Below are 57,671 nucleotides of genomic sequence, written 5' to 3' on the forward strand. Positions count from 1 at the left end.
TTTTTAAATGCAATTGAAATCGCCGCGCTTTCTGGAATTGATGTACGTATCATGATTCCAAATAAGCCTGACCATATGTTTGTGTATTGGGCTACCTATTCATATGTTGGTCAACTATTACGAGCCGGAGCCAAAATCTATATTTACGAAAAAGGATTTATTCATGCAAAAACCATCGTCATAGATGATGAAGCCTCGACAGTAGGTACAGCGAACATTGATGTTCGCAGCTTTAGTTTGAACTTTGAGGTTAATGCTTTTATTTATGATCGTACACTTTCCCATGAGCTGGCAGAAATATTCGAAAAGGATATATTCGATTGCACAGAGTTAACAATTGAAAAATATGAGAATCGTTCAGGTATTATTAAATTCAAGGAATCCATATCGAGATTATTAACACCCATCTTGTAATGGTACCTTTAAGGTATATTAAAAAGGATGACGCATTTAAGCGCCATCCTTTTTTACTCAACACCTAGATATTCTTCTAAGGTTACATTCGCTTGTTTAACCTTTCCAGCTAAATCTACACCCAAATATCGGAAATGCCAAGATTCATACATATATCCTGTAATTTCCTCTTTCCCTTGAGGATAACGAAGGATAAATCCGTATTTATGTGCATTTTCGACAAGCCATTTTCCCGCTTCTGTTTCACCAAATTCTTCAGTTAGCCATAAATCCTCTTTTCCCTTTTCACCAATATCAAAGGCTAGCCCAGTCTGATGCTCAGAGTATCCAGGTCTTGCACTATAGCGATCTGCATTATCTTGCCCATCGCGGTTAACATAATTATGATAGAGCGTATCTTGATATTCAAAAGAACGGTAAGAACTAAATGCAACTAGCTCAAAACCAGCTATTCTTGCATCAGTTGCCATTTGTTCAAATGCATTACGGGCTTCTTCGCTTTCACCCGGGGCAAACGTACTTGGCAATGGATACTTTTTATTGGCTATGAGAACCCCTTCAACAAAGGTTGGTTCTGTTGGCAATGGTTGCCCTTCAATATAGCCGTTATTAGTAATTTGCTGTTCTGATTCTCCCTGTTCCTCATTTGAATCCGTTGTGTTTCCTTCATCCATAAGATTCGATTCATTTTCTTCAGTTTTCTCTTCTTGTTCACTATTTTGCTCCTCAACCGATTCAGTCGGAGCAGGTTGTGCCGTCTTATTCTCGTTATTTTGATAGAAATAGTAAAAAACAGCAATTGCTGCCGCCAAAATAACTACTACGCCCACACTAATCCATATGTATTTCTTTTTGCTATCATTCTTATACCCATAAGTTGTCGTTCTTTTCATAATCGTACGAGCCTCTTTCCTATACAATGCTTTTATTTTAGCACTGTTTTCCCCATTTGACCCTAATTTTCTCCCCTAAATTTTAAGAATAATATGCTGCTCAATTCGTCTTCAGTTAGTCTACTTATGCTTTAATGAATTTCCTACTTGAGGAAATCGAGTAGAGGGAAAATAAATTAACTTATTTTCGCCCCTCTCACAACACCGTACGTACGGGTCTCGTATACGGCGTTTCAATTTATATTACAGTGTGTACTTCTAAGTAACGTTCAAGAGCAGAGGGTATTCCCCTCTGTTCTAGTCTTTTATTAGACATTGCTCTTTGAACAACTTTCGATAATCCGATAAATCGATAACCTTTCCTACAGAATGTTAAGCCTTTGGCTTCTTCTTCGGGTATCCCTAATTGGATTAGCGACCGAATCTGTTTTCTTGGTACCTTCCATTGTTTCCAAATAATTACCCTTATTCTTGAGCGTAGTTTCATATCAATTTCACGCATAGCCGTTTTCATGTTTGCAGTTCTAAAGTAATTTACCCAACCAAATATTACTTGTTTTAGTTTCAATATTCGGTAGTCTAACGGAATGCTCCAGTTTCGCTTAGTTAGTTGCCGAAGTTTCCTTTTAAATTTCTGTACTGACATTGGATGTGGTCGAACTTGATATTTCTTGTATTTTGAATCGTAATAATATCCAAACCCCAAGAATTTCAAATCTTTTGGACGAGCGATTTTACTCTTTTCTGCATTGACTATCAACCCTAATTTCTTCTCTATAAACTTCACGACTGATTCCATCACTCGATTTGCAGACTTCTCGCTCTTTACGAAGATAAGGGCGTCATCCGCATATCTCACGAATTGAAGCCCTCTACTTTCTAGTTCCTTGTCCAGTTCATTCAACATTATGTTACTTAACAGTGGGCTGAGGTTTCCTCCTTGCGGAGTTCCAATTGGTGTTTCTTCATATGTACCCTTTACCATGACCCCACTGACCAAGTATTTTCTTATTAAAGAAATGACATCTCCATCAACGATTGTATTGGATATAATTCGCATTAGTTTATCATGGTTGACTGTATCGAAAAATCTTTCAAGGTCAATGTCCACTATCCAATCGTGTCCATCATTCAGAAATTCGAGGCTTTTTATAATTGCCATCTCACAACTTCTATTTGGTCTGAAACCGTAACTGTATTCACTAAACTCTTTTTCAAATATCGGGCTGAGTACTTGATGAATTGCCTGTTGAACGACCCTATCCACTACTGTTGGTATTCCCAGTTTGCGCATCTTACCATTTTCTTTTGGGATCTCCACTCGTAAGGCAGCTTGTGGTTGGTATTTTCTAGTTCTGATGCGCTCACGTAGCTCATCCTTGTTTTCTTTCAGATACTGTTTAAGTTCATCGACCGTTATTCCATCGACCCCACTTGCACCTTTATTTCTAAAGACACGTAAGTAGGCTTCATTCATATTTCGATTGCTTAGAATCTTTTCTAATAGTTGCACACTCGTTTCTCCTTTCCTCTCACGTAGTAAGTAATATCTCCATTTTGGCTATCATTTGAGATACGCTCATACTTTCACCATTAACACATTCGGAGTCCGTCACTTACGCATTTGTGGCGTTGAAACACTATAAATTGTTCGGCCCTTCATGACCAAATGTCATTACTATGGCTTCTGCTGACTTCTTGCGACTAACCGTTTTCGACTGTATCTATATACATCCGCAAGACCTCCCAGGGTAAGACAACTACCTTTCCTCTTTTACTCGCCTGATTTACCCTACAAAGTTACGCACATCTTTTGGACTTTGACTTGTTATGGAGTCTTATCCCTTTGTATAGCCTTGGTATCAGATTTCTGTTCGTCAAGTCAAGATTTTATTCCACGCTTCCTCCAGCCCTTATCTCACGATAAGTACCTTGCGCTTCCTTAGTGGTTGGTCGATGTGTACCCCCACAGTGGACTTTCACCACCTAGATAGTTGCCATGCCTGGCACACATAAAAAAAGCCGAGGAGTTTACCTCGGCCTTTGGATTATTTTTTATCTAATGTAACTGGATCGGGCGTAACCGGATGCTCTGAGAAATACTTTCTACCAATATACGTTTGAAGAATTAGTAGTATACCACTTACTGACCAATATAAAGGTAGCGCGGCCATGGAAGTGAATGAAATAAACACGATCATAATTGGCGAGATATAAATCATTAATTTCATTTGAGCTTTTTGAGCCTCAGGAACTGTCCATAGCGAAACTTTTGCTTGGATGAAGTACACAATCCCGGCGACTACCGTCATTAAAATATCAGGTGATCCTAAATTAAACCATAAGAATTCATGGGTTTTTACATCACCTGAATATAGAATGGCAAAGTATAATCCCATAATGATTGGCATTTGGATAATCATTGGTAAACACCCAAGATTTAATGGGTTAATTCCGTTATCGCGATATAAACTAAGCATTTCCTGCTGAATTGCCATTTGCTCTTCTTTTGTTTGAGCAGCTTTTAGACGTCCTTGAATCTCATCCATTTTTGGTTTAACGACATCCATTTTTGATTTCATCGCCGATTGAGAGCGGTAGTTTTTCAACATGAATGGCATTAAAATTAATCGAACACCTACTGTGATTGCAATAATTGCTAAACCGTAGCTCCCGTTAAAAAGATCGTTACCCAAAAACTCTAACAACCAATTCATCGGTCTAACAAACGTATTATAAAAGAAGCCTTCCTGATTTTCAACAGCTTGACACCCTGTTAAGACGAACAGCATAAGTCCTAGCATTGAAAAAAGTTTCAGTTTTTTCATTTTTCCACCTACTATTTTATTTAGCTAAATTGAAGTATACAGTAATAACTTTATGAATATCAAATACGAGGTCATATCATAAGATACTACACTATTGACAAAATACTGCTTGTTAGAAAAACTCAACTCGACCTATATGGGTCGAGTTGATGTTTTTACTTATGAGGATAAAGTTTAGAATTAATAAAATCCCTATCCGTCATAGAATCTGTCAACTGTATCGACTTTGAATTAGACGTTTTCCAACTCAAGTTCCGGGATTTCAAAACGGTAAAATTCATGATGCAATTCATCACGAAAATGCTTCGGTGTTACACCTGTATATTTTTTGAATATTCTTGTAAAGTAACTTTGATTACAAAAATGGAATTGATCGGATATTGATGTAATACTTTTATTTGTATGCCGCAGATAATATTGTGACTCTTCTACTCTTCTAACATTTAAATACTCTACTAATGTTATGCCAACATGCTCTCTAAATATTCTAGATAAATGGCTAGTACTTATATGGAATTTGTGAGCAATACTCTCTACTGTTAAATCATTTTCAAGTTCATCGTTTATGTACATAATTACTTTATTTACTGTTTGGTGTCTAAAGGTTGGTTGTTTACGATCAGCTATAAAGTATACATAAAAATCAATTAAATCATCCGCAAATTGTAAAAACTCTGCATCCTTCATATTATTTTCTATCATATCAGCGCAGGCTAAATTAAAAGCAAATGCCTTTTTTGAAGGTACTTGGTTATCTAAAAGCTTGCGAGCAACAATTGATGACAGGATGACAAAATAATTCCTTACCACTTTGATTACTTGTTTTCCGAATCTTATTGATAATATATCAATTATTTCATGCAAAGATTTTTTAGCTTTTGCCGACTCTAAGTGAAAGATTTCAAATAACAGCTTGGATTCAATATTATAAAAATCTTCAATCCCGTTATATTGATTTATACTATCAATCTCTTGAAAGTACCGTTTAGAAATTGTTTCAGATATTGAATGTGGAAATAGCTGCATAGATTACCCCATCTTTCTTCAGAATACAATTGCAATATTGTTATATGCAACAACAATATACATCGACTACTGTAATATAACCTAAATTAAATAAAGAATATAGTTTTTTTATAGTTTTATAATATGAAATAACTGACTAATTAAGTAGATTTTGCTAAAAATTTACCTTAAATTAAACCATTCATAAGAATAAAGGATTAATTACGTTTAACTAAAGTGAATATTACCATAATTTCGCATATTTTCAAACTCTATTTTAACATAGGTAAAAGTATCATCTTTCATCTATATAACTGTTAGTAAAGCAAAGCATTTACTCTCGACCAAAGCTAAATTTTCTTAGAATGCATTCGCATATTTTCTACATATATTCTAATACTAAAAATAACAAGTAGCAGGCACTTTACTATTAGTATACGGTACACTATTTTTATTGGAAACATAAAAAGTGACAAAAATAAGAATGCTTTTACCATATTTACTGAAAATTCGCGAGCTTGTCGGTAATCTTCTCTATTTCATTTATTATAAACTGTAGTAAAATAGACTTTATATGATATAAAATGTATACAAAATGAGGTGTCTTAAAAGTGGAACCAAAACAAATAGAAGAAATCATGGATATTATTAAAGATTTCTTCCCAGAAAATACGTCGATTGCAATATCGGATACAAATGAGTATTTATATTATCAACCTAGTAAAAAGGTTGATCTAAAAATTAAGCCAGGCGATCCTATTAAAGATGGCTCTGCTGCTCACAAAGCACTGACATATGGCCAAAAAATCAACACTTACATCGAGTCAGATGTATTTGGAGTTCCTTATTATGGGATGAGTATTCCTCTTATAGAAGAAGGAGAAACAAAAGGTGCAATTACAGCTATCTTCCCTCAAAAGCCGTCACCATTTTTAACTAACTACATTACAATTAAGATTGATGATTGTTGGTACCCTATTAAACACGATCAAGTAATTTACCTTGAAACTCAATTACGTAAAACGTTTGTTAAAACGATGGGTCGCGAAGGATATCACCGCTTAAATTTAAGTGATTTAGAGTTATTCCTAGCTCCTGATTCATTTATTCGATGCCATAGATCTTACATTGTGAACATCGATTATATCGATGAAATCCAACCCGATTCACATTCAACTTTCTTGCTTATCATGAAGGACGGGACAAGAATTCCTGTGAGTCAACGATATGCTAGTTATTTCCGTCGTTCATTAGGCTTCTAAGTATTGATGCTTTTTGATTTGCTAACTAAAGCTACTCCAAATCGCAAATTATTCTAGTATAAGAATATAAACTTTTTATTATATCGACCTTTGCACTTGGTGCAAAGGTCATTTGTATTTTTATACACCAAACAATTCCCCTATATTCTCTAACGAGTTTCGATATCAATCGAAACTTTCGTTTTTTTCTCGAAAATACATTTTTTAAGCACTTTCATGCGTTTTATGGAGATTTTGTGACATTTCAATGCTATTATACATTATACAAGTTGAAAATTACTTCAGCCAAATTAATAGAAAATAACAAACAGTTTTCTCTTTTTACTTTCTAATATAGGGGAGGATTTTTTATATGGATTCACGAGTTGAAAAACGATTAGGTTTAAAAGAACTAGCAGATAAAGTAGTATCTGCAGAACAAGCTGCCGCACTTATTAATGATGGTGATGTAGTAGGAATGAGTGGTTTTACTCGCGCTGGTGATGCTAAAGTTGTTCCAATGGCTTTAGTTGAACGTGCAAAAAATGAAAATTTCAAAATTGACATCTATACTGGTGCATCGCTAGGTCCAGAAGTGGACAAGTATCTAGCCGAGGCTGGGGTTATTCGCAAACGTGGACCTTTCATAGCTGACTCAGGCATTCGTAACCAAATTAACTCTGGTAATGTTTTTTATGTAGATGCTCACCTATCTCATAATGCTGAATTAGTACGCCAAGGAATTATTGGCCCTATTAAATATTTAATTTTAGAAGCTACTGCAATTACTGAAGATGGATTAATTATCCCAACAACTTCTGTAGGTAACTCACCAGTATTTGCTGAGTACGCAGAAAATATTATCGTTGAATTGAACATCTCTCACCCAGAGAGCCTTATCGGAATTCACGATATCTATGTTCCGGCACAACAAGGACAACGTGAACCAATTCCTATGACGGATGCTGTAAAACGTATCGGTGAAATTGGTATTAAAGTCGATCCTGCGAAAATTAAAGCAATCGTTATTTCTGAAGAGCCAGATGCTCCTTCATTAATCGTTCCGCCAGATGAAGAAACTCAGGACATGGCAAACCTTTTACTTGATTTCTTCCGTTCTGAAATTGCAGCTGGTCGTTTAACAAACAAATTAATGCCACTTCAATCAGGTGTAGGTTCAGTTGCAAATGCTGTATTAGATGGCTTTGCTGATTCTGAATTCGAAGATTTAATTGTAGCGTCCGAAGTACTTCAAGATGCAGTATTCAATTTAATTGATGCTGGTAAAGTAAGTTTTGCAGCTGCAACTTCTATTACGATTTCTGAAGAATTACAGAAAAAAGTATACGGAAACCTTGAAAAATATGCAGATAAATTAGTTTTACGTCCACAAGAAATTTCTAACCACCCAGAAGTAATCCGTCGTCTCGGATTAATTTCTATCAACACTGCTCTAGAGTTAGATATTTACGGAAACGTAAACTCGACACATGTTAGCGGTACAAAAATGATGAACGGTATCGGTGGATCAGGAGACTTTGCGCGTAACGCTCGTTTAGGGATTTTCGTAACGAAATCTTATGCTAAAGGCGGCGCTATTTCGTCAATCGTACCAATGGTATCTCACGTAGACCATACTGAACATGACGTTGACGTAATTGTAACTGAACAAGGTATTGCAGACTTACGTGGACTAGCACCTAAAGAGCGTGCAGTATTAATTATCGAAAACTGTGTTCACCCTGATTTCAAAGAACAAATGTGGGATTACTACAACCGTGCTGTTGAAGCAACAGGTAATGCCCAAACTCCTCACATTTTAGAGGAAGCTCTTTCTTGGCATGTAAACCTTGCTAAAAACAAAACAATGAAAAAAGAAATCTCTAAAGCTTAATAACATATAAAGGGTAGTCTCACAATTATGTGAGGCTACCCTTTTTTCTTTTTCTATTTTACTGATCTACTGCTGCAAATTTATTCATATACTGCGCTCTACATTAATGTTATAATATTTTAAAAATTGATAAATTTTTATTAATAATGTAAATACCCCTTTACATTCAATCTCTCATTGGAGAAAAGAGTTGATATCATGAACTTTATAAAAAAACATTGGCTTCTTATATTATTGGCAGTTTTATTCTTTCTTGCACCATTAGCTGAGATTATTGCATTTCAATATTTATATTCAAGAGATTTAAACGTTGTAATGGATTGGATGGGGAATAACAAATTTTGGATTATCAGTTTTACATATCTAATCATCTTGTCTTTCCAATTATTGATTTATGCTATCTTTAATAATATATCGATTTCTTTATCGTTAACATTTATTTTATTTACCCTAATGAATGTTATAAATTACTACAAGCTTCAAATATTAAACGAGCCTCTCTATCCGTGGGATATGTTTTTATATGAACAATTAGTCGATTTATTTCCATTGGTAGCTAAGGTTGTTGATTTAAAGTATTTATTTCTATTATTAATTGTGATAGCTCTATTAGTTATTTTCTGCAAATTCATGCCTAATTATAAAGTGAAGTGGATTCCAAGAGTTATTTTATTAATTTGTTCGTTGCTTTTAATAACAGGGTTTATATTGAATGATAAGAACCCGACAAAGCAAGTATTTGCAAAGTATGGCATTAGCAATGCTTTATCTACTCCTAAGACAAACGTTTCGATTAACGGTTTAATTTTATCATTTGTTTTGTACTTGCCAGATGTTTTTATTGATAAACCGGATGGCTATTCAGAGGAGGCCATTAAAAAGATTGCAGATTCTCTAGATTTTAATGCAGATTCTGCTGATGAAACTGCCAAGCCAAATGTAATCGTAATCATGAGCGAATCTCTTTTTGACATTACAAGATTAGCGTCTGTGGAATTTAACAAAGATCCAATCCCTACGATTCGTCATAATATGAGTGGTGCACTTTTATCTCCTACATTTGGTGGTGGCACATCCAGTGTTGAATTTGAAGCGCTGACAGGTCTATCCAATGTATTCTTACCAAGCGGTTCAAGTGCATATCAACAATACATCAAAAAGGATATCCCTTCATTGGCTAGTGTATTTGAAAACAAAGGTTACTATCCATTTGCTTTACACACTTATCATGGGTGGTATTGGAATCGAGAAACTGTCTATGATTATTTAGGATTTAGCGATTTTATATCAGGCGAGGATTTGACGGATGCACCAATTAAAGGTCAATATATTGGAGATGAAACAATTACTAATGAAATCATCGATAAAATAGAAGAAAAGGAAGAGCCAGTTTTTGTATATGCAGTAACCATGCAGAATCATAGTCCTTATGTTGCAAATTTATATGAAGAAAATTCAATTACAGTAGAAAATAATATCTCTAAAAGCAATCTAGATATGATTGAATCCTATGCCACTGGTATTTCTGATTCAGACTATGAATTAAGTCGTATGATCAAGTACTTTAATAATAGCGAGGAACCTACACTTATCGTTATGTTTGGTGATCATCTACCTTCCTTGGGTACAGAAATGGCTGTGTACAACGAAACTGGTTTTTTAAACAGTGAGAATTCTTATTTAGAAAATCAATCTCTCATTAGACAGACACCATTAGTTGTGTGGAAAAATTTTGGGGACCAAGTTAAAGTTCCTGATCTACTAAGTCCCGCTTTTCTATCACCAATTATTTTTGAAAATGCTGGATTAGAAATGCCTAAGTATTACGAGTTCTTAAAGAAATTTTCCACACAATTACCAGGCTATATAAGTACGGTTAAAGTTGATAGCAATGGAGACTTATATAACAAAACCCCTGAAGAATCGAGGGAATTAGAAGAAATGTATGAAATGCTTCAATATGATTTACTTTTTGGTAAACAATATTCAAAAGAGTATCTCTTCGATTAATTTTTAATGCTTTATATAAAAAAATCGACAACACTGAAACGTTGTCGATTTTTCTAATTTTAGTGCACCGGATGCTGGTCATTTTCATTGTAATAGGCTAAAGCAGTTTGTCCCCCACCCTCAGAGATAAAGTTATTTTCTCGAATTTTAGTTGAAGTTGGGCCTGCTGCTGTCTCAGCAATTTCTTTTAATGAGTTATTTTGTGTCATGTTGGAGCCAAAAAATTGAGCTTTCATGTCTTTAAAGAACTTAACTGTATAATCACGATTCTTCTTCTTACTTAAAAATGATGCTGCACTAGCAACCAACGCTGTAATTACGATACCTTTTCCCTTTAGCTTTGCCATTATTAATCCCCTCCGTAAAAATGTTATGGTTTACTTTTCCCCAAACTAGCTCATTTAAACTTCTCATCACTTGTTTTAAATCTATCAAAATGTGGAAAGGATAAATAACAACATACACAAATGCATAATTTTGGATTTGGATGAATATTTATATATATACTGAAATACGATTCACAAAAAAAATCATACTAGTGCATGTACTCCTAATGAAAAAATCCAAAATCAAAATAATATGCAAATTCTAAAGGAGGAACAACTGATGATGAATAACAAAGAAATTACTTACGATTGGAAAGAGGTCACTTCCATTATTGTCGCCTCAACACTCCTAACAACATTTATTTACGGTTTCACTTTTATTTATTAGAAATACTTAAATAAGCTTATTCGCTGTATGATAGCGTTTAGGCTTATTTTTATGCCTTTAATATAATATTATACGCATTAAAAAAGAATGCCTAAAAGTAGCTGCAACTACAATTTAGGCACTCTTTTTTTATGCTTTTATATCGTTATAAGCTTCACTTTTTTCGAATGCTGCCACTACATAGGAGCAAATTGCATTCATTTTCAAATCATTTTCTCTAGCATAATCCGCTGCTCTATCTAGCAATTTTTTTGCTACCCCTTGACCGCGCAACGCATTTGAAACATAGGTATGGTTCATATCCATAATGTTATCACGCTCTACCCATTCAATTTCAGCTAGTTTTTCTCCATCTTGTTCATATTCAAAAGCAAAATGTTTTGGACTTTTCTCTGTTAATTTAAAATCCATCTTCATCCCTCCCATTTGCTAAAAATATAACATAGTTAGGAAACTAATGGTAATGATTCGCTTTTCTTAGAGATTCCAGCTAACTGATTTTATTTAAACCAGGATGAAACAGTATCCATCAATTTATTGAAAAAGTCTTTGACACCATTCCAGAAACCTTCATCTTTTAGAATTTCTCCATATTTCTCTTCAAAAGAAGTTGCTAAATCAGATAATTGTTCCGATAGCTTTGAAAAATCAATATCCAACTGGCTAATACGATTCATTAAATCCACTAACATCTGACGATCCTGCTCACTTAATTCAATATTTAGTTTCGCTAATTGGTCTGTTACAATTTGCTCTACTTCTTCTTTTGTTGCAGGGTTCAACTCCGAAATTTGTTGTTTTATCCCAGTTAATAATTCTGCAATTTGTTCATCACTAATATTGGCATTTTCCGCAATTTCAGTTGCAACAGATAGTTCTTCATTTGCTACATCCGTACGTTCTGTATCTAATGTTTCACCCGTTTTTACTTCGTATGCCTTATAAATACCAACAAGAGCAGAGTGGCCTGTTACAGGTTTTGGTGCAGCAATTTCGACTGTTGCATCTTCAATCCCTGCAGTTAACATTGCATTCGCATACATTTCAGATGTAACTTGTGTAATATTGTCTGGTGTAACAATACTAATAATTAGTCCTTTTCCTTCTTCTTCACGGGTGATTTTTGCCGAAGAATACATTCTTGAACTTGGATTACTAGCACTAATATATTTGACTAAATCCTCCCCCGAAACTGTAATTTCGTCAACTTCTGGTTCCTTGTCTACTTGAAGTGCCTCTTTTACAATTGATTTTTCATCCTCAGATAAATTTGCTCCGTAAACAATAATTGGCACTCCTAATTTTTCATTTATGGCATTTTGACTATTATTATCAGCAGCTAATGCACTCATTGGCATAATCATAGAAACTAACAATACCAATGTCGCAACAATCGATAAATACTTTCGTTTCATGTAAAAGCATCCCCTTTTTATGTTTTTCAACAATTAGTACGTAAAAAAAAGTAAAAGGTTCCAATTCGTCTATCATAACAGGCGAATTGGAAATATTGCCTCTTTAACAGAGTAAGCTGTGACACGATATAACGACCTGGCCACAGCTTATCACTTCTCTATAAAATTTCTGTCCAACCATCTTGTTGTTTGATTTTACCAGCTTTCATTAACGTACCTAACGCTCTCTTAAATGCACCCTTACTCATATGGAACATTTCAGTTATTTCTTCAGGTGTAGATTTGTCGCTAAATGGCATCTTACCACCAACGCTTTGTAAATACTCAAAAACTACTTGTGCATCTTGTCCAAGTCTTTCATGCTTTCGAGGGAGTAAAGAACCGTTTAATGAGCCATCTTCTTTTACTGCAATAATTCGTACTTCTACCTCTTGACCAAGTCTTGGTTCAGTGTACATTTCTGAATTATGAACAAAAATACGATAGGGTTCTTCAATCCCCAGTAAGAATGAGCCTACAGGTAATAGTCGATAAGGGCGTGCCTTAACGTTTTTATTGTGCATTTCCTCAAAGGCACCCTCATATAATTCGTTCACCTTTTCTTCTGTTACTAAACGACCAAATAAGTCACCATTGCGATCTGTACGAAGTGTTAAATAAAGATGATCTCCAACTTCAGGCCATACACTTTCTATAGGAGGTAAATCCTCAGCCTTTACTAAAACTTCTCTCGATGAACCGATATCTACGAATGCTCCCTCTTTCGTCACCTTAATAACTCTGGCCCAGCCATAGTCACCTTGTAAAATCGCTGGGATAGCAGTTGTAGCTTGTAAATTGCCGCGACGATCTGCATATAGGAAGACTTTGATTCGTTCACCAACTCTTAGTGAGCCTTGTACATCAGAGCTATTTAAAGGAATTTCTGCATGTCCATCCGTTAGTATCCACTTTGACCCCTGTTCCTCTAATACTGTTAATTCAACAACTTGACCTGATTGTAATTCGTTCAATTTTGTCTTTCCTTTCCACTTTTCAAATAGAAGTGCTTTTATTGTTCCTTCATTGCTTCTAACTTTTTAACTAGGTCTGTATCTTCTTCAAGCAGTTGGACTAGATCGGCGATTCGATCAATCGAATTCCAGCTTAAATGATGTTCAATTCCTTCAACATCCTCATATATGCGTCCCTCATCTACCCCAATTAGTCTTAAAAACTGCTCAAGTAATTCATGCCTTTTAACAAGACGTTTACCCAGTTTTTCGCCCTTGGATGTTAATGTAAGCCCTCTATATTTTTCATATATTAAATATCCGTCTTTATCTAATTTTTGCACCATCTTTGTTACTGAAGAAGGAAGAACAGATAATGCTTCAGCTATGTCCGACACCCTCGCATATCCTTTATTTTCGATTAACAAATAAATTTGCTCGATATGATCCTCCATACTAGGTGTTGGCATAACAAGTCTCCTCACTTTCAAAATATCAGTTTAATTTTACTACAACACTCCCAAAAAAGGTAACTTAAAACAAATTAAAAGGAGTTATCTCACTTTTTGAAAATTAAACTTGAAGAAAAATGTCCAAAAAGTCAATAACGGACTAATTGGACATTTATTTGATATGGTTAGGTTTTTTTCCAACTGTATGAATGGCTATGATTATTTTTTTATTTAACAACTCGATATGTTCTGATGTTTTTAATGTAGAATATGCCTCTTCTCTAGCATCATTTGTCGAGACATAATATGTCGGCAAATGATTCAAGGCATCTGCACAAATATTCATTTGACAGAAGTTACAATCACAAAATGTTTGATAATCCGGACTATGCAACAAAAATCTTACTAGGCCTTGTACAATTTCTTCTGTTACATTTAATAAAATTGGCTTGAACAAAGATTTCGCCTACCCACATTAATTATTCTCAACTCATTTCAGAGTGAGGTTTATATCCAATAGTATCGGGCAATGATCGCTTCCTAATACATGGGCGTGAATATCTGTCTCTTGGACCAGTTCTACGATTCGGTTTGAAGTGATAAAATAATCAATTCTCCAACCAATATTGCGTTCACGTACTTTATTCATATAAGACCACCAAGTAAAAGCATCTTCTCTCTCTGAGTTAAAATAGCGGAATGAATCTGTGAACCCGGATTGAAGCAGCTCTGTCATTTTACCCCGTTCTTCAAAAGTAAAACCGGAATTCCCAATATTTGATTTTGCATTTTTTAAATCCTTCTCTTCATGGGCCACATTTAAGTCTCCACAGTAGATAACTGGCTTTTTAGCATCTAATTCCTTTAAATACCCAGAAAGCTTTTCTTCCCATTGAAGTCGTTTTGGTAATCTTGCTAGATCACGCTGAGAGTTAGGCGTGTACACATTTACTAGATAGAATTTGTCATACGCCAATGTAATAATACGTCCTTCTGACTCACTTTCTTCTTCCCCCACACCATATGTTATGGTTAGTGGTTCATGTTTTGTGAAAATTGCGGTACCTGAATAGCCCTTTTTCTCAGCATAATTCCAATACTGGTGATATCCCTCTAATGGTAGTTCAATCTGTCCAGCCTGACATTTTGTTTCTTGAATACAAAAAAAGTCAGCATTTACCTCATTAAAATAATCTAAGAAACCTTTTTTCACACAGGCACGTATGCCATTCACATTCCAAGATATAAATTTCATTTGCAAACCCCACTATGTATAAATTATCGTTTTTGCTCTTGTTAAGAAAGATAAAGCGCCTTTCATAACGAGAGGCGCTTTTAAGATCTTAATTTGTTAAATCTTCACCAACAATTTTCACTTCTAATTCAAGCTCTACATCAAAATTATCTTTTACAGTGCGTTTAACCATCTCAATTGTTTCGATATAGTCAGTTGCTGTTGCATTGCCTTTATTGATAATAAATCCAGCATGCTTTGTTGAGACTTCAGCACCACCTACACCTTTACCTTGCAGGCCACTATCTTGAATTAATTTACCTGCAAAATATCCAGGCGGGCGTTTGAAGACGCTACCCGCTGAAGGATATTCTAGAGGTTGTTTCGATTCTCGCTTATAAGTTAAGTCAGCAACCATTTCATCTATCTCTTTTTGATCTCCCTTTTTTAGCTGGAAGTTGGAAGAGAGAACGAAATACTCTTTTTTAGCAATAATACTTTTTCGATAGCCAAGTTCAAGTTCTTCTTTTGATAGAACGATACGTTCTCCTTCTTTTGTTAAAACGGTACAATCTATTATGATATCTTTGATTTCTCCACCATACGCTCCTGCATTCATGGCCATTGCCCCGCCAACCGATCCAGGTATACCACATGCAAATTCGAAGCCTGTTAAACTACTTGCCGCTGCTAGACGCGATACTTCTTTAATGAGTGCCCCGCTCTGTGCATAAATTTTTTCTCCATCAACACGGATTGCATCAAGCTTTGTAAAAGAAATAACAATTCCACGTACACCGCCATCACGGACAACCATATTAGAACCATTACCTAACATTAATAAGGGAACTTCATGTTGATGTGCATATTTAACAATCGCAGCTGCTTCTTCTTCAGTTTCAGGGAGGACAAAAACATCTGCATTGCCCCCAAGTTTAGTCATTGTATATGTTTTTAAAGATTCATTAATCTTGATATTACTAGGATTTACCATTTGAGCTAAATCTTCTGCCCATCGCTTAATTGTCATAAAAGCAAATTTCCTTTCTACTACATACTCTTTTTTAGTATGGGTAATTAAAAGCTTTTTGACAAGTGATACATGGCCTTATTTTATCCAACATTGTGACCATTTCTCAACTTCACGTATAGCTCCCTCTAATGCACTTCCTTTTTCTGTAAGGAAGTATTCTACACGAACAGGTATTTCTGTGTAGACTTTCCTTTCAACAATCCCCTCTTTCTCTAGTTCCTTTAAACGTTCAGAAAGAAGACGACCACTTACAGGTAATGCTGATTCGATTTCATTAAAACGCTGAGGCCCTTCTAATAATTGATATAGTATTAATGTTGTCCAACGCTTTCCAAGTAGCTCCATCGCTTTCGATAAACGAGGACATATTGTAGATTCTTTCATCATTACACCTCAAATTAAGTAATATACTTACAAAGATTCGAATGAATTTATTATATGCGTATTCCAAATCTAGTGTACCATTTTACATTTAGTTACGAAAAGTAAGTTCAACACAAATTATATCAATTTAAGGATATAACTTGAACATCTACAGAGTTAAAATTCCTTAAAAGCTAAATGCAGGAAAAAATTGGTACAATATTGAAACTTTTACTATTTCTAAACGTATTTTCAATCATACATATTTCTTTTGTCGATGCTAAAAGTCGTCTGAATGATTTTCTCCCTTTGGTTATCATCACTTCATGATTTTATGAATTCATTTATGATTCTATTCATTTCGACAAGAAGATTAGTAGATTGTATTATGATAAGCTTTAAAGGAGCGAATGTTTATGTTTTTTGAAGATATACTATTTAGTCTTGTTCCAATTTTTATTGGGGCTGTTTTTATTTTTGTTTTTGGGATGATTATCTGGGGAGTTATTTCTAGTATTAAAACGAATGCTAAAAATAACGCTTCCCCAGTTTTAACTGTTCCCGCTCAAGTAGTAGCCAAGCGAACAGAAGTACGAGGTGAAAATTCACGTACCTGGTATTACTCAACATTTCAAGTAGAAAGTGGAGATCGAATGGAATTTGAAATCTCCGGTAACGAATATGGTTTGCTTGCCGAAGCTGACTTAGGACTCCTTACTTTCCAAGGGTCTCGCTTTCAAAATTTTGATCGTAAAAGATAAATTTAAAACTTGCATCAGAACATGGCTGAGGGCCAAGTATCTATTCACGAGTTATAAAGACAAGAAACCCCCAACGCTTTAAGTCGCTGGGGGCTCGAATTTATTAATTATTATACATTGACTGTAGCTAATTTTTCTGCAGATGCTTTAACGCGTTCAATTCCTTCAGCAATAATTTCTTGTGCTTTATTTGGCTCCGCATTATGTCCTTCGATGATTACTTCATCAAGTAGCGTCATACCTGCTACTCCACCAAATACGTTTTTAATGTAGTTCACTGACATTTCCATAGGCTGTGCTTCTGGAGCTGAATAATACCCACCACGAGCGTTCAGTACAACAAATTTCTTGTCAGTTAATAATTGAATCATTTGACCTTCAGGAGAATATTTGAACATAAATCCTGCTGAGTAAACATAATCAATGAAAGTTTGTAATTTTGCAGGGATTGTTAAATTCCAAAGCGGGAAAGCAAGAACGACCACATCTGCAGAAGTTACAGCATCCATAGCTTTTTGTTTTGCTGCTAAAAGACGCGATTCTACTTCAGTCAATTCTTCACCGTTTTGAACTTTACCAAAAGCATTAAATAACTCTTGTCCAAAATATGGTGTATCCTCTTCAAACAAATCATAAGTTGTTAGGTTTACACCTTCGACTTTTTTTGCTTCTTCAATATATGTTTCGTACATTTTAGTTGAAACGCCATCTGGGCGGTTGTTCGCTTTAATAACTAATACGTTTGTCATAATATAAAACTCCTTTAAGAAATTCTTTTTTAATATAAAACATAAGAGTAATCTTAAAGGAGTTAAAATAGTATTTCAATAGAATAGACCTCATACTTTTGACTGAAATGACAATCTAGTATTATAGAATATTGAATGAATGGTAATTTCTACAAATCACATTGCCCGTTTATACAAACGGAACCATCTTCTCCAACCATCTTTAATTTCGGCTGTAAACCTGCCTCATCTGCAGCTTTTGCTATTGTTTGGTCAAATATAGCTTTTGGTTGTGCTCCTGATATTCCGTATTTATTATCAATGACAAAGAAAGGAACTCCGCGAACACCTAAATTTTGTGCTGCCGATATATCTTTCTGTACTTCTTCAACAAATTGGTTGCCCTTTAATATCTCCTGTGCTTCAGCTCTATCAAGCCCTACCTCTTCTACTAAGCTCAGTAAAACATCTTGCTTTCCGATGGCACCGCCTTCTAAGAAGTATGACTGTAAAAATCTCTCACTTAGCTCTGTACCTTTACCTTTAGTACTTGCCCATTTTGACAACCGATGCGCAGCAGTTGTATTTGCATCTTTCATAATGTCGAAATTGTAATTTAATCCTACTTCCTTTGCACGTTCAGCAACATTTTTCGTCATCTCTTTGGCTTGTTCTTCCGAAATATTATATTTATTACTTAGGCTAGCGTATACCGATTTGTCCGTATCAATAGGTGTCGTTGGATCGAGTAAGAAGCTCTTTAACTCTACTTCTATTTGTCCTTCATATCCAGCCTCTTTAATTGATTGTTCTAATTGACGTTTTCCAATATAACAAAATGGACAAACATAATCTGACCATACTTCTACTTTCATCAGCTATTCCTCCTCTTTTCTTCATTGTACGAGTGAAATATTTTTCCGACAATTAAAGTGCTCATTTGAATATAGTCATTCTTTTTTTCCAATACTTTATATAAAATCACTAATTTCACCAAAATAGTGAAATTTACTACATTATTCTATTCATTTTGATACTTTTGATTGTGTTAAATATGAGTAAACTGGAGGCTATTATGCAAAATTCTTTATGGCTAAAAGATGTAGAAATCCCTACATTTTCTACTTTATCAAACTCTTTAGATTGTGACGTATGTATTGTTGGTGGCGGATTATCTGGAATATATACTGCTTATCTCCTTGCCAAAAAAGGCATGAAAGTTGTTCTGCTCGAAGCAAAGCCAGCATTTGCTATCGGTACAACTGGACATTCCACCGGCAAATTAACTCCCCAACACGGCGTCGTTTATTCCAAGCTGTTAAAATACTTTTCTGCTGAAGACGTGTTCACCTATTATGAAGCAAATAGAAATGCAATTGAATCAGCACTTCAAGTGGCTTCAGAAGATTCTTTTGAGAGAGTGGATTCATATTTATATGCAACTACTATTCCCGGAAAACAAACTATAGAAAAAGAATTATATGCCTATAATGAATTAAACATTCCTGGAGTTGAAACGACAGAAACAGAGCTACCTTTTGATGTAACGTCTGCTCTAAAAATGGAGGACACAGCTCAAATCCACCCGACAAAATTTGCGACTCATTTTTTAAAATTGGCTATAGATAATGAGGCTGCCGTGTACACAAATAGTCGTGTAACCAAGGTTGAAATCGATGAGAAGTTCGTACTAACCGACAACGACTCAAAGGTTACTTTTAAGAAGCTAGTCTTATGTACTCACTACCCAATAGAATCCATTAAGGGATTAATCACAACAAAATTATCCATTGACCGTTCTTATCTACTTGCTTCAGAAACGACCGAATTACTTAAAGGTCAATACTTATCTGTTGAAGAATCCTCTCGAACGATTCGTACTGCCTCAATTGGGGGTACCCCTTATTTCATTTATGGAGGTAAAAGCCATATTGCCGGAGAAGTCGAGGATACACAAAGCTATTATGAATCATTAAAGGAGGAGATGGTAGAGACTTTTAATTTACCAGAGCCACCATTCCTGTGGAGTGCACAGGATCCAAATACTCCTGATTTAGTTCCTTATATTGGGCAAATTTCGGAGGACACGCCTGATCTCTATATCGCTACCGGTTACCGAAAATGGGGGCTATCTAATTCGCTTGTTGCTGGAGAGATCCTTTCAAGTTTAATTACACATGAAAGTCACAAAGCAACACATCTATACAGCCCTACTCGGGATCAATTTGGAAAAAATTTTTTACGCGGCTTAAGTACAATTGGATTTGTAACCGCTAATTTAGCAGAAGGATATTTAACACGAATGGAAGCGCCGAAATGCACACATTTGGGCTGCAAAACAAGATGGAATGACGGCGATGAAACATGGGATTGCCCATGCCATGGCTCCCGTTTTGATAAGGATGGGAACGTTATTGAAGGACCTGCTGTGTATCCGTTGAAGCTGAAGAAATAGCATTACCAACCTTCGACCAAATTAAGGAGGCTGCCCCGAAATGTCCATATTCAAGGGACATATTGGGGCAGCCTCTTCATTTATTAGAGTCCTTCAGTTAAAACTGGAACGATTTGTTTTTTACGAGATACAACACCTGGTAAATCAACTAAATTGTTCACTAATTCTTTTCCGAAGCTTCTTGCAGCAGCTTCTGCAGCATTACCAACTACTACCGCTGTTGAATCATTGTTTAATATGTCTGTTACAACAAAAAAGAATAGGTTTAATCCATTTTCTTCAATATTTTTATTTAATAATCCTACTAACTCATCTTTACGGTTTAATACATCATTTACATCTACTGCATTCACTTGAGCAACAACTGATTTTACTTCGCCAAAAGTAAACTCTTTTGCATCTAGAGAAAGTAAATCTTCTAATGACTTATCTGAAAGGTCGGCACCTGCTTTTAACATAGCTAAACCATACTCATCTACATTTACACCAGCAAGTTCAGCTAGTTCTTTTCCAGCTTGTACGTCTTGTTCTGTACACGTTGGTGATTTGAATAATAAAGTATCTGAAACAATTGCAGATAGCATTAAGCCCGCAATATTAGAAGGTACTTCCACATTATTTTCTTTAAAGATTTTATTTAAGATTGTTGCTGTACATCCAACTGGTTCAGCACGATAGTAAAGTGGGTCCGAAGTTTCGAAGTTTGCAATACGGTGGTGATCGATTACTTCTGTTACCTTTACTTCTTCAATTCCATCAGCAGATTGTTGACGCTCGTTATGGTCAACTAAAATCACTTCACTTGCTTCTCCTGCCACATTATTCACTAGGCGAGGTGCCTCGAAACCGAATTTTTCTAACGCAAAGAGTGTTTCGTTATTTACCTCTCCTAATCTAACTGCTTCTGCATCAACACCAATTTGTTGTTTTAGATATGCATAAGTAATTGCCGAAGTGATTGTGTCTGTATCTGGATTTTTGTGTCCGAAAACTAATACTTTACTCATTAAATGTGGCCTCCCATTAATCCTTAATTCAATTATTTCGAATTTATTTTATCACACAACGTTGTGAATAGAAAAAAGAAGTTCTTTCGTTGTTCTCTACTTTTCTACACTTGAAAGTAGAGTAGTTCTCTACAAGGACAAAGTGTACCTTTTTGCCACCATCTCCGCAGTACATGGATGTACAAGTGCCGACATTGCCACATGGAAGTGGCGTTATTGTCGGCCAGTTGTTGTCGGAGCTTGGCGAGCGTTCTCCACTTTTCTAGAAAAAAGCGCATTCGTAAATGCCCCCGCAATTTACGAATACGCTCTCGCAATACACTTAAACAGATAGTGCTTTTTCTAAATATAAGTGGTGATGATCGATTTGTGTGTTTGCCTTTTGAAAATTTGTATATTGCTTTTTATTTTGTGCTACCATTCCTTCGACTAATGCATGAATTAATGAATGTGCTGCTGTTATTGTTTCAGTTGACGCTGTCTTTTGTGCCCCGACTGTAAACAGTATATCTGCATAGCTTCTTATTGACGAAATACTGGAATGAGTAATAGCTATTACCTTTACCTTCCTATTTTTTGCCCATTTAGTAATTGCCAATGCATCATCAGCAAGATCGTCAAGCGCTATAACAAAGAGTACTGAATTTTCTTCCATTTCACTTATTTGCCTCACAATATTCTCTATCTCTGGTTGGATCTGCTTAACATGTTTTCGATAATTACTTAATGTACATGTTAAGAAGTTTGCAGAAGGTGAGGATTGCCTCAAGCCAAGTACATACAAGAAATTTGATTCGTGCAATAATTGAATTGCCTGTTCAAATTGTTCTTCATTGGTAATATTAATGGTATTTAAAATGCTTGCTACATCTCGGTTCATTATCTCATTTAGAAGATTTACATTCTTCTTAGAAATTAGTGGATGCGATTGTTCAACCGTGTCCTCTTCACCCATTAAATCTGATTTAATTCTTTCTTGCAGCTCCGAAAAACCTGATAATTCCATTGCATAACAGAATCGTATAACAGTCGATTCACTAACTCCAATTAGCTTTCCAACATCAGAAGCTATATGAGTAGCTATTACATTTGGGTTATCAATAGTAAACTGAGCAACTTTACGCTGTCCTCTAGATAGACGGATAAAACGCTTTTTAATTTGATCACAAAAGCTCATTTTAGCTCCCCCAATACCTCTATTAATTTAATACTTGAAAGTTAACATACACATTACTAATTTAATAATTGATATTATCACTATTATAAATTGAATACAATGATTTTTCAGAAAAAACTTTAATACACTAAACCGAAAAAGTCGAAAATTTGTCAAAATCGGAGGAGTCAATGTTGATATGGGAATCTAGAAAATAAAAAAACTGATTCAAGTTTGATGAAAAACTTGAATCAGCCAATTAAATGGTCCCTATTCCAACTCAGTTTGCTTTGTTTCTTTACCTAAAAAGAACACTGAACTAGCACCAATTAATATTGATATACAGAAGATACCAAATATAAATCCAATTTCAAAATCTGCACCTAATAGATATCCAACTAACAGCGGACCAAAAATCCCTCCAATCCGGCCAACTGCTGCGGCCATACCTGTACCTGTTCCTCTAATCACCATTGGATATTGTTCAGGTGTGTAAGCATAAAGTGCCCCCCACGCTCCCAAATTAAAGAATGATAATAAAATTCCCGAAGTGAGTAAGACAGCAATCGATTCTGCATTACCGAAAACATATGCACTTGCTGCAGTACCGATTAAGTAAGTAACAAGGACAAATTTTCTTCCCAATTTTTCGATAAACCAAGCTGCAGTAAAGTAACCTGGTAGTTGAGCCAACGTCATGATTAGTACATATTTAAAGCTGGAAATTAAATCGTATCCCTTTCCCACCATTACACTTGGTAGCCATAGAAACATTCCGTAATATGAAAATACAACTGTGAACCACAATATCCATAGCATTAATGTTGAGCGAGAATATTTTTTCTGCCAAACTCCTGCAATATTTTGCATTATAGAGCGATTTTTTGCTTCCAGTTTCGCTGTAAACTGCGGAGAGTCTGGTAAGTGAATTCTTATATACACTGCATATAGTGCAGGAATAGCTGTTAAAATTAAAGCAACACGCCAGCCCTCAATTGGCCAAAATTCTGCTGGAATAACAAAGTACGAAAGAATAGCTGCGATCAACCAGCCTCCTGCCCAAAAGCTTTCTAAAAGAACAACGACTCTCCCGCGCTCCTTAGCTTCAACACTTTCAGATACTAATGTAGAGGCCACCGGAAGTTCTCCCCCTAGACCCATTCCGACAAAAAATCTTAATATCAGAAATGCTGCAAACGTAGTCGTTAGGGCAGACAATCCACTTGCAACAGAAAAGATAATTAATGTCCACATAAAAATTTGTTTGCGTCCTACCTTGTCTGCAAATACCCCAAAGACTAATGCCCCCACCGCCATACCAATGGAGTTTATACTACCAATCCACCCCATTTGAGAGGAAGTTAAATCCCAATCTACCGCTAATGCTGCAATGACGAAGGATAAAATCCCTACATCCATTGCATCAAACATCCAGCCAACCCCCGCAACTCTTAATAGTTTATTGCGAGAAATAGGTGCTGTATTTGTATTTTTACTCATTCTGCATCCACCTGTCTTTACACTTGAATTTACATATGTTTACCATACAATTAATTCAATTATGTGACAAGCTAAAATTTATATGTGTAATTTGTTAATTTGGTAAATGCTATTGAAAAACACCTTATACTTGAGTTAAAATGTCTCTTATATACAAACAACTGTTCATTCAGCGTGAACAAAAGGAGCTAATCTGTTATGTGGAAAGGTCTTATTGAAGAATATAAAGAATTTTTACCCGTTACTGAAAATACACCCGCTCTTACTTTAAATGAGGGAAATACACCTCTTGTACATCTTGTTAATCTTTCTAAAGAATTAGGTATAGAACTCTATGGTAAAGTTGAAGGTGCCAACCCAACTGGATCATTTAAGGATCGCGGGATGGTTTTTGCTGTTGCTAAAGCAATTGAAGATGGTGCAAAATGCGTAATTTGTGCATCAACAGGGAATACATCTGCCGCTGCATCTGCTTATGCTGCACGTGCAGGAATACAATCAATTGTAGTAATTCCTAAAGGAAAAGTTGCTCTTGGTAAATTAGCGCAAGCGTGTATGTACGGGGCCAAAATTATTGAAATAGATGGCAATTTTGATGATGCATTATCCATTGTTCGTAAAGTTAGTGAAACAACACCTGTAAAATTAGTTAACTCAGTAAACCCATATCGAATTGAAGGCCAAAAAACTGCAGCATTTGAAATTGTTGATAGTTTAGGACAAGCGCCTGATTATTTATGTATTCCTGTTGGAAACGCAGGTAACATTACAGCATACTGGAAAGGCTTCAAGGATTATAACGAAGCAAAAAACACAGGCTTACCTAAAATGTATGGCTTTGAAGCTGAAGGTGCTGCAGCCATTGTAAAAGGAGAACCTATTTCGAATCCGGAAACTGTCGCAACAGCCATCCGAATTGGAAACCCTGCCAGCTGGAAATTAGCAGAAGCTGCACGCGATGAGTCTGGTGGGATTATTGATTTAGTAACAGACGATGAAATTTTAAACGCCTATAAATTAATTGCACGTACTGAAGGAATTTTTGTTGAACCAGGTTCTGCTGCCTCACTAGCGGGCGTTATTAAGTCTGTTAAGAATGGGGGAATTGAAAAAGGCAGCCGTGTTGTAACAGTATTTACTGGTAATGGCCTAAAGGATCCAGATACTGCCATGAACGTTTCAACAGTTGATTTAGTCTCGCTTCAAAACGATGAAAATGATATTCGCCATTATATTGAGGGAATATTATGAGTAAGAAATGGCAAATCATTGTTCCAGGAAGTACAGCAAACTTAGGACCCGGATTTGATTCCATTGGACTTAGTTTAAGCCTATATTTAGATTTAACAGTAGGTTTAGCAGACCAATGGGAAATCATCCATGTATCCGATCATCTTCCACAAGACGTCGTAATTGAAGAACACTTAATTTATATGATTGCAAAAGAAACGGCCGCTCGATTTAATAAGGAATTACCTCCTTGTCGAATTGAAATGCGTAGTGAGCTTCCTTACGCACGGGGATTAGGTAGCAGCGCTGCGGCGATTGTTGCTGCTATTGAATTGGCGAATCTTGTTTGTGATTTACACCTAACAACACAGGATAAATTAAACATTTCTTCTCAAATTGAAGGACATCCTGACAATGCAACCGCTTCTGTACTAGGCGGCTTAACCATATCACATATGGATGAGCACGGCGTTGTCGATACCATCCATGTAAAAGATTTAGATGCTTCTTTTGTTGTTTTTATCCCAGATGTTGAGCTGAAGACATCTGAAGCCCGTAGAGTATTACCCGAACAGTTTGAACGTGGTTATGCAATACATGCTAGCGCTAATGCCAATATGCTTGCTGCCTCATTCATCTCGAAAGATTATGAACGAATTGGACGGTATATGGAATCGGATTTATTCCATGAACCTTTCCGTTCAAGACTAATACCTAACTTTAGAGAGATAAAATGTGCTGCAAAACAAGCGGGTGCTTTTGGTACAGCACTAAGCGGGGCTGGCCCAACTGTTATTTCAATTATTCCGAATGTTCTTGGTGAACAGTTTGTTTTATCCATGAAAAAACAATTCCCTACACATGAAGTTCTTTTAACAAAAGCAGATCACCGAGGTATTTACGTTAAAGAAGTTTTAACTGATATTTTCACTTAAACGATTAATATAGATGTTCAATGGTTCATATATATAACTATTGGACATCTTTTTTCTTTTTGTTATGAAACTTGCTGTCCTGCCATGTTTCACTTTGTTCAATCTCGGGGATTAAGAATTAAGGGGATGTTTGATTAACGATTAGAAAGGGGAATCGAATATGAAAATTGGGATTATTGGGGCTTCCGGTAAAGCTGGGTATACCATCTTAACAGAGGCGAGAATGAGACACCATGATATAACGGCCATCGTTCGCAATAGGGATTGCATTAGTAATCAGCATGTCAACATTCTAGAAAAAGAAGCATTTAGCTTAACTCGTCGAGATTTACATCAATTTGATGTCGTCGTAAATGCTTTTGGCTCTCATCCTGGGGAGGAACATCTACATGTTGAGTTTGGACGCTTCCTTATTAGTCTTTTAGAAGGAAGCAGAACAAGATTATTTGTAGTCGGAGGAGCTGGAAGTTTATTTATTGACGGGAAAACCAGATTAATCGATATTCCGGATTACCCTAATGAATATAGGGAAATTGCTAATCAACAGCTACAAAACCTAGTCGATTTACAAAACTCCTCTATCAAATGGACATTTTTAAGTCCCTCTGCCTTGTTCGATTCCGACGGACCAAGAACAGGCCATTACATTTTAGGTAAAGACCATCTCTTATTAAACTCCCAACACATTAGCTATGTCAGCTATGCAGATTACGCAGTAGCTGCACTTGACGAAATCGAAAGTCCAAATCACGAGAATGCACGTTTTACCGTTGCCTCTGAAAACGCCACAAGTAGCTCGTAAAAACAATCCAAAAAAGACAAATATAAAGGTCAATAGACTTATAATAAAATGCCCTTAAAGCCATCTACCGTCTTTAAGGGCATTTTAATTTAAACAAAAATTGTATTATGCTAATAACAACAAACTTAATGCCATAACAGCCATCCCTGCAACTAATCCATAAATTGATAAGTGGGTTTCGTCATATTTTTTGGCAGCAGGTAAAAGCTCATCAAGTGAAATGAACACCATAATCCCAGCTACAGCAGCAAAAACAATACCAAACATTGTATCGGTTAAGAATGGCATTAATATCAGGTATGCTACTAATGCTCCTACCGGTTCAGCTAAACCTGATAAAAATGAAAGTTTAAAAGCTTTTTTTCGGATTCCTGTTGCAAAGAAGATTGGAATTGCAACGGCAATCCCCTCAGGAATATTATGAATCGCAACAGCAATAGCGATTGCAATTCCTACACTTGGATCTTGCATTGCCGACATAAATGTAGCTATACCTTCAGGGAAGTTGTGAATAGCAATTGCCAATGCCGTAAACATCCCCATCTTCATAAGCTTATTGTCATCTAGGCTGGGTGAAAGTGACTCTGCGGCATGAACATCTTCAACTGTTTTTACCTCATGCGGATTATTCTTTTGAGGAATAAAGCGATCGATTACTGCGATAAATATAATCCCTCCAAAGAAACCAATAACCGTCAGCCAATATCCTAGTGAGTCTCCATGTGCAGCAACTAGGGCATCCTTTGCCTTCACAAAGATTTCAATTAAAGAGACATAAATCATAACCCCTGCGGAAAAGCCTAAAGCAACAGATAAGAACTTCTTATTTGTACGTGTAGTAAAGAAAGCTATTAAAGCTCCTACCCCCGTAGCCAAGCCTGCAAATAGCGTTAAACCTAAAGCTAAAAGTACATTACCTTCCATTTAGTTTATAGTCCCCTCTTTTTATATGATACTAGTATTATATACCTCAAAGTTTCCTTTGTGAAACTTTTTTCGCCGAAGTTACATCTTGTGCATTAGGAAAACTTAATATTGGACAAAGCGGATGTTCTGCTACATACCTACATATGAAAAAATAACACCCATGCTTAGGTGTTATTGTTTATCTTATTATTCTTATGTTTTCTTTGTTCATACCAAAAGACACAAATAACGAACCAAGCGTAGCCTATGACCCAGCCAGCTATGACATCAGTCGCGTAATGATGACTATCCGCTATTCTAGATAAACCTATCAGGAAAGTTAAGATAATGGCTGTAACCCAGACGATCATCACGTGATTATTACGAACTAAAACTTCAGATAATAAATAAGCTATTGTAAACAAATAAAGTAACCCGATCATTGCGTGTCCAGACGGAAAACTAAATGAAGTAATATCATTTGCTAATTCTGGTCGAGGGCGATCAACCCAATTTTTGATTAGTTGATTCAGTACTCTTCCCAAACCAATTGTCAGTAAAACAAAAAGCATTCCCCGATAATTTCGCTGTTTTAGCCATAATACAAACAAAAGTATCAATGCAATGATAACAATGGCTGTTGTTTCACCAAGAAGATGAAAGATTGTTATCAAACCATTTCCGAATAGTACATCAGACATGGCCTTATCGAATTGAACAAGTGACGTTTTTTCAAAATTAATAAGCAAGATAAAAAATAAACCTAAACAAATAAATGCTAAAATATACGAAGCTTTTTTCAATTATATGCCCCTTTCATTTTTTAGAACATATTACCATATTATTCATTATTATTTATTAGTAAGTTTTATGCTGATCTATTTTTGGGAGTAACACCTTTCGAATATTAATCCTAGATGAATTATTGCTTGAACGAGCAAAGTCCACAAGTTCAATTATTAATCAAAAAAATCCCGACAGCTTGTTCGACAACAAACCATCGGGAGTCAATATCTTATTCAACTACTGTATAGCTACCATGCTCCATGTTAATCACGTATTCTGGTTTTGGAGGCTTTCCTCCATGTTTTTTAATCTGCTCTTTATGACCGGCAATATGCTCAGGGCTTTTTTCCCAAGCTTTCCATGCCTCTTCAGATTCCCAACGAATAATCATGATCACTTCTTCTTCTCCACGGCGTACATTTTTAACGAGAAGCTCACGGCTAATAAATCCCTCTCGTTGTTCAATTAGGCTAGGGCCTTGATCTGGTTTCTTTTTGAAACGATCTAAAATTTTATCTGAATTTCCTTCAGTGATCGTCCATTTACGTATTTGAACAAACATGATGATTCCTCCTAATATTTAAGATAAGGCCATCCCAAAACTGGGATAGCCTTCGTTAAGATAATTATTTTAATTCGTCTAAGATTTCTTGGATTTTAGCAAGCTCTGATTGTAAGCCGCCTCCACTTAAGTACCAAAGTGGACCATCTAAGTAGACGATTTTATTATTTTTGTAAGCAGAAGTTTCTTTAATAATGTCGTTTTCCATATCTTTCTCGATATTAGAAGCACCACCAGTTGCTGCTGTGCGGTCAATAACGAATAACACTTGTGGGTCAAACTCTAAAATTGCTTCGAAACCAAAGTCTGAACCATGAGAAGATGATGCAATATCATCTGTTACTGGAGTAAATCCGTAAATATCATAGATATAACCAAAACGAGATTCTTTTGCAAAGCCAGATAATTTACCTTCGTTGTACATTGTTACTAATGAAGTCTCATATTGAGAACTTAGCGTTTTTACTTCTTCAATTGCTGAATCAATTTTTGCAACGTGTTCTTTAATCTCAGCTTCTTTACCGAACATTTGTCCAGCGATTTCAGTTGATTTTAAGAATGTGTTCCAATAATCATCTTGATTTGTGCCAACAAAGATTACATTTGGCGTAATTTCTTTTAGTTGCTCATAGAAAGCAGATTGACGACCAGAGATGAAGATTACATCCGGCTCTAAAGCAGCGATATCTTCAAGTAGTGGTGTTTTTAAGTTACCAATGCTTGAATATTCATCACCAGAATATTTTGAAAGGTGTGCCGGTAAAGTTGAATCCTTTGCTACACCAACGATTCCTTCAACACCAATCGCATCAAGAGTATCTAGGAAACCATAGTCGAATACTACAATTTTTTTCGGCATTTCTTCTAAAGTTACATCTTCAAAAGCAATCGTTCCTGCTTCTTCACTTTCAGTTGAAGCAATTGTTGGAGATATAGTCATTGGGTAAACAGGACCCTCTGTTTCTTCTGTAGTTCCTTCTGTTGCAGTTTGTTCTTCAGTCGTTGTGTCTGTTTCAGATTCAGTTGATTCGTCTGATCCTCCACATGCTGCGAGAACAAATAGTAAACTTGCTAAAATTACACTTAGTAATTTCCAATTTTTCATTTTTTCTTTCTCTCCTATTCCTCTATTTCAATAATGATATTGATAATCATTATCAACTAACTAATTGAAATTATATCATTAAGAATTTAAAGGTCAACACTTTTTTAAAATAAATTTCCCAATCTTTACAAAAAAAGATTTAGAAAAGTATGCTATTACAGACTTCTCTAAATCATTAAACCTTACGAATGCGAATTAAAATAAACACAAATTCGGCAACCATCTTGCTCCTGTACAGGAATATTCATATCATATATTTCTCTTAATGCATCAGAGTTAATGATTTCGTTTGTAGTTCCATCCTTAACAACTCTGCCATTTTTTAAAGCAACAATATAATCTGAATATACAGAAGCAAAGTTAATATCATGTAATACAATTACAACCGTTTTACCAAGCTCATCAACAAGCTTGCGTAAGATTTTCATAATCTGTACAGAATGCTTCATATCTAGGTTATTTAATGGTTCATCTAGCAAAATATATTCCGTATCTTGAGCAATTACCATTGCGATAAAAGCACGTTGTTTTTGCCCGCCAGATAGCTCATCTAGAAACTTATCCTGCATATCTGTTAAATTCATATAATTAATCGCTTGATTGACAAATTGTTCATCCTCAGCCGTTAAACGACCTTTTGAATAAGGATAACGACCAAATGAAACAAGCTCACGAATTGTTAAACGAACATTAAGAAAGTTTGCCTGTTTTAAAATGGATACCCGTTTTGCAAATTCATCGGACTTCCATTGCTTTACATTGTTCTTATCTAGTAATACCTCACCTGTATCAGCATCCAGTAAACGGCTAACCATTGATAATAGTGTAGATTTCCCTGCACCATTTGGACCGATAAAGGACGTAATAGCCCCCGGCTGAATTTTGATGGAAACGTCTTCTACAACAGGTTTGTTACCAAATTTTTTTGTTAATCCTTTGATTTCAATCATCCTGCTGCCCTACTTTCCTTTAATAGTAAATAAATAAAGTAAATACCACCGACAAAGTTTATAATGACACTTAATGTTGTATTCATTTCAAAAATATGTTCGACAATAAATTGACCACCAACTAATGCAATAATACTCATTAAGCCGGCTCCTAAAATGTGAATGGAATGCTTGTATGTGATTAAAAACTGATACGACAGATTGGCAATAATTAAACCGAAAAATGTAATCGGTCCAACTAAAGCCGTTGATGTTGCTATTAGAACCGACGATAAAATCAAAACGTTCAATACTAAACGATCATAGTTTATTCCTAAATTGATAGCATTTTCACGTCCAAGTGACATGACATCTAGTTGGCCCAATATACGATAACCGTATGCAAATGCAAGTAATAAAATCACTAGTGCTATATATAGCAGTTCTACTTTTATATTCACGAAGCTCGCAAATAACCTGCTTTGTAGACTTAAATATTCAACAGGATCAATAAGTACTTGTAAAAAGGAGACAAGACTACCAAGGAATGTACCTATGATCATACCGATTAATAACAATAAATAAATAGGGTGCTTATCGGCACGGAAAAGGAATCGATAGAGTATCAATGCAAACAATACCATTGCGAAAATGGACGCTGCAAAATTCAAGTATTGATTGACTACCCAAATAGAAACCGAGCCTGCAAAAAAGAAAATAACCGTCTGTACAACTTCGAACATTGAGTCTAGACCCATGACAGAAGGTGTTAAAATACGATTGTGTGTAATGGTTTGAAATACTACTGTCGAGTACGCAATTGCAAATCCAGTAATCACCATCGCCCCTACACGCATCATGCGTCGAGGAAAGGCATAGTCAAATCCGCCTTTAATATCATAAAATCCATACAACAATATACAAATTAATGCCACAATTGCTAAAATAATTAGTTTCGTACTATTTTTTCGCATATGCTCTCCCCCTAAACAACATTATCAAGAAGATCGCACTGCCAATAACTGCCACGGTAACATTAACAGGTATTTCAAATGGATAAACAATTACTCGACCAATAATGTCACATATTAATAGGAAAACGACTCCCAATACAGCAGTATGTGGAATTGTTTTTCGCAAGTTATCTCCCATATATAGTGAAACAATGTTCGGTACGATTAACCCTAAAAATGGTATGACTCCCACTGTCAGTACAACGGTTGTCGCTATAATTGCCACAAGAATTAGTCCGATATTAAGAACAAACTTATAGCTCAATCCCAAGTTTTTTGCAAAATCCTCGCCCATACCAGCAACTGTAAATTTATTAGCATATAGATAGGCTAAAATAACAGCTGGTACACTTAGGTAAAGCAGTTCATATCGTCCGGCAATGATTAATGTAAAGCTTCCCATTAGCCACGCGCTAATATTTTGAAGTAAATCTGCTTCGTACGCAAAAAAAGTCGTAATGGAGGATAAAATGTTTCCATACATTATCCCGATTAACGGTACGAAAATAACATCTTTAAATTTGATACGATCTAGAATCTGCATGAAAACCAAAGTTCCAATTAATGCAAACGCAAAACTAAAAATAACTTGCTGTGTATACGTTACATTTGTAAAGAACAACATCGAAATGAGAATCCCTAACTTTGCAGCATCTAAAGTTCCTGCTGTTGTTGGGGAAACAAATTTATTTCGACTTAAGCTTTGCATGATTAAGCCCGCAATACTCATCCCTACACCCGCTAGAATAATCGCAATTAGGCGCGGTACACGACTGATTAAGAAAATTTGCAATTCTCTTGAATTCCAATCAAGTAAATCACTTGGTTTTATATCTATCGCGCCAATAAAGAGCGAAATAAACGATAGGATGATCGCTGCGATAATTAACATCCACAGTCTCATTTTAAATCCCCATATTCTATATATTCTCAAGTATGTAATGAAAATGATTCTCAACCTCGAGTACGTCTCTAATTATAAGGACTTAATTTTCAAAAATCAAGGTCAAATGAGAATGAGAATCGCTGAAAATCCATTTTAATGGCAATCTTTTGACAAAAGAAAAACTCGACTCGAAATGAATCAAGCCAAGTTTTTCATTAATATTCAATTTCAATTGCTGTGTCAATTACTTCTTGAGGAATGGATATTTCATCTACTCCATTGAAGTTATTAAAGGTAATAGCCGTATTAGAAACCGTATTTATAGTATTTCCTTCAATGCTCATATTGAAGGAAACATTTGTCACCATTTCATTAATATCAAATGTTTCTTTATCAATCATTATTTCATAGTCTACTTTCTCAAACTTTGTATCTTGAAGAATCTGCTGTGCCTCTTCTGTAACACCCAGCATTTCATTCAGATTTAATTGCTCCAGCAAGTATTCGTTAAATTTTTCGCTGGAAGTATCCAATGTTAGAACAAATGCTGAATCAGTTTGTTCAAATTTAAAGTCACTTATAAATTCTTTCATTTTTCCAAGCTGCTCTGCTGTATTCACTTGACTAGCAGTTTGTCCGATTATAGCCTCAAAATCCTCAGAAGGCAGCTTGGTCCATTGATTTTGCAGCGAATCTTGCATATATGTTCCTTCCTTGGTCATATACATTTTCATATCAATCATAGCTTCTTCTTCAGCTTCAGGCTCTCCCATACCCATAGTACCTTCCATATATATTGAAAGTGGTTCTGTCATCATATCCATTGTCATATCACTTTTGGATTTAATCTCTATAGCTTCTTCACCACTACCATAAGAGGTTACTTGATCCATCTTTACAATTGCCGTTACGCTCTTCAACTCATTTTGACGGTCTAGTGCTTTTTGATATACCTCTTCAAGCGAAAGCTCACTATTATTTTTAGAACCTGTTTGTGGCTCAGCAGATTTATTGCATGCTGCCAATACCATAACTGCTAAACTTACCAGTACAAACATTTTTAACTTTTTCATACTTTCCATCCTCTCCTTAATAAGGTACATATAATATAACGAATCAGAATTGGAAAAGATGTCAAATTTTTCTAAATAAATGAAAAAAAAGTGTGAAATGAATCACACTTCTTTATATTAATTTACTCCGCGCATCGCTTTCGAAATAATTGGCGTTAATACTAATAGAAGAATACCTAACACAATAGAGATTCCACCAAGCGTTCCGAAGTAAGTAATTTCTGTTACAGCTTCATAAATTCTAACTAACTGAGCGTTTATTGCTTGTGCTGCAGCACTCGTTAAGAACCATAAAGACATTGTTTGCGCTGCGAATGCAGCTGGCGCAAGTTTTGTTGTCGCCGATAAACCAACAGGTGATAATAATAGTTCCCCTACTACAACTAAGAAGAATGAAAGTACTAACCACCATGGGCTAACAAGCTCCGTACCGCCAGACATTGTCGCTGGGATAATCATTACTAAGAAAGATGCCCCCGCAAAGAATAATGAAATGGCAAATTTCTTAGGTGTTGATGGTTGACGACTTCCAAGTTTTAACCATAACCATGCAAAGATTGGTGCAAATACAATAATGAATAACGGATTCAAAGATTGGAACCAAGATACCGGAATTTCAAAGCTTCCGATCGTTAAATCTGTACGTGTATCCGCATATGTTGCTAAAATTGTAGCCCCTTGTTCTTGAATCGCCCAGAACATAACCGCAGCTATGAATAATGGTATATAAGCTAAAACACGAGACTTCTCATCCTTCGTTGTTTTAGGACTACGATACATGACAATAAAGAAGATTGTCGGTATTAAAACACCCAGTGTCGTAATAATTAAACTGAAGATTGCCATTGTTAAATTTCCAGTAGCGTATAAAATTACGCCAATAACTAAAATAGCAATAATACCTACGACTATATTACGAATCGTTTTCTTTTTCTCTTCTCCCTTAAGTGGGTTAGGAACTTCAGTACCCGCTAAACCTAAAAATCTCTTTTGAGTTACATAAAAAACAACTAATCCAATAAACATACCAACAGCAGCGATGGCAAAACCTAAATGGAAGTTATATCTTTCACCAACCCAACCAATAATTAGTGGCGAAATAAATGCACCCATGTTAATCCCCATGTAGAAGATACTAAAACCAGAGTCACGACGATTATCGCCTTCTGCATACATATCCCCAACAATTGTTGAGACATTCGATTTTAATAGCCCTGTTCCGATGATAATAAAGGCCATCGAGATTAGTAAAGCTGTAAGTCCACCTGGTAACGCTAAGGCTATATGCCCAACCATGATGAGTATGCCACCAAAGAATACAGTCTTACGCGTACCCCAAATTCGGTCAGCAAACCAACCACCAATAATACCAGACATATAAATTAACGACCCATAAAGAGCCATAATTGAGTTTGCTGTTCCTCGATCTAATCCTAATCCGCCTTCATGTAATTCATAGTACATATAAAGGATAAGGATGGCACGCATTCCATAATAAGAGAATCGCTCCCAAAATTCTGTAAAGAATAATGTTAATAATCCTTTAGGATGTCCAAAAAAACCTTTTTGAGGAACGGATTTGACTATTTCTTCTTTACTATACATAAAGATTTACCCTCTTCCGTTTTATTTTTCATATTTTCCGACAATTTAGGATTTAAACCTTCAGTTGTCTAAAAACTGCATTTTATAACATTAAATCATATTGAAAGTTTTTTCAATATATTATAAAAAAGTTAGAAATTTCTCTTTCTTCTCTATTTTCATTATATTTTATAGATTTTAGGAAGAAAATGATATATTAGTATAACATCGGTAATTTGTACCAAAAATAAAAAATAGGCAACGACATATATATCGTTACCTACTCTGATTATTTTATTACATACTGTTCATATTTTTTTAAATCAGCATTTTTCAGCTCGACAAGTAGCTTTGTTCCTTGCTCTTCATACTCAGTTTCTTTAACTTGTGCATTCGAATTGAGGTAGGACACGACATCCCCTCGATCAAACGGAATTAGCATTTCACATTCTACGTAATCCGAAAATACATGCTGTCGAATTAATTCAACCAGATCATCTAGACCATCGCCTTCTTGTGCGGAAATCCAGATATTATCACCACTTACTAATGGATATTTCACATTTGCCAAATCAGATTTGTTATAGACATAAATCGTTGGAATTCCTTCCACATCTACTTCACTTAAAGTTTTGTTCGTAACATCCATCATAAACGGATGTTGTTCATTGGAAACGTCAACGACATGGAGCAATAAGTCAGCATCTCTTGCTTCTTCTAATGTAGAACGGAAGGCTTTCACTAGATGATGTGGCAGCTTACTGACAAACCCAACCGTATCTGTCAGCAAGAAAGTCTTTTTATCAGGTAATTCAATATTTCGAACAGATGTATCTAATGTAGCGAATAGCATGTCCTTCTCAAATACCTGTTTATTGTCCTCTTGTCCAATTTTCTTAAGAAGACGGTTCATTATTGTGGATTTTCCTGCATTGGTATAGCCGACGAGAGAAACAACTGGCACTTCATTTTTGCGGCGTTTCTTTCTCTGTGTTTCCCTAATACTTTTAACAACCTCCAGATCTTTACGGAGTTTGGCAATTTGGTCTTCAATTTTTCGTCTATCTAATTCTAATTTAGTTTCCCCTGCACCTCGGTTTCTAAATCCTCCACCCGTGCCACCACCTTGACGGGATAGTGAAGCATGCAGACCAACTAGCCGAGGTAGCATATACTGCAATTGAGCAAGTTCAACCTGCATTTGTGCTTCTCGCGTATTCGCCCGACGATCAAAAATGTCAAGTATCAGCATCGTACGGTCAATTACTTTACACTCTAAATCATGCTCTAAATTCCGAATTTGCGAGGGAGATAGTTCATCATTAAAAATTACGAGATTAGCTTGCGCTTCATCTACAAAATGCTTAATCTCCTCGATTTTACCTGTTCCTACGTAATGAGAAGGATTTACCCTTTCCAAATTTTGAGTCACACTTCCAATTACTTCTACATCTAATGCTTCTGCTAAACTTTCTAATTCTTCCATTGAATAATTGAAGTTTCGATCGTTTTGTAAATTGACACCCACTAAAATTGCTTTTTCAATTATTGTTTCAATTTCTTGCAAATTTGTCACTAAAATACCTCCCTAGTTAAAGCACTGCTTATTTTTCAATTTATTAATATTAAGCATTCAGCGGCATTACATATGGTTTTTATATTTACTTTTCGCTTTCAATCTAATCGTATCATATAGTATATGCGGAAAATATATTTTCAATTACGTTCTCATTTTAAATCTTATCTGTTCTTTTTCTATTTCTACAAAAAAATGTCTCAAAAGTTATTTACAACTTTTGAGACACCTTGTTTTATTTTTTTCTTTCAGAGTTCAATAACTCTAATGTATCATCAAACTCTTTTTCAATTTCCGCATTATGTTTATAAGTAATTAAACTTACGATAATTGTTAAGACCAGGTTAATGATGAAACCAGGTACAATTTCGTATAACATGCCAGATAGCGCTTCGTTTTGTCCCCAAATATATGCAACAACTGCACCGGCAACCATCCCAACTAATGCCCCGATATTCGTAAGCTTTTTCCAATATAGTGCAAGTAAGATAGTTGGTCCGAATGCTGCACCGAACCCTGCCCATGCAAATCCAACTAAATCAAGAATAGAACTGTCCGGATCCCAGCCCAGTATAGCTGCTACAACCGCTACAATAAGAACTGCGATACGTCCCGCCATTACATAATGCTTATCTGATGCTTCTTTTTTGAATAACGCTCTATACATATCCTCGATTAAAGCAGAAGATGTTACGATTAATTGTGAAGAAATTGTACTCATAATTGCCGCTAAGATTGCAGCAAGCATAATTCCTGCAATGAATGGGTGGAATAAAATTTGTCCCATGACAATAAAGACTGTTTCAGGGTCATCAATAGTGAGACCATTTTGCTGGAAGTAAGCTAATCCTACAAGTGCAGTTAAAGTTGCTCCTATTAAGCTTAAAATCATCCAACCAATACCTATACGACGAGCTTGCTTTGTTTCTTTAACGGATTTAATCGCCATAAAACGTACGATAATATGAGGTTGTCCAAAATACCCAAGACCCCAGGCAACCGACGAAATGACACCTGCCGCTGTTGCAGTTGAAGCAAATAAGCTAAAATGCTCCGGATTAAATGCTGTGACAGAATCGATTGTTTCGCCGATTCCACCTGTGAAGAAAATCCCGAAAATCGGAACTAGTATTAAAGCTAAGAACATGATTAACCCTTGTAAGAAGTCAGTATAACTAACTGCTAAGAACCCACCGAACAAAGTATAACCTACAGTAACAGCACTTACGATTAATAGTCCAGTATGATAGTCAAATCCAAATGAGCTTTGGAAGAACTTCCCTCCAGATACCATCCCTGATGATACATAGAATGTGAAGAAAACTAAGATAACAATACCTGCTGCAATACGAATTAATTTTGTATTATCACGAAGACGGTTATCTAAAAAACTTGGAATAGTGATTGAGTCTTTTGAAATTTGTGTATATACGCGTAAACGCGGTGCAACAAAATACCAGTTTAACCAAGCACCTACTGTTAAACCAATTGCAATCCATGCCTCTACCAAACCAGATGCATAAATTGCTCCAGGCAATCCCATGAGTAACCATCCGGACATATCCGCAGCACCTGCACTTAATGCAGTTACCGCTGGACCTAAATCTCGTCCACCTAACATATAATCATTCAAATTTTTTGTTCTTCTATATGCAAACCAACCGATAATAACCATAGCCAGCATATAAATGATAATCGCTAACAATTGAAATGCGTGATCAGACATTTCTAATCCCCCTTATGTAAAAATTATTATTATTAATGAAATAGTGTATTAATATAGTAAATAACAGCATTTTTCAGAATAACGCTACTTCATTGAATTTAATTTAACACATTTTCTTTATAAAGTATTTAATAATTTTGAAAAAAATAAAATATTTCTCTACCCTATTTTTCAATTTATTTACAATATTCATATAGTAATCGAGTGAGAATTTGACACTTCATTAATCAGCTATGTTAAACTAATGCCAACAATTTATTAGAAAAGGCTGATATACATGGATTTCGATCAAATGAAGGAAGAATTTCTAAAACATATTAATAGTAAAGAGCTGATTAACGCAACGATTAGTCAACCTAGGCAGAAATCAAATGATTTGAAGCGAGTAAAGTTGAAACCTATAGAGCTTAAGGGTGTTTATCATATTCAAATTGAGTATCAATATGAGCGCATTTTAAAACACGAGAATATTTTACTCGAAAAGTTTTCTGATTCCTTCGATATATTATTACCACAATTTCGTCAAATACATGCACAATTTCAACATCAAAATATCCAAATTCAACTTTCTAAGAAAAACAAGGTTTTATGGAAAACTGAAAAGGTAAATGACAAGAAAGAAATCAATCTTTCACACAATCGCAAAAAACAATATTTATTAGACGATTCAACTCCTTATCCGTTCTTAATACGTCTAGGCGTTCAAACCGAGGAGGGTAAAGTAAAAAAACAAAAGTATGATAAGTTCCGTCAAATCAATCGGTTTGTTGAATTCATACATGATTCACTTGAACACTTACCAAAAAATCGTCAAATTCGAATTCTCGATTTTGGTTCAGGCAAATCCTATTTAACCTTTGCTCTTTACCACTATCTAAAGGTTGAAAAGGAATTGGATATTCGAGTTACTGGCCTCGATTTAAAGAAAGAAGTAATCGAGGAGTGTAACCAAATTGCTCGAGATTTAAATTATGATCAGCTTGAATTTTTGGTCGGCGATATTAATGATTATAATGATGAAAACTCAGTAGATATGATTGTAACTTTACATGCTTGCGATGTAGCAACAGATATGGCATTAGCCCGTGCAGTTAAATGGGGCGCCAAAGTTATTTTAAGTGTTCCCTGTTGTCAGCATGAATTAAATCGTCAGCTTCACTCACCTGCTTTGGAGATAATGACACAGCATGGCTTAATAAGAGAACGTTTTGCTTCTTTAGCCACTGACTCCATTCGGGCCGAGCTGCTAACACTTGTTGGATATGATACACAGGTTTTAGAATTTATCGATATTGAACATACACCAAAGAATATTTTAATACGTGCTTATTTTACTGGTAAAAAACCATCATCTGAACAAATTGAAAGGTATCAAGCCTTTACTCACTTTTTATCTGCAAAGCCATTTTTAGAAAATGAATTGAGAGATATTTTGAAGAGTATTTAAACATAAAATAGAACAAAAGCGGCAAGTATATTAGATAAGCTATTCTTATTTTTAATACACTTGCCTTCTTTCAATCCAAATTTATACAGATTATACAATTAGGTACTAAAGTAATGTTACGGCAATGTAAATTTTATAAGTTTCAAGTCGAATTTTGTATAGATTTTATAAATATTTTGTTATGATGATTTAGGTTTAATTTAACTTTTTAAATTCACACGTATACCAGGGGGCAATTCCATGTTTAGTTCAAGAAAACCAGATCCATTTTTCTTATCGCTACATAAAATAGCAGAAAATATGAGAGAAGCTGTACATTACGCTAGAGATTTCAAAATTGAAACGATTGCTGATTTAAAAGAACTTAGCGTTAAAATGAAGAAATACGAAACAGATGGAGACCATTTAATTCACGAGTTAATCGTGATGTTAAACAAATCTTTCATGACACCTATTGAGCGTGAAGACATTTTAGCTTTAGCTAATAAAATGGATGATGTATTAGATGGAGCAGAGCATTGTGTAGCGCACTTTGAAATGTTCTCATTTACGGAAATTGACGAATCCATGGTTAAATTCCTTGACTATATTACAAAAAGCGCAGATGAAATCGTTGCTGCAACTGACCTTTTGAATAAAAAAGATCTAATTGCAATGCGTAAACACATAATCCTTATTAAGGATTATGAACGTGAATGCGATGAAATTTCTCGTTCATCAACAAAACAGCTGTTCTTAAAAGAAAAGGATCCAATCCGTTTAATTAAAATGCGTGACATCTACGACCAATTAGAAGAGATTGCGGACTCATGTCAAGATGTAGCAAACACATTAGAAACAATTATTATGCGTAACGCGTAAGAGTCAGGAGTTTTAAAATGGATACTATATTAATACTGACAATATTAGTCGTAATTTTTGCATTAGCATTCGACTTTATTAACGGTTTCCATGATACAGCAAACGCAATTGCTACTTCTGTTTCTACTCGTGCATTGCCACCACGCGTTGCTGTGTTATTAGCTGCCGTTATGAACTTTCTCGGGGCAATTACATTTGTGGGTGTTGCGAAAGCAATTGCCAAGGATATCGTTGATCCTTTTTCGTTAAATGCTACTGCAGATGATACAACTGGAACAATCGTTATCTTAGCAGCCTTGCTTTCTGCTATTACTTGGAACTTACTTACATGGTACTTCGGCATTCCATCAAGTTCTTCTCATACCTTAATCGGTTCAATTGCCGGTGCTGCTATTGCTGCAGCAGGTTTTAGCATTTTAAATTATAACGGGTTCACAAGTATATTAATCGGTTTAGTTGCTTCGCCATTTTTGGCATTAGCCATCGGTTTTATATTTATGTCCATATTCAAATTACTGTTTAAAAATCTAAACCTTTACCGAACAAATAAAGGTTTCCGTACATTACAAATTGTTACTGCCGCAATTCAAGCCTTTACTCACGGTACAAATGATGCTCAAAAAGCAATGGGTATTATTACAATGGCTTTAATCGCAGCAGGTTTACAAACAACAGACGAAGTTCAGGAATGGGTTCGAATTGCCTGTGCCATTGCAATGGGGCTTGGAACTTCAATTGGTGGTTATAAAATCATTAAAACTGTTGGCGGTAAAATTATGAAAATCCGTCCAGTAAACGGGGTTGCTGCTGACTTAGCATCTGCATCGATTATTTTTGGAGCAACTATTATCCATTTACCTGTATCAACAACACACGTAATCTCCTCTGCCATTATGGGGGTAGGGTCTGCACAACGTGTTAAAGGCGTTAAATGGGGCGTTGCACGTAAGATTGTCCTAACTTGGCTTATTACAATGCCAATTTCGGCTGTAATGGCGGGAATCATGTTCTTAATTTTAAATTTATTCTTCTAAAATGATAAAAACCAAACGATTGATTTCGTTTGGTTTTTATTTTTAATGCATATCTATATCGATAATTTTGTGTTTTTCAAGGATAGAACTCGAGACTTCTTCTTCCCCATTATTTGTTTTAGGTTCATATGTGTTAAAGAATATTTGCATGGCTACTACAATTAATATACAAACTAATATTATGAATCCTACGAAGTATATTGCTACCTTTTTTCCATTCATCAAAGCTACTCCTTTATTTCTTCAGCTTAAATCCTTCTTCCAGTAAATATTCTACTGCTGCTTCACGTGTTCCAAATGTCTCTTCAAGATTTTCTTGATAATAAATATTCCAATCACGTCTATGATGTCTTAGCTCTAATGTTATACCATCTCTAGAAGTCCAATTCTCTACAACTGGTATATCTAAGTCTTCTGATAAAAATTCAATGGCGTCAAGAATGATCTCACGTAATTCCAATTCACTAAAATCACGGATATTGACTAATCCCCTGTCATTTGCCATTTTATCATATTTCAGTAAATCCCCTACATAAACAAAACCATTTCCATTTGGATGTAATTTTTCAACAACAATCGTTTTTTCATATAAACTGTCCTCAAAATGATAGTTTACTCGTTTCATGGATATCTCTTTTTTTGTTAGCTCTGGAAATGATTCAATAATCTCCTGTTTTTGTTCAAATGTTAACATTTATAAAATGAACTCCTTTTTTGCTAATGTTGACATAACTTCATTTTACTTTTCTACAATACACTAAAATGAAATACAGTACACCCTTATAGGAGGTATACTGCAATTCGTTTTAATCCTTTTAAACTGATTTGGTTGCTGCTTCCTTTATCTTTTTTCGTTCTTCGTATATATTTTTTACGACTGCTTTAATAACAGCATAAGTTGGAATCGCGATTATGATGAATAAAAAGCCCCCGATATTTCCTGCCGCTAATACAATCGTGATTACTGTTAACGGATGAACATCCAACGATTTACCCATAATATTCGGGGTAATTAAGTTACTCTCTAGCTGTTGGGCAACTAATGTAATAATTGCTACCCACACGACTAAGATAGGGTCTTGAATTACAGCCATAACAAGTGCCGGTGCTAACGAAATCCATGGTCCTATAAACGGAATCATATTCATAAAGAAAGCAAATAGTGCAAACAACAATGCATAGTCCAGTTCAATAATCATGTACCCGATATACATCATCGTTGCAAGGATTAAACTTATCAACACTTGACCCTGCACATAATTTCTTAACACATTATCAATATCTGCTAAAGTCTCTTTTATCCAAGTACGTCTTTCCCCGGCAAAGAGATTATAAATATTTGGCGCGAACTTCTCATGGTCCTTCAGCATGTATATAAAGAAAAACGGCACTAGGATTAATGTAAAAGTGGCAGATACTGTTCCACTGACAAAGCCTACAATGTACTTGCTGCCTGTCATCATAATACTTTGAATAGAGCTTGAAACGGAATCCACAAAGGTTTCAACCTGTGGTGGTAGATTATCCTTATTTTCTAAAACAATGTCGGCTGCATCCATAATTTTATCTTCGATGTATGGAGCATTTTTCACTAATTTATTCACCTGATCAGAAATTGGATTCCCAATCATCAACAGAATTCCTGTTACAATACCCGCCAACAATAAGACAATTGTTAGCATACTTGCCCATCTTGGTGCACCCTTTTTTTCCAGAACTCTCTGCAACGGCTCTGAAATATAATAAAGGACCCCACCTAATAATAGTGGAATAAAAATCGTTTTGATAATGATATAGAGCGGACTAAATATCCAATGAATTTCAACCACATATTTAATAATTAGCAGTGCTATGATCATACCAATTCCAACTTGGAACCAGACTTTTTTTGTCACTAACAATCACCTCTTCCAATATTGTTGCATTGATAATTATTTCCTATTCATCCATGACGGACTAATTTTATCATTCTCTTATGTATACTTCATCCAGAACACTACATCTATATTTTCCCAATTTATAAAATTTAATCTAATTTCTATTATATCTTATCAGATTAAAAAACTCTCGGAAAAAAATTCCCGAGAGTTTTCTCTTATTATAAATTTGTATCATCTACAGAGTTTAAATATTCTTCAATTGCATCAATAACAGATTCTACACAGCCATCATCAAATGGTGAAATTAACCCAGCTTCTTTTACTAGCTTAGTGAATGACATAGATCCACCTAGCTGGCAAAGGTGAAGATAATCCTTCCATGCAGATTCAAAGTCTTCTCTTGAGCGTTTCCAGAATTGGAATGCACACACTTGAGCAAGCGTATAATCGATGTAATAGAATGGGCTTGCATATATATGTCCTTGACGTTGCCAGAAGCCACCCGCTTCTAAATATTCATACCCATCATAATCACGATGTGGTAAATATTTATTTTCAATTTCTTTCCATGCTTGTTTACGCTGAGCTGGTGCCATAGCTGGGTTTTCATAAACAACATGCTGGAACTCATCTACTGCCACTCCATAAGGCAAGAATAATAATCCACTTGCTAAGTGTGAGAATTTATATTTCTCCGTTTCTTCTTTAAAGAATAATTCCATCCATGGCCATGTGAAGAATTCCATACTCATCGAGTGAATTTCAGCAGACTCATATGTTGGCCATAAATATTCAGGTATCCCGATATTGCGGCTTGAGTATACTTGGAATGCATGTCCTGCTTCATGTGTTAGTACATCAATGTCACCAGAAGTGCCATTAAAGTTTGAGAAGATAAATGGTGAATCATAATTATCTATGAAAGTACAATAACCACCACTTTCTTTCCCTTTCTTCGCTTCTAAATCCATTAAATCGCGATCAATCATATAATTGAAAAACTCTCCTGTTTCAGTCGAAAGCTCTTCATACATTTTTTTACCGTTTGCTACAATCCATTCCGGACTGCCTTGTGGCTTAGCATTCCCCGTTAAATAGTTCAGACCCTCATCATAATACTTGAAGTCACTCACGCCAATACGTTTTGCTTGGCGTTCATATAGCTTCGTTGCAAGAGGTACAATTAATTTTTGCACCTGGTCTCTAAAATTCGAAACCATTTCCGCATTATAATCAATACGGTTCATATTGACATAACCTAATTCAACGTAATTTTTGTAGCCCAAAGTCGTAGCAATTTTATGGCGCAGCTGAACTAATTGATCATAAATATCGTCAAATTTTTCACCGTTTTCGTTAAAGAAGTTAAAACGAGCTTCCATTGCTTGTTTACGAACATCACGATCCGTAGATTCACCATACGGAGTAAGCTGTGCAAGAGTTAATGTTTTTCCATCAAATTCAATTTGAGCTGAGGCTACTAGCTTGTTATATTCAGACACAAGTTTGTTTTCTTGTTGCATTAACTCAATAATTTCTGGAGAGAATCCTTTAATTTGATTTTCTGCTAATGCAAAAAGTTGTGTTCCCCATTTTTCTTCTAATAGACCTCTGTAAGGTGTTTTAACAAGTTCTGTATAATACTCAAATAGAAGCTCTTCAAATTGCGGCTCCATTTCATCTAAAACATCTCTTTCCTTTTGGTAAAACTCGTCATTTGTATCAATTGAAGCACGAATATATACAAGATTAGCCTGTGTTGAGAAGTCATTGCGATATTCATTTATCTTTTCAATTACTTCGCTTTGTGCTTCAACTGAATCCGCATTTTTAAATTGTTCTATTAACGTTCTTACTTTATCCTTTAATTCATCTAAATTCGGTCTTTTATATTCATACTCTTTAAAAGTTACCATTCTCTTACACACCCCTCTAATATTTAGCAATTCGAAGTTTACCATTCTATTATTACCGATTTCTACCAAAAGAGCAACTATTCTGATAATTGTTTTGTAATTTATCAGTAAAATTTTCTATTTATTTAATTGTATATATGCTAAATCCTATTATCTGTTATTAACCTATTCATGTTTTTAAAAGAATTTTGTCTTTTATACAAAATAAATACCCCAGTAGCAATTAAACACTACTGAGGTTTATGATTTATTCAGACTATTATTCGCCTAAATCAGCGTTAAAATATACGCGTTGAACATCTTCTAGATCTTCTAAAGCATCAATCATTTTTTCGAATTTCGCTGCATCGTCTCCAGATAATGCTACTTCTGTTTGAGGAAGCATAGTCAGCTCGGCTACTGTAAATTCAGTGATTCCTGCTGCCTTAAATGCTTCTTGAGCTGCATGGAATTGATCTGGTTCCGCGTAAACGATGACGTTGTCTTCTTCTTCAAATACATCACGTGTATCAACATCAGCTTCTAATAGAATTTCTAATACTTCATCAGCTGTTTTTCCTTCAATCCCAAATACGGCAGTTGAGTCGAACATATAAGTAACTGAACCCGATACTCCCATGTTTCCTCCGTTTTTTCCGAATGCAGCACGCACGTCGGAAGCAGTACGGTTTACATTGTTTGTTAGGGCATCAACGATAACCATCGTTCCACCTACACCAAATCCTTCATAACGTAACTCGTCATAGTCTTCTCCGCCAGCACCTTTAGCTTTGTCGATTGCTTTATCGATTATATGCTTTGGTACATTGTATGTTTTAGCACGTTCTAAAACAAACTTTAAGGCTGAGTTTGATTCTGGATCTGGTTCGCCTTTTTTCGCAGCTACATAAATTTCAGTCCCGAATTTAGCGTAAATACGACTTGTATTTTTGTCTTTTTCGGCTTTCTTATCTTTAATGTTATTCCATTTACGACCCATTAATTTCACTCTCTTTTCCGTAATATTAAATATATTTAAAAAACACAACTCACCCCAAGAGGCTTGAGTTGCTGTTTTTTCTTATGCGGATATCCTTGTTACGTATACTTTGCTATCCGCGTAATTGAAGGTTAAAAGAAACCCTTAAAGTAAATGAGACTGTAATATTATACACTATTCTATTATTAAAGAAAAAGATGAAAGATGGTCCGAATTCAAATAAACTTCCATTACTAATTACAATTCATCTGCGCTAAATGTGTCTCCACCTTCAAGTGTGCCACTTTCAAAGCCCTTTTTGAACCAACGCACCCTTTGTTCACTTGTACCATGCGTAAAACTCTCTGGTACAATATACCCTTGCGCCTCCATTTGAAGAGTATCATCTCCAATTGCATTCGCAGCAGTCAACGCCTCTTCAATATCCCCAGTCTCTAAATAACCTAAATCCTGTACATGATTGGCCCAGACACCTGCATAATAATCTGCCTGCAACTCTAGTTTTACAGTCTGTGCATTATACTCCGCTTGACTGACCTTATCATTTAGAGCATGCACCTGCTGGGAAGTACCTAGTAAGGTTTGTACATGGTGTCCTACTTCATGTGCCACAACATAAGCCATTGCGAAATCTCCCGGAGCCCCAAATCGGTTCTTAAGCTCCTGATAAAAACTAAGATCGATATATAATTTATAATCCGCTGGACAGTAAAACGGCCCAACAGCGGCACCAGCAACTCCACAGCCGGACTGAACACTGTCAGTAAACAATACTAGGCTTGGGTTTTCATAGGATAAACCTTGTTCCTGAAACAAATGTTGCCAAACATCCTCAGTATCAGCTAGCACTACTGAAACAAATTCCGCCAGTTCTTCTTCCTCGGCAGTCGGAACGTATTCGGTATTGCTTCCATTTTGAATCTGCCCTTGGTTTATCTGATTCAATACATCCCCAGCATCCCCACCATTTAGTAGCGTAAAAATAATAACGATAATAATTCCTACTCCACCGATACCGCCACCGATTACACCTTTACTCATTCCACGGCGATCTTCAACATTGCTACTTTTTCTTCTACCCTTAGTCTCCATAGCTCTCCTCCAAAAAAAAGTACCTTTTCCTTAGTAATACCCGGTTTTTACTGGAACAGTACATTAAAAGCGAAAGAGATTTTTTAGATAACCAAGCTTTACTTTATTTCAGACAGAATTTTGTTTAGCAATGCTTCACAGCCCTCTACAACCAATTCATATGTTTCCTGAAAATCTCCTGTATAATAAGGATCTGGTACATCCTTTCCATGGGGTGTTAGGTCCAAGAATCTGAAAATTTTAGGGTGGTCTGGCTGCCCAAGCATTTCCCGTATGTTTTGGATATTACTATTGTCCATTCCTACGATATAATCAAATGTTTCAAAATCATCAGTTGAAAGCTGTCGACCTTTCATACCACTTGTTGAAATTCCAAATTCTTTTAGCTTTTCCCGAGTTCCCTTATGAGGTTGCTCCCCAACATGCCATGAACATGTCGCTGCAGAATCAACTTTAATGGCGCTACTTAAGCCCCTTTTTTCCACCATGTCACGCAATACTGCTTCAGCCATTGGTGAACGACAAATATTCCCTAGACAAACAAAAAGAACACATACCATCTTTACTCCTCCAAATTTTTCTCATATATTTTTGCATGATGTCCAAATGGATCATAGGCTATGCCGTTTTCCTTCCAGCCTAACTTTTCATAAAAGCCATCTAAATTACTTTCTAAATATAGATTCTTAAAGCCAAGATTTTTGCTTTGTTCAGCACCATGCTGTAATAATCTAAATGCAATTCCTTTTTTTCGATATTCCTCTTTTACATATAGACAAGCAAACCAAGGATATAAATCATGTCTGCTATTTATATCATTTCGAAGTAAAGCATATGTACCGACCATTTCTCCTTCTATCATCGCTACATAGAAGCGTGGGATGCCATCAGAACCATGAGAATTCTGCATACATTGCTCATAAAAAAGACGATTATTCTCGGAACCCCAATATCCCCAAAAGAGTTCGACTGCTTCATTAAAACGTTCGGATAGATCCTTTACGTCATGAATATCCATTCTATTTTCCCCTTTTAAAAAACACTTTCCAGCAATAGGAAAGTGTTAGTTGTATTATTTTATTTTTAATTTAAGTTCTTCTGTAAGTCGCTGTAATTCCTTTTCCAAATGCTGGGCTGCTTCATCACGCGCTTCTTTACCAGCTCCAACTGCAAAGGGCTCGCCGAAGATTAAATACCCTTTTTGTCGCTTCATTACTTCTCCAACATTTCGTGGTCCAACGTATGCTGCTGGAACTATTTGCCCCTTTGAAAGCTGGGCAATTGTAATAGCCCCTTGTTTCAACTCCGCATTCTCCTGTGAGCGGGTTCCACTTGGGAATATCCCGACAATTTTTCCTTCTTTAATGAGTTGTCTAGGAATTTTGATAACACTAGGTCCAGGATTTTCTCTGTCCACAGGAAATGCATTTAAATTGGATACAAGTGGGCCAAGCACTTTCATATCAAACAACTGTTTCTTCGCCATAAAATGAATATGTCTCGGTAATAAGGACACACCTAAATTTAGAATATCTGCATATCCATTATGTGTACAAGCAATAATATAGCCGCCTTCTTTAGGTAAATGTTCTTTTCCAAACACTTTGGCTTTTGATCCATTAAGCCTTAAAAATTCTCTAACTAATCTTGCAGCAAAATCATATAACACTGTTGCATTCCTACCTTTTTATACATTTTGTTTTATTGAATCTACTTACACTTATATACTCAGTGTTCAATTCATTATATCGAAAGCTCGCCGACTAAAACATCCAAATCGATTGTAATTTCGCTTAATGCAATTTCTTCTTGCAGGTGCCAGCCAAGAGGTGTCATTTCGAGAAGTTTGGGAACAAGGCGCGGCTCAAGAGGCATTGTATATGTAATACGTTCGTGCAATACATTCGTGAAATGCTCTTTAAACCGCTGTACTGTTTGAGCATTTGAATAACTTTCTTTTTCCGAATTAGCGAAAGCCTGTGTTCGAATTTCCTTCAAATAATCTGATTGAGGCACCACTTTGATGACCTTTCCATTTGGTCTTAACAATCTACTGAACTCATCGTAATTAGCAGGCGATAAAATATTTAAAATACAATCAATTGATCGTTCTTTATATGGACTATTCGCTAAATCGCCGACACACCAGATTTTTTGCTCATAAAACTTCGCAGCAGACTGGATTCCTTCTTTTGAAATATCTATCCCTATTGCTACCACATCTTGTGGCAATAACTTGGCGATTCTTTCTAAATGAGAGCCTTCCCCACACCCTGTATCTAATATTATTTGTGCTTCTTCTCCAATAAGTTTTGCAATCAATTGTTGCAATGGATTATATAGACCACTATTAATTATTTCCTGACGTGATTCAAATAAACTTTTACTATACATCGAAGTAGAGGGTTTAATCATGAAATTCACATAGCCTTGTTTCGCAATATCAAATGAATGATGATTGCCACATATTACGTGACCGTCATCCGTGACATGCATACTATCTTGACATAGAGGACAGGAAAAAAGTGTTTCATGTTCTTTCATATATAAAATACTAGCAACTCTTTTTGATACCTTTCCCACACTCATGCTCCTTTTTATTTGCTGTAAGTATCATATCATCTATTCATATAGTTTGAAAAACTAAACAAGTTCTCTAGGATTATGTTTTTTTAGTAAAATTACAAATAAGCTGGCTAATAAACAAAAACCACCGGCTAAAAGGAATGCCCACATATAAGAACCAAACACCTTAAACACTACACCGCCTGTATATGCTGCTACCCCCGCCCCTACCTGATGGCTAGCTGTAATCCAACCATACATCATGGCACTTTTTTCAATACCAAACTTCTGTCTTGTTAAGCCAATTGTCGGTGGGACAGTTGCAATCCAGTCCAAGCCGTAAAAAATTGAGAATATAACAAGCCAAGTGTAGGATCCTTCAGCCAATGCAAAGGGTAAGAACAGAAGAGATATCCCACGCAATGTGTAATACCAAAACAATAACCAGCGATTATCGTAACGGTCCGATAACCAGCCTGATACTGTGGTACCGATTAAGTCAAACACACCCATAAAAGATAACATCGCAGCGGCAGTAACTAAGGGAATGCCGAAGCTGATACAATAGGAAATAAAATGAGTCCCGATTAATCCACTTGTAGATAGGCCACAAATAAAGAAGCTCCCAGCTAATAGCCAAAACTCTTTTACTTTTATCCCTTCTAATAATGAAGAAATGGCCATTTTAAAAGGATTACGCTTTGTTGATGAAAGTACTTCTTCAGTTGGTGCCTCTTCTTGTCCATACGGTGTGAGTCCCAAATCCTCAGGCCAACTTTTCATAAAAATTCCGATGACAATCAACATCAAAATACTTAATGCAAATATTAATAAAATTGCCGAACGCCATGAATAGTTCTCTACAAAGTTTGCTAAAACAGGGAGTAATATTAATTGTCCTGTAGCAGTTGCCGCTGTTAATATCCCTACAGCCAGACCGCGTCTTTTAACAAACCAGCGATTTGCTACTTGTGTACTTAACACTGTTAAAAACAAACCTGAGCCAATTCCTAACATAACACCCCAGATTAATATTAACTGCCACTCACTTTTCATGATAAAAGTTAAGGCTAGACCAACAGAAAGAATGGCCATTGAATAAAGCATAATTCGCTTCAAACCAAAGACCTCAACAAAGGCCGCCATAAACGGTCCCGAAAAGCCATATAAAAACAGACAAACTGCAAAAGCAAAGGAAATTGTCGGTCTTCCCCAGCCAAACTCCGATTCAAAGGGATCTAGAAAGATTCCAGAAGATGAACGTATAATGCCAGCTACAATAATAGCTGTAAATGTAACTGCCAGGATCACCCAGCTATAATGGATTTTTCTCATTGCCCCACCCTTAAATACTTTTACTATATTGTACATGGTAGGTTTCTATATTCATAGAAAATTCACAATATTATATAGGTAGACTTTTAACAATACTTTCGATAGGACTTTATTGTTCTCCTCGAAATCAAGGAACACCATTTACAATAAAAAAAGATCATCTCCTACGAGATAATCCATTTTCCCTTAGCTTGAAGCAGCATCCTTAAAAGGAGCTTTTTCTTTAGTTGGCTTTTTTATCATGTAAGTCTCTAAATTAGAATAAATCGACATCATTTGGTCTTTAGTTAAGATATGGTCCATTCTATCATTCCAGAAAGTTTTTAATTCATCAATTTTAAAGACATCTACATCCTGTGAGCGTATTTCAACCTTTTTAAATGAGCAATTCTTATTAAAAACAACCAGTGATTGATATAAGTCATTGCTTACTTCAGGATTGTATTTTTTCACATCATCAATCTTTAGTTTATTCTCAATAATAGGGTTACGGAAAGTATTCATTTGACCGTTTTCCAAAACCTGAGCCCATTGAAGATCTTGCTCACTCCCATAAATCCACCCACTGGAACGCTTTGCATTAATGACATATATTCCCGATTGGTGTAGGAGTATGAAATCTATTTTCCATTCACTTTGAGGAAGAGCAATATTATATAAAATTTTCAATTCGCCCTTTACTTTTTTTAACTTTTGAGCTAATTTATATAAAAATCTCACTTCTTTATTCGTCCAAACGGATAAAAGGGAATGGCCAGTTAGCTTGCTAAACTCACTGTTTTCATATACATAAACATTTACCGCAAACAGTATCCCGATAAATACTATGAAAAAAAGGACAAGCATTGCCACAAAGTTTCCTCCTCATTACTTAATCGTTATTTCATTTTATCAAAATTCTTCATCATTTAACATGTCATTAAAATTCTGTTCTTTTAAAATAAAACTGTCCAAAGAAAGCATACAAAGACCAGATACAAAAATGCCTTTCCCTTATTATTTCTATAGAGGTGATTTATATGAGTTGGGTAGACTCGATTCAAAAAGCAATTGATTATATGGAGAACCATTTATTAGACGTCGATTTATCCATCGAACAAATAGCTAAAGCATGCAATTCGTCTGCATTTCATTTTCAAAGAACTTTTTCTATTTTAACGGATATAACAGTTGGCGATTATATTCGCAGAAGACGTCTAACCCTAGCTGCTCAGGATTTAGTCAATACAAACGATAAAATTATCGACATCGCTTATAAATATGGTTATGAGACACCTGAATCATTTGCAAAAGCTTTTCGAAAACAGCATAAGCTTTCTCCCATGGAAGCTCGAAAAAAATTGGGTCCTCTACAATCTTATAACCGCCTCGTCATAAAAATTAAGTTGGAAGGAGCATTACCAATGAATTACAAAATTATCGAAAAAGAGTCATTTCAAGTTGTTGGCGTTAAGAGAACGTATAATTACAAAAATGGAGAAAACCTAAGTGAAATACCACAATTTTGGAGTGACGTTCATTCTGATGGAACTAATGATCAACTTATTAATTTAAACAATGGAGATATTCAAGGTATTCTTGGCGTATGTACTGTCGAAGAAAATGAAAAACAAAATGGAAAAATGGACTATTGGATTGCTACTGCACATCGAGGGGAAACGCCAAATGGAATTGATTCCTATGAAATCCCTGCTTCAAAATGGGTTATCTTTGAAGTCCACGGTGCGATGCCACATGCCATGCAGGATACTTGGAAGAAGATCTATTCAGAATGGTTCCCTTCCAATCCATATAAACCTGCTGGAACAGCAGAATTAGAGGTATACACGAATGAAGATGCATCAAAACCAGATTACTACTCAGAAATTTGGATTCCAATAAAATAGCTATTAAAAAAAGTACTTCTACCGGTGAAGTACTTTTTTATTTTATGATATTTCGAATCGTCTTTTCAAACGCTCTAATTCGAAACAAATTTTTCCTACCATTGCCATTTGTGTATAATTATTTTAATAGCATTAATTTTATAATAATAAACCAGAAAGGAATTACTATGAATTCAAACCTTGCCTTAACAATTGATGCATTTGCTATAGAAGGAAATGTCATCTCTCCAAGTATTGAAATGCAACTAGAAAAGGGTTCCATCATTGGCATTTACTCAGATGTAGCAAAATTAAACTATCTAAAAAAACAATTTGCTTCTAATCCCCAAATACATATCGAACATAGAGATAATGGACTATATAACCGTTTATCTGTTCATGAATATATAAATTTTTTAAAAGGCTTATATAACCCTTCAACAAATAAAGGCGATTTATTGAACCTATTCGGGTTAGCTGATCAAAAAAAAGTAAGATTAAGCAATTTATCTTATGCAGATAAACAAAGATTACGTTTCATCCACTGTTTTTTTAACGATAAATCCATCCAGGTTATTGAAGAACCACTACAAAACTTAGATGAACATGCAAAAAAAACGATTATGAACATATTGCTCTCATTAAAAAAAGAACAAAAATCCATTATATTATTATCAAATAATATGGAAGACATCCTTATTAGTAGCGATACTGTATATCGTCTGGACTCAGCAGGCTTACACACGTTAGATGTAAAAGAGGAAGAAGATGCTACAATACCATCTAAGAAAAATGAGCCTATTCCTTTTCGCTTCGAAAAAATCCCAACAAAACTTAACGATAAAATCATTTTATTTAATCCGCCTGAAATAGACTATATTGAAAGCATTGAAGGACAAGTGTCTGTATATGTAGGTGGCGAAGCTTACCCTTCTTCCCTGACTTTAAATGATCTCGAACAAAAACTGACACCCTTTGGCTTCTTCAGATGTCACCGTTCTTATATTGTGAACTTACAAAAAGTAAGGGAAATTATCACTTGGACAAGAAATAGCTATAGCTTGGCCCTTCACACCTCCAAGGATACAATTGTACCTTTATCGAAAAACAAATTAGTCGAATTAAAACGAATAATTGGGATTTAACAAATTTCCTGGGAAATTTCGCTGCTCCATTTGAGGTTTTTTTGACACCATCTATCAAGAAATAACTCCTTTCGCCTGAATTTTAATGCCTAACTTATTGTTTCTAATTATTCTAGATTTGTAGACAACGAATTAGGAGGAATGAAGAATGACGAATGTAATTGACGTACAGCACTTACAAAAAACCTTCCAAAAAGAGGAGGCATTACAGGATGTTTCATTCAGTATTAAAAAAGGAGAAATTTTTGGTTTCTTAGGTCCAAGTGGGTCTGGAAAAACAACTACAATTAAAATATTAACTGCTCAATTAACAAGATCAGGTGGCAGTGTATTTGTCTTAGGGCAGGATGCAGAGGAAATGAGAAAGAATACGAATAGAGCTAGATTTGGGATTCTAACAGATAATAGTGGGCTTTACTCCAGATTGTCTGTTGAAGAAAATTTATTACTTTATAGTAAGCTTTATGAGTTGCCAAGTTATTCAGTTAAAGAGGCATTAGATTTTGTAAACCTGTATAAAGATCGCAAGAAAAAAGTGAGCAAGTTATCTAAAGGCATGATTCAGCGTGTTACATTAGCCCGTTCAATTATGCATAAGCCCGAATTATTATTTTTAGATGAACCCACTTCTGCATTGGATCCAGTAAATACACAACATATCTATAATGGATTACGCAAATTAAATGAAATGGGTACGACCATTTTTCTAACAACCCACGACATGAGTGAAGCTGAAACCCTTTGTGATCGTGTCGCCTTTTTACATAAAGGTAAAATTCGTGCTATTGGTTCACCACAAGAACTAAAGAAACAATTTAGTGATGATACGATTACCGTGGAACTGGTAGATGGCACTGAACATTGTATTGAAAATAGCAAAGATCAAGCAAAAAAAGTATATGATTGGATGAATCAAGGACTTCTATCTCGTATTTATACAAACGAACCAACATTAGGTGATATATTCATGCAAATGACAGGGAGTGATTTAATATGAATTTAACTCGTATTCAAGCAATTTTCATGAAGGACTATAAAGAATTTTCCCGAAATTACGCGGTTTCAACAATGGTACTATTACCCCTTATAATGGCTTTTTTCTACAATCAAACGGGTGTAGATAGTATGCAAGGTTATTTCCTGCCAATTAACCTCGCATTTGTGGCAGTTACCAGCTTTGTACAATGCTGTTTGATCGCAGAGGAAAAAGAAAGAAATACTCTTCGAAGCTTAATGCTATCACCAGCAACTTTATTCGACATATTACTTGGCAAAAGTTTACTAGTATTTTCAATTTCTTTTGTTACAATCTTGCTTTCAATTTATATAGTTGGTTACAATCCCGCTAACTGGTTGATTATCGGCATTGTCCTTTTCCTGTCTGCAGTATTTTATATCGGATTAGGAACTTTATGTGCACTCTTTACAAAAACGATTTTGGAAGCATCGGTAGCAATTTTACCAATTATGTTAATCTTCTCATTTGGACCGTTTGCTATATTACTTTCAGAAAAATACCCAATCATGCAATTAGCAGAATGGTTACCTAGTGCACAAATTGTTTTATTAGCAGAGTCGATTGAGCAAGCATATACAGCAAGCGATATCCTAGTTCCCATTATTACATTACTAGTTTGGTCCATCATCATTTGGGCTTTTACTATCGTGCTTTATAAAAAGAGAATGGTCGATTAAAGAATGCAGGAGAAGCGCAACTTTTTGAGCTTCTCCTTTTGCCTATTTATATTAAATCATACTGGAAAAATTAATATAGAAGAATTAAATCAGACAATAACAAACATACTTAACAAATATCAATCATTGGAAAAATCACTTAGTTTGTTACTTATTATATAAGGAGGAAGTTGATTTTATAAAATTATTCTTCCTTTTCAGTGTAAAAAACAAACAATTGTAAATAATAACGGTAATGTCTTAACATACCTAATAAAGACGGAGGTTTTTACTGTGGACATTATAGAAGAAAATGCAATTCCCGCATTTCTTGAATCGACTCAGTTAATTGTTGAGCTTGAAAGTGTTGATATTTATAACAATATTATCTATCCAGTTCAAGCGAAAGAATACGATATCAATCCACAGATAGAGGTACCGTATGATTTAAAAAAAGAAGCCATTGAGCAAAAAAGTGTAGACGAAGGACATTCTCCATGGAGACTAGACCCTCTCATGACAACGCAGGTATTTGTGAGTTTACAGATCTCACCCGGTGGGATAGAAGGAGAATATCCAATTGAAGAAGGAAACTTGAAGCTTTTACACAGCACCAAGGATACAGCTGTTGTAGAAGTAAATGATATTGATACTTTCATTAAACTCGTTT

The 57,671-nt window shown here is 35.5% G+C and carries 58 protein-coding genes (2 of these 58 only partly in view); 17 read left to right on the forward strand and 41 right to left on the reverse strand.

All coding sequences use genetic code 11. The annotated features are described in order from the left end of the window. Positions 1-414, forward strand: the 3' end of a protein-coding gene (gene cls, locus C1N55_RS18475) for a cardiolipin synthase (RefSeq protein WP_137730150.1). It extends 1,041 nt beyond the left edge of the window; only the last 414 of its 1,455 coding nucleotides appear in the window; its start codon lies beyond the left edge, outside the window; its stop codon occupies positions 412-414. Between the two features lie 53 nt (positions 415-467). Here the strand turns inward: cls and C1N55_RS18480 are convergent, their stop codons facing one another. From C1N55_RS18480 to C1N55_RS18495, 4 genes are all read right to left on the reverse strand, one after another. After that, entirely contained in the window at positions 468-1,307 is an 840-nt protein-coding gene (locus C1N55_RS18480) for a M15 family metallopeptidase (RefSeq protein ID WP_137730151.1), read from the reverse strand. Positions 1,308-1,545: 238 nt separating this feature from the next. Further along, the gene (gene ltrA, locus C1N55_RS18485; protein ID WP_137727759.1) at positions 1,546-2,820 is read right to left on the reverse strand and encodes a group II intron reverse transcriptase/maturase; all 1,275 of its coding nucleotides are present in this window, start codon (positions 2,818-2,820) and stop codon (positions 1,546-1,548) included. A 535-nt stretch (positions 2,821-3,355) separates the two neighbouring features. After that, positions 3,356-4,135, reverse strand: a complete 780-nt coding sequence (gene yidC, locus C1N55_RS18490) for a membrane protein insertase YidC (protein ID WP_137730152.1) — start codon at positions 4,133-4,135, stop codon at positions 3,356-3,358. Between the two features lie 231 nt (positions 4,136-4,366). After that, a complete protein-coding gene (locus C1N55_RS18495) occupies positions 4,367-5,161 on the reverse strand; it encodes a helix-turn-helix transcriptional regulator (RefSeq protein ID WP_137730153.1) in 795 nt (264 codons plus the stop codon). A 590-nt stretch (positions 5,162-5,751) separates the two neighbouring features. On the opposite strand from C1N55_RS18495, the gene C1N55_RS18500 reads away from it, so the two are divergent. From C1N55_RS18500 to C1N55_RS18510, 3 genes are all read left to right on the forward strand, one after another. Then, positions 5,752-6,402 (forward strand): LytTR family DNA-binding domain-containing protein, encoded by a 651-nt coding sequence (locus C1N55_RS18500; protein WP_137730154.1) that lies wholly within the window; start codon positions 5,752-5,754, stop codon positions 6,400-6,402. Between the two features lie 352 nt (positions 6,403-6,754). Further along, positions 6,755-8,275, forward strand: coding sequence for a succinyl-CoA:acetate CoA-transferase ScpC (locus C1N55_RS18505; protein WP_137730155.1), 1,521 nt, complete (start codon positions 6,755-6,757; stop codon positions 8,273-8,275). Positions 8,276-8,473: 198 nt separating this feature from the next. Continuing rightward, complete coding sequence (locus tag C1N55_RS18510) at positions 8,474-10,285, forward strand: LTA synthase family protein (protein ID WP_137730156.1); 1,812 nt, start codon at positions 8,474-8,476, stop codon at positions 10,283-10,285. 59 nt (positions 10,286-10,344) lie between these two features. Here C1N55_RS18510 and C1N55_RS20845 read toward each other — a convergent pair whose 3' ends face one another. The 9 genes from C1N55_RS20845 to C1N55_RS18555 all read right to left on the reverse strand — a co-directional run bounded on the left by C1N55_RS20845 (position 10,345) and on the right by C1N55_RS18555 (position 16,509). Further along, the gene (locus C1N55_RS20845) at positions 10,345-10,632 is read right to left on the reverse strand and encodes a hypothetical protein (RefSeq protein WP_240758332.1); all 288 of its coding nucleotides are present in this window, start codon (positions 10,630-10,632) and stop codon (positions 10,345-10,347) included. Positions 10,633-11,128: 496 nt separating this feature from the next. Continuing rightward, positions 11,129-11,410 carry a GNAT family N-acetyltransferase gene (locus C1N55_RS18520; protein ID WP_137730157.1) on the reverse strand — a complete coding sequence of 94 codons (282 nt, stop codon included), beginning with the start codon at positions 11,408-11,410 and terminating at the stop codon, positions 11,129-11,131. 89 nt (positions 11,411-11,499) lie between these two features. Beyond that, on the reverse strand, positions 11,500-12,363 hold the full coding sequence (locus C1N55_RS18525) for a DUF1002 domain-containing protein (protein ID WP_370452631.1): 864 nt from the start codon (positions 12,361-12,363) through the stop codon (positions 11,500-11,502). Positions 12,364-12,572: 209 nt separating this feature from the next. After that, positions 12,573-13,427, reverse strand: a complete 855-nt coding sequence (locus tag C1N55_RS18530; RefSeq protein ID WP_137730159.1) for a CvfB family protein — start codon at positions 13,425-13,427, stop codon at positions 12,573-12,575. A gap of 38 nt (positions 13,428-13,465) precedes the next feature. Further along, positions 13,466-13,876 carry a transcriptional regulator MntR gene (gene mntR, locus C1N55_RS18535; protein WP_137730160.1) on the reverse strand — a complete coding sequence of 137 codons (411 nt, stop codon included), beginning with the start codon at positions 13,874-13,876 and terminating at the stop codon, positions 13,466-13,468. 154 nt (positions 13,877-14,030) lie between these two features. Next, on the reverse strand, positions 14,031-14,315 hold the full coding sequence (locus tag C1N55_RS18540) for a late competence development ComFB family protein (RefSeq protein ID WP_137730161.1): 285 nt from the start codon (positions 14,313-14,315) through the stop codon (positions 14,031-14,033). A gap of 33 nt (positions 14,316-14,348) precedes the next feature. Continuing rightward, positions 14,349-15,113: an exodeoxyribonuclease III gene (locus C1N55_RS18545; RefSeq protein ID WP_137730162.1), complete on the reverse strand. Its 765-nt coding sequence runs from the start codon at positions 15,111-15,113 to the stop codon at positions 14,349-14,351. A gap of 88 nt (positions 15,114-15,201) precedes the next feature. Continuing rightward, positions 15,202-16,122, reverse strand: a complete 921-nt coding sequence (murB, locus tag C1N55_RS18550) for a UDP-N-acetylmuramate dehydrogenase (RefSeq protein ID WP_137730163.1) — start codon at positions 16,120-16,122, stop codon at positions 15,202-15,204. 78 nt (positions 16,123-16,200) lie between these two features. After that, on the reverse strand, positions 16,201-16,509 hold the full coding sequence (locus tag C1N55_RS18555; RefSeq protein ID WP_137730164.1) for a winged helix-turn-helix transcriptional regulator: 309 nt from the start codon (positions 16,507-16,509) through the stop codon (positions 16,201-16,203). Positions 16,510-16,904: 395 nt separating this feature from the next. On the opposite strand from C1N55_RS18555, the gene C1N55_RS18560 reads away from it, so the two are divergent. Further along, positions 16,905-17,249 (forward strand): DUF2500 domain-containing protein, encoded by a 345-nt coding sequence (locus C1N55_RS18560; protein WP_137730165.1) that lies wholly within the window; start codon positions 16,905-16,907, stop codon positions 17,247-17,249. A gap of 110 nt (positions 17,250-17,359) precedes the next feature. Here the strand turns inward: C1N55_RS18560 and C1N55_RS18565 are convergent, their stop codons facing one another. Both C1N55_RS18565 and C1N55_RS18570 read right to left on the reverse strand, forming a co-directional pair. Further along, positions 17,360-17,998, reverse strand: a complete 639-nt coding sequence (locus C1N55_RS18565; protein ID WP_137730166.1) for an FMN-dependent NADH-azoreductase — start codon at positions 17,996-17,998, stop codon at positions 17,360-17,362. A 149-nt stretch (positions 17,999-18,147) separates the two neighbouring features. Beyond that, positions 18,148-18,852 (reverse strand): DsbA family oxidoreductase, encoded by a 705-nt coding sequence (locus C1N55_RS18570; RefSeq protein ID WP_137730167.1) that lies wholly within the window; start codon positions 18,850-18,852, stop codon positions 18,148-18,150. A 200-nt stretch (positions 18,853-19,052) separates the two neighbouring features. Here C1N55_RS18570 and C1N55_RS18575 point away from each other — a divergent pair, with 200 nt between their 5' ends. After that, positions 19,053-20,432, forward strand: coding sequence for an FAD-dependent oxidoreductase (locus C1N55_RS18575; RefSeq protein WP_137730168.1), 1,380 nt, complete (start codon positions 19,053-19,055; stop codon positions 20,430-20,432). A gap of 83 nt (positions 20,433-20,515) precedes the next feature. Here C1N55_RS18575 and C1N55_RS18580 read toward each other — a convergent pair whose 3' ends face one another. From C1N55_RS18580 to C1N55_RS18590, 3 genes are all read right to left on the reverse strand, one after another. Next, complete coding sequence (locus C1N55_RS18580) at positions 20,516-21,439, reverse strand: manganese-dependent inorganic pyrophosphatase (RefSeq protein ID WP_137730169.1); 924 nt, start codon at positions 21,437-21,439, stop codon at positions 20,516-20,518. Positions 21,440-21,761: 322 nt separating this feature from the next. Further along, a complete protein-coding gene (locus C1N55_RS18585; RefSeq protein ID WP_137730170.1) occupies positions 21,762-22,616 on the reverse strand; it encodes a MurR/RpiR family transcriptional regulator in 855 nt (284 codons plus the stop codon). A gap of 249 nt (positions 22,617-22,865) precedes the next feature. Continuing rightward, complete coding sequence (locus tag C1N55_RS18590; RefSeq protein ID WP_137730171.1) at positions 22,866-24,095, reverse strand: MFS transporter; 1,230 nt, start codon at positions 24,093-24,095, stop codon at positions 22,866-22,868. A gap of 198 nt (positions 24,096-24,293) precedes the next feature. On the opposite strand from C1N55_RS18590, the gene thrC reads away from it, so the two are divergent. The 3 genes from thrC to C1N55_RS18605 all read left to right on the forward strand — a co-directional run bounded on the left by thrC (position 24,294) and on the right by C1N55_RS18605 (position 27,062). Beyond that, the gene (gene thrC, locus C1N55_RS18595; protein WP_137730172.1) at positions 24,294-25,346 is read left to right on the forward strand and encodes a threonine synthase; all 1,053 of its coding nucleotides are present in this window, start codon (positions 24,294-24,296) and stop codon (positions 25,344-25,346) included. Next, the gene (thrB, locus tag C1N55_RS18600) at positions 25,343-26,260 is read left to right on the forward strand and encodes a homoserine kinase (RefSeq protein WP_137730173.1); all 918 of its coding nucleotides are present in this window, start codon (positions 25,343-25,345) and stop codon (positions 26,258-26,260) included. The genes thrC and thrB overlap by 4 nt, the downstream gene beginning before the upstream one ends. Positions 26,261-26,420: 160 nt before the next feature. Next, entirely contained in the window at positions 26,421-27,062 is a 642-nt protein-coding gene (locus C1N55_RS18605; protein ID WP_137730174.1) for an NAD(P)-dependent oxidoreductase, read from the forward strand. A 105-nt stretch (positions 27,063-27,167) separates the two neighbouring features. Here the strand turns inward: C1N55_RS18605 and zupT are convergent, their stop codons facing one another. From zupT to putP, 11 genes are all read right to left on the reverse strand, one after another. Further along, positions 27,168-27,986 (reverse strand): zinc transporter ZupT, encoded by an 819-nt coding sequence (gene zupT / locus C1N55_RS18610; protein ID WP_137730175.1) that lies wholly within the window; start codon positions 27,984-27,986, stop codon positions 27,168-27,170. A gap of 167 nt (positions 27,987-28,153) precedes the next feature. Beyond that, positions 28,154-28,771 carry a phosphatase PAP2 family protein gene (locus C1N55_RS18615; RefSeq protein ID WP_137730176.1) on the reverse strand — a complete coding sequence of 206 codons (618 nt, stop codon included), beginning with the start codon at positions 28,769-28,771 and terminating at the stop codon, positions 28,154-28,156. Positions 28,772-28,983: 212 nt separating this feature from the next. After that, on the reverse strand, positions 28,984-29,316 hold the full coding sequence (locus C1N55_RS18620) for an antibiotic biosynthesis monooxygenase family protein (protein WP_137730177.1): 333 nt from the start codon (positions 29,314-29,316) through the stop codon (positions 28,984-28,986). 64 nt (positions 29,317-29,380) lie between these two features. Beyond that, entirely contained in the window at positions 29,381-30,421 is a 1,041-nt protein-coding gene (locus C1N55_RS18625) for a siderophore ABC transporter substrate-binding protein (RefSeq protein ID WP_137730178.1), read from the reverse strand. A 182-nt stretch (positions 30,422-30,603) separates the two neighbouring features. After that, positions 30,604-31,371, reverse strand: a complete 768-nt coding sequence (locus tag C1N55_RS18630; RefSeq protein WP_137730179.1) for an iron ABC transporter ATP-binding protein — start codon at positions 31,369-31,371, stop codon at positions 30,604-30,606. Then, the gene (locus C1N55_RS18635; RefSeq protein ID WP_137730180.1) at positions 31,368-32,324 is read right to left on the reverse strand and encodes an iron chelate uptake ABC transporter family permease subunit; all 957 of its coding nucleotides are present in this window, start codon (positions 32,322-32,324) and stop codon (positions 31,368-31,370) included. Before C1N55_RS18635 ends, C1N55_RS18630 begins: the two co-directional genes overlap by 4 nt. Continuing rightward, positions 32,311-33,267: an ABC transporter permease gene (locus C1N55_RS18640; protein WP_137730181.1), complete on the reverse strand. Its 957-nt coding sequence runs from the start codon at positions 33,265-33,267 to the stop codon at positions 32,311-32,313. Before C1N55_RS18640 ends, C1N55_RS18635 begins: the two co-directional genes overlap by 14 nt. A 197-nt stretch (positions 33,268-33,464) precedes the next feature. Next, a complete protein-coding gene (locus tag C1N55_RS18645; protein WP_137730182.1) occupies positions 33,465-34,322 on the reverse strand; it encodes a DUF6612 family protein in 858 nt (285 codons plus the stop codon). Positions 34,323-34,439: 117 nt separating this feature from the next. Continuing rightward, positions 34,440-35,927: a peptide MFS transporter gene (locus C1N55_RS18650; RefSeq protein WP_137730183.1), complete on the reverse strand. Its 1,488-nt coding sequence runs from the start codon at positions 35,925-35,927 to the stop codon at positions 34,440-34,442. A gap of 268 nt (positions 35,928-36,195) precedes the next feature. Beyond that, positions 36,196-37,482 carry a GTPase HflX gene (gene hflX, locus C1N55_RS18655; RefSeq protein ID WP_205758490.1) on the reverse strand — a complete coding sequence of 429 codons (1,287 nt, stop codon included), beginning with the start codon at positions 37,480-37,482 and terminating at the stop codon, positions 36,196-36,198. Between the two features lie 235 nt (positions 37,483-37,717). Further along, positions 37,718-39,208 (reverse strand): sodium/proline symporter PutP, encoded by a 1,491-nt coding sequence (gene putP / locus C1N55_RS18660; RefSeq protein WP_137730184.1) that lies wholly within the window; start codon positions 39,206-39,208, stop codon positions 37,718-37,720. 277 nt (positions 39,209-39,485) lie between these two features. On the opposite strand from putP, the gene C1N55_RS18665 reads away from it, so the two are divergent. The 3 genes from C1N55_RS18665 to C1N55_RS18675 all read left to right on the forward strand — a co-directional run bounded on the left by C1N55_RS18665 (position 39,486) and on the right by C1N55_RS18675 (position 42,550). Then, positions 39,486-40,655, forward strand: a complete 1,170-nt coding sequence (locus C1N55_RS18665; RefSeq protein WP_137730185.1) for a class I SAM-dependent methyltransferase — start codon at positions 39,486-39,488, stop codon at positions 40,653-40,655. A 240-nt stretch (positions 40,656-40,895) separates the two neighbouring features. Beyond that, positions 40,896-41,516, forward strand: a complete 621-nt coding sequence (locus C1N55_RS18670; protein WP_137730186.1) for a DUF47 domain-containing protein — start codon at positions 40,896-40,898, stop codon at positions 41,514-41,516. A 17-nt stretch (positions 41,517-41,533) separates the two neighbouring features. After that, entirely contained in the window at positions 41,534-42,550 is a 1,017-nt protein-coding gene (locus tag C1N55_RS18675) for an inorganic phosphate transporter (protein WP_137730187.1), read from the forward strand. 42 nt (positions 42,551-42,592) lie between these two features. Here the strand turns inward: C1N55_RS18675 and C1N55_RS18680 are convergent, their stop codons facing one another. From C1N55_RS18680 to C1N55_RS18735, 12 genes are all read right to left on the reverse strand, one after another. Continuing rightward, positions 42,593-42,772: a hypothetical protein gene (locus tag C1N55_RS18680; RefSeq protein WP_137730188.1), complete on the reverse strand. Its 180-nt coding sequence runs from the start codon at positions 42,770-42,772 to the stop codon at positions 42,593-42,595. Positions 42,773-42,785: 13 nt separating this feature from the next. Further along, the gene (locus C1N55_RS18685) at positions 42,786-43,244 is read right to left on the reverse strand and encodes a hypothetical protein (RefSeq protein ID WP_137730189.1); all 459 of its coding nucleotides are present in this window, start codon (positions 43,242-43,244) and stop codon (positions 42,786-42,788) included. A gap of 121 nt (positions 43,245-43,365) precedes the next feature. Next, positions 43,366-44,445: an AI-2E family transporter gene (locus C1N55_RS18690; protein ID WP_137730190.1), complete on the reverse strand. Its 1,080-nt coding sequence runs from the start codon at positions 44,443-44,445 to the stop codon at positions 43,366-43,368. Between the two features lie 203 nt (positions 44,446-44,648). Then, positions 44,649-46,346 (reverse strand): M3 family oligoendopeptidase, encoded by a 1,698-nt coding sequence (locus C1N55_RS18695; protein WP_137730191.1) that lies wholly within the window; start codon positions 46,344-46,346, stop codon positions 44,649-44,651. A 259-nt stretch (positions 46,347-46,605) separates the two neighbouring features. Continuing rightward, complete coding sequence (locus C1N55_RS18700) at positions 46,606-47,325, reverse strand: YebC/PmpR family DNA-binding transcriptional regulator (protein WP_137730192.1); 720 nt, start codon at positions 47,323-47,325, stop codon at positions 46,606-46,608. A 237-nt stretch (positions 47,326-47,562) separates the two neighbouring features. After that, positions 47,563-48,417 carry a KPN_02809 family neutral zinc metallopeptidase gene (locus tag C1N55_RS18705; RefSeq protein ID WP_137730193.1) on the reverse strand — a complete coding sequence of 285 codons (855 nt, stop codon included), beginning with the start codon at positions 48,415-48,417 and terminating at the stop codon, positions 47,563-47,565. 98 nt (positions 48,418-48,515) lie between these two features. Continuing rightward, positions 48,516-48,977 (reverse strand): low molecular weight protein-tyrosine-phosphatase, encoded by a 462-nt coding sequence (locus C1N55_RS18710; protein ID WP_137730194.1) that lies wholly within the window; start codon positions 48,975-48,977, stop codon positions 48,516-48,518. Positions 48,978-48,979: 2 nt separating this feature from the next. Further along, positions 48,980-49,435 (reverse strand): GNAT family N-acetyltransferase, encoded by a 456-nt coding sequence (locus tag C1N55_RS18715; RefSeq protein WP_137730195.1) that lies wholly within the window; start codon positions 49,433-49,435, stop codon positions 48,980-48,982. Positions 49,436-49,489: 54 nt separating this feature from the next. Further along, positions 49,490-50,086: a lysophospholipid acyltransferase family protein gene (locus C1N55_RS18720; protein WP_137730196.1), complete on the reverse strand. Its 597-nt coding sequence runs from the start codon at positions 50,084-50,086 to the stop codon at positions 49,490-49,492. 74 nt (positions 50,087-50,160) lie between these two features. Next, on the reverse strand, positions 50,161-51,000 hold the full coding sequence (locus C1N55_RS18725) for a putative RNA methyltransferase (protein WP_137730197.1): 840 nt from the start codon (positions 50,998-51,000) through the stop codon (positions 50,161-50,163). Positions 51,001-51,060: 60 nt separating this feature from the next. Next, positions 51,061-52,317, reverse strand: a complete 1,257-nt coding sequence (locus tag C1N55_RS18730; RefSeq protein ID WP_137730695.1) for an MFS transporter — start codon at positions 52,315-52,317, stop codon at positions 51,061-51,063. 186 nt (positions 52,318-52,503) lie between these two features. After that, positions 52,504-53,163: a nuclease-related domain-containing protein gene (locus C1N55_RS18735; RefSeq protein ID WP_240758507.1), complete on the reverse strand. Its 660-nt coding sequence runs from the start codon at positions 53,161-53,163 to the stop codon at positions 52,504-52,506. A 173-nt stretch (positions 53,164-53,336) separates the two neighbouring features. Between C1N55_RS18735 and C1N55_RS18740 the strand changes: the two genes are divergently transcribed. From C1N55_RS18740 to C1N55_RS18760, 5 genes are all read left to right on the forward strand, one after another. Continuing rightward, entirely contained in the window at positions 53,337-54,203 is an 867-nt protein-coding gene (locus C1N55_RS18740) for an AraC family transcriptional regulator (protein WP_137730199.1), read from the forward strand. A 167-nt stretch (positions 54,204-54,370) separates the two neighbouring features. Then, positions 54,371-55,327 carry a LytTR family transcriptional regulator DNA-binding domain-containing protein gene (locus C1N55_RS18745; RefSeq protein ID WP_137730200.1) on the forward strand — a complete coding sequence of 319 codons (957 nt, stop codon included), beginning with the start codon at positions 54,371-54,373 and terminating at the stop codon, positions 55,325-55,327. 148 nt (positions 55,328-55,475) lie between these two features. Then, positions 55,476-56,324 carry an ABC transporter ATP-binding protein gene (locus tag C1N55_RS18750; protein WP_137730201.1) on the forward strand — a complete coding sequence of 283 codons (849 nt, stop codon included), beginning with the start codon at positions 55,476-55,478 and terminating at the stop codon, positions 56,322-56,324. Beyond that, the gene (locus C1N55_RS18755) at positions 56,321-57,022 is read left to right on the forward strand and encodes an ABC transporter permease (RefSeq protein ID WP_137730202.1); all 702 of its coding nucleotides are present in this window, start codon (positions 56,321-56,323) and stop codon (positions 57,020-57,022) included. The genes C1N55_RS18750 and C1N55_RS18755 overlap by 4 nt, the downstream gene beginning before the upstream one ends. A 273-nt stretch (positions 57,023-57,295) precedes the next feature. Beyond that, positions 57,296-57,671: the 5' portion of a hypothetical protein gene (locus tag C1N55_RS18760; protein ID WP_137730203.1), read on the forward strand. The gene runs 74 nt beyond the window's last position; only the first 376 of its 450 coding nucleotides appear in the window; it begins with the start codon at positions 57,296-57,298; its stop codon lies off the right edge, out of view.

Origin of the sequence: Lysinibacillus sp. SGAir0095 (assembly GCF_005491425.1) — a bacterium.
In the GTDB taxonomy this organism is placed as follows: domain Bacteria; phylum Bacillota; class Bacilli; order Bacillales_A; family Planococcaceae; genus Ureibacillus.

Bases quoted from the DNA above. Each gene is read 5' to 3' on its own strand.
- C1N55_RS18480 (WP_137730151.1), bottom strand. From the start codon at position 1,307: ATGAAAAGAACGACAACTTATGGGTATAAGAATGATAGCAAAAAGAAA.
- yidC (WP_137730152.1), bottom strand. From the start codon at position 4,135: ATGAAAAAACTGAAACTTTTTTCAATGCTAGGACTTATGCTGTTCGTC.
- C1N55_RS18495 (WP_137730153.1), bottom strand. From the start codon at position 5,161: ATGCAGCTATTTCCACATTCAATATCTGAAACAATTTCTAAACGGTAC.
- C1N55_RS18505 (WP_137730155.1), top strand. From the start codon at position 6,755: ATGGATTCACGAGTTGAAAAACGATTAGGTTTAAAAGAACTAGCAGAT.
- C1N55_RS18510 (WP_137730156.1), top strand. From the start codon at position 8,474: ATGAACTTTATAAAAAAACATTGGCTTCTTATATTATTGGCAGTTTTA.
- C1N55_RS20845 (WP_240758332.1), bottom strand. From the start codon at position 10,632: ATGGCAAAGCTAAAGGGAAAAGGTATCGTAATTACAGCGTTGGTTGCT.
- C1N55_RS18520 (WP_137730157.1), bottom strand. From the start codon at position 11,410: ATGGATTTTAAATTAACAGAGAAAAGTCCAAAACATTTTGCTTTTGAA.
- C1N55_RS18525 (WP_370452631.1), bottom strand. From the start codon at position 12,363: ATGATTATGCCAATGAGTGCATTAGCTGCTGATAATAATAGTCAAAAT.
- mntR (WP_137730160.1), bottom strand. From the start codon at position 13,876: ATGCCAACACCTAGTATGGAGGATCATATCGAGCAAATTTATTTGTTA.
- C1N55_RS18545 (WP_137730162.1), bottom strand. From the start codon at position 15,113: ATGAAATTTATATCTTGGAATGTGAATGGCATACGTGCCTGTGTGAAA.
- murB (WP_137730163.1), bottom strand. From the start codon at position 16,122: ATGACAATTAAGCGATGGGCAGAAGATTTAGCTCAAATGGTAAATCCT.
- C1N55_RS18555 (WP_137730164.1), bottom strand. From the start codon at position 16,509: ATGAAAGAATCTACAATATGTCCTCGTTTATCGAAAGCGATGGAGCTA.
- C1N55_RS18560 (WP_137730165.1), top strand. From the start codon at position 16,905: ATGTTTTTTGAAGATATACTATTTAGTCTTGTTCCAATTTTTATTGGG.
- C1N55_RS18565 (WP_137730166.1), bottom strand. From the start codon at position 17,998: ATGACAAACGTATTAGTTATTAAAGCGAACAACCGCCCAGATGGCGTT.
- C1N55_RS18570 (WP_137730167.1), bottom strand. From the start codon at position 18,852: ATGAAAGTAGAAGTATGGTCAGATTATGTTTGTCCATTTTGTTATATT.
- C1N55_RS18575 (WP_137730168.1), top strand. From the start codon at position 19,053: ATGCAAAATTCTTTATGGCTAAAAGATGTAGAAATCCCTACATTTTCT.
- C1N55_RS18580 (WP_137730169.1), bottom strand. From the start codon at position 21,439: ATGAGTAAAGTATTAGTTTTCGGACACAAAAATCCAGATACAGACACA.
- C1N55_RS18585 (WP_137730170.1), bottom strand. From the start codon at position 22,616: ATGAGCTTTTGTGATCAAATTAAAAAGCGTTTTATCCGTCTATCTAGA.
- C1N55_RS18590 (WP_137730171.1), bottom strand. From the start codon at position 24,095: ATGAGTAAAAATACAAATACAGCACCTATTTCTCGCAATAAACTATTA.
- thrC (WP_137730172.1), top strand. From the start codon at position 24,294: ATGTGGAAAGGTCTTATTGAAGAATATAAAGAATTTTTACCCGTTACT.
- thrB (WP_137730173.1), top strand. From the start codon at position 25,343: ATGAGTAAGAAATGGCAAATCATTGTTCCAGGAAGTACAGCAAACTTA.
- C1N55_RS18605 (WP_137730174.1), top strand. From the start codon at position 26,421: ATGAAAATTGGGATTATTGGGGCTTCCGGTAAAGCTGGGTATACCATC.
- zupT (WP_137730175.1), bottom strand. From the start codon at position 27,986: ATGGAAGGTAATGTACTTTTAGCTTTAGGTTTAACGCTATTTGCAGGC.
- C1N55_RS18620 (WP_137730177.1), bottom strand. From the start codon at position 29,316: ATGTTTGTTCAAATACGTAAATGGACGATCACTGAAGGAAATTCAGAT.
- C1N55_RS18625 (WP_137730178.1), bottom strand. From the start codon at position 30,421: ATGAAAAATTGGAAATTACTAAGTGTAATTTTAGCAAGTTTACTATTT.
- C1N55_RS18630 (WP_137730179.1), bottom strand. From the start codon at position 31,371: ATGATTGAAATCAAAGGATTAACAAAAAAATTTGGTAACAAACCTGTT.
- C1N55_RS18635 (WP_137730180.1), bottom strand. From the start codon at position 32,324: ATGCGAAAAAATAGTACGAAACTAATTATTTTAGCAATTGTGGCATTA.
- C1N55_RS18640 (WP_137730181.1), bottom strand. From the start codon at position 33,267: ATGAGACTGTGGATGTTAATTATCGCAGCGATCATCCTATCGTTTATT.
- C1N55_RS18645 (WP_137730182.1), bottom strand. From the start codon at position 34,322: ATGAAAAAGTTAAAAATGTTTGTACTGGTAAGTTTAGCAGTTATGGTA.
- C1N55_RS18650 (WP_137730183.1), bottom strand. From the start codon at position 35,927: ATGTATAGTAAAGAAGAAATAGTCAAATCCGTTCCTCAAAAAGGTTTT.
- putP (WP_137730184.1), bottom strand. From the start codon at position 39,208: ATGTCTGATCACGCATTTCAATTGTTAGCGATTATCATTTATATGCTG.
- C1N55_RS18665 (WP_137730185.1), top strand. From the start codon at position 39,486: ATGGATTTCGATCAAATGAAGGAAGAATTTCTAAAACATATTAATAGT.
- C1N55_RS18670 (WP_137730186.1), top strand. From the start codon at position 40,896: ATGTTTAGTTCAAGAAAACCAGATCCATTTTTCTTATCGCTACATAAA.
- C1N55_RS18675 (WP_137730187.1), top strand. From the start codon at position 41,534: ATGGATACTATATTAATACTGACAATATTAGTCGTAATTTTTGCATTA.
- C1N55_RS18680 (WP_137730188.1), bottom strand. From the start codon at position 42,772: ATGAATGGAAAAAAGGTAGCAATATACTTCGTAGGATTCATAATATTA.
- C1N55_RS18685 (WP_137730189.1), bottom strand. From the start codon at position 43,244: ATGTTAACATTTGAACAAAAACAGGAGATTATTGAATCATTTCCAGAG.
- C1N55_RS18695 (WP_137730191.1), bottom strand. From the start codon at position 46,346: ATGGTAACTTTTAAAGAGTATGAATATAAAAGACCGAATTTAGATGAA.
- C1N55_RS18700 (WP_137730192.1), bottom strand. From the start codon at position 47,325: ATGGGTCGTAAATGGAATAACATTAAAGATAAGAAAGCCGAAAAAGAC.
- C1N55_RS18705 (WP_137730193.1), bottom strand. From the start codon at position 48,417: ATGGAGACTAAGGGTAGAAGAAAAAGTAGCAATGTTGAAGATCGCCGT.
- C1N55_RS18710 (WP_137730194.1), bottom strand. From the start codon at position 48,977: ATGGTATGTGTTCTTTTTGTTTGTCTAGGGAATATTTGTCGTTCACCA.
- C1N55_RS18715 (WP_137730195.1), bottom strand. From the start codon at position 49,435: ATGGATATTCATGACGTAAAGGATCTATCCGAACGTTTTAATGAAGCA.
- C1N55_RS18730 (WP_137730695.1), bottom strand. From the start codon at position 52,317: ATGAGAAAAATCCATTATAGCTGGGTGATCCTGGCAGTTACATTTACA.
- C1N55_RS18735 (WP_240758507.1), bottom strand. From the start codon at position 53,163: ATGCTTGTCCTTTTTTTCATAGTATTTATCGGGATACTGTTTGCGGTA.
- C1N55_RS18740 (WP_137730199.1), top strand. From the start codon at position 53,337: ATGAGTTGGGTAGACTCGATTCAAAAAGCAATTGATTATATGGAGAAC.
- C1N55_RS18745 (WP_137730200.1), top strand. From the start codon at position 54,371: ATGAATTCAAACCTTGCCTTAACAATTGATGCATTTGCTATAGAAGGA.
- C1N55_RS18750 (WP_137730201.1), top strand. From the start codon at position 55,476: ATGACGAATGTAATTGACGTACAGCACTTACAAAAAACCTTCCAAAAA.
- C1N55_RS18755 (WP_137730202.1), top strand. From the start codon at position 56,321: ATGAATTTAACTCGTATTCAAGCAATTTTCATGAAGGACTATAAAGAA.